Origin of the sequence: Spiroplasma endosymbiont of Crioceris asparagi, from assembly GCF_964020035.1 — a bacterium.
Taxonomy (GTDB): domain Bacteria; phylum Bacillota_I; class Bacilli_A; order Mycoplasmatales; family Mycoplasmataceae; genus TIUS-1.
Window position 1 is genome coordinate 519044 of the sequence record NZ_OZ026475.1, and the last position, 57671, is coordinate 576714.

Below are 57671 nucleotides of genomic sequence, written 5' to 3' on the forward strand. Positions count from 1 at the left end.
TATTTTTCTTTGGATGGTATCTTATTACTTTAATTTTCTTTTGTTTACCTTGTTTAATGATTTTTCCAACTACTACTGCTGATTTTAAAAATGGTTTTCCAAATTTATCATCAATCATTAATACATCAGTAAAGTAAACTTTATTGCCTTCTTTTTCTGGCAATTTTTCAACATATATGGTTTCTTTTTCTTGAACCATTATTTGTTTTCCACCTGTTTGTATAATTGCAAACATAATTTCCTCCGTTTATACTCGCCCATTACGTGTGTTTGTAAAAAACATCTTTGATACGTTAAAGGTGCGGTTGAAACTTTTTTTCAACTAATAATTATTTTATATTATTTATTTTAAAAATTTTATAAAAATTAAATAATTGAAGAATTATTTGAATACATATGATCAATTTGTGACTGTGTCATATGTGAATGTCCATCACCATGTTTTGTACTAAATGATGCATTACCAATTTTATAAGACATGTCAGTTGAATGGTCATGTTCTTTTCCAGATAAAATTGTTGTGTTAATTGCACCAATTAAATTTATTAAACCGCTAAATGGTGCCTCAATAACTTTAGCTATTCCATCAAAAAAGGCTCCAGTTATTGCACCACCTTCAATTTTTTCTAATTCATTGTCGGTTAGTTTTGTCATCTTATCACCCCTTATGGTAAATCGATGATTATTTAGAATTAATATACATTTTATATAATGTTTTTTTGTCTAAATTGTTATTTGAAGCAACTTCCTTAACTGATTCGTTTAATTTAAAACCTTTTTTTACCAATTCATCTATTAAAGCAAAAATTTCATTCATATCTTCGATAGTTTTTGTAATTCATTTTGGTTTTACAACAACTACAAATTCTCCTTTGTCAACAAAATTTTTCGAACCAACAAATTCACTAACTTCAGTTAAATTTCCTCTAATTATTTCTTCATTTAATTTTGTAATTTCTCTACAAATCGCAACTAAAGAATCTTCTGTAAAAACTGTTTTTAATAAATCTATTGTATCTTTAATGCGATGAACAGATTCATAAAAAGTAAATAATATATCTTCTTGATTATTAATTGCGTTTTTATATTTTAAAAATTCTTCTTGAATCTTGGTTTTTTTTCTTTCTAAAAAACCCAAAAAAATAAAATTATGAAAATAAATACCTGCAGAAATTAAGGCGTAGTTTAGTGCACTTCCAGCTCCCACAGTAACTATGTTTACTTCTATATTATCTTTATATAAAAGTTGTTCAATTGTTTTTAAACCCGGATCTGAAAAACCCGGAACACCTGCATCACTAATAATTGCAATTGATTGATTTTTTTCAATATATTGTTTTAAGGTATTTAACATTTGTAGTTCATTAAATTTATGAAACGCAAATGTTTTGTTGTGAATATCAAATTTATCAAGTAATTTTTTAGATGTTCTTGTATCTTCACAAAAGATTGCACCAACTTCTTTTAAAATATTTATTGCTCTAAAATTAAATTCATTTAAATTACCAATTGGTGTTGTGACAAAATAAATTGTAGAATTTTTATTATTAAATGATTTTTGCACTTGTAACATTTTTACTCCCAAACAAAAAAACCATGTTGTTGATTATTTTATAGAAATAATTTCAACATCATATGGTTTTTTAATATTTTTAATTCTAGCTTTTTCGCCAACACCTTTACCAATTAAAGCTTCAGCAATTGGTGATTCATAAGAAATTTTAGAATTGAAAGGATCAGCTTCAATAGGACTCACAACTTTAAAAGTCATATTTTGTTTTGTTAAACTATTTGATACTGTAACTGTACTTCCAACTTTAACTTCTTTTTTACCCGAACTTTTAGAATCAACAATTTTTGCTTTCATTACTAAAGTTTCAAGTTCTTTAATTCTTGCTTCTACTTCTGCTTGACGATTTCTAACCGCATCATAATCTGCATTTTCTGACAAGTCTCCCTGTGAACGTGCTTCAACAAGTTCTTCAATAACTTGTGGTCTTATAACATTGATTAAATTTTCTAATTCTTCTTTAATTTTTTTATAACCTTCGCTTGTTAAAACAATATCTTTTGCATTCATATTATTACCTCTTGATTTATTAATTATACACAAAAAATGTTAAATTTTTTTGGCATATTTTTGTCAAGTCCCCTTTCTTCATCTTCTTTGATAAACTAGTGAACGAATAAGTGGATCACATAAATTACATGAATAAATTAATAATAAAAATATTCCATTATTAGTTCCATTTGTAGTGTTTGACACAAATTGAAGTAGTATTAATGGTCCCACAACCATTCCAATCCCCATGGTGAATAAAGAAAGTGTTATTGGGAATCATAAGTCATTTGAGCTTCACAATGCTCTTAATATTGTCATATTAACTGTATCAAATAATAATTTAATTAATAGTACACCAAATAAAACAAATCCCCATTTTAAAATAATGTTGCTTGGGACATTAAATGCTAACATAATTGGATAAGTTAACATAAACATAACTATCCCAGAAATTACTGAAGCATAAATTGCTAATTTTCAGCAATTTATTCCCTCTCTATATGCTCCCTCTTTGTCATCTTCACCAATTTTTCTTGAAACAAAAACAGAGGTTACCGTTCCCATTGCCGAAGTAAAAGCACTTGAGTATTGTTGAATTGATGTTATATTTCTATGAAATACTAACCAAGTATAATGTGTTTCTTTTTTTCCCACACCATTGGAAATTACATCTGCATCTCCTAATTTTGAAATTGTCATAGAAGTAACAAAACTAAATAAAAATCATGTTCCCATTTCCATTGTTATTGGTAATCCCATTTTTAAAGTATCTTTTGCAAATTTAGGATTAAACGCAAAAAACTTAGAAGTAGAAAAATCAATAAACTTTATACAAAAATAACCCATATATAAAAGTAAAAAAACACTGGTTAATATCAAAGAGGTGGCACTTCAAACAGGGCCTAAATCAAAGATAAATAACATTCCTAAAATTAATACTAAATTTAAAAATCCAGAAATTATTGATCCAATTGTTACATAAATTGATTTTTTCAAAGCTTGTAAACCAGCTACAAACACTTGAATAATTGAGAGCATTAAGAACTGCACATTTAAAATTCTATAATAATTAATAGAAATATTCATTAACTCTTTTTTTTCTTCGGCACTAATATCAACATCTGCTTTTGGACTTAATAAATTGATAATATTTTCAGAAAATATTTGTGTAAATGCAAAGATAAATAAAACTATAAAAAAGTTAAGAACTAATCCTGTTTTAAGAACTTCTGACAATTCTTTTTTTCTACCTTGTCCAATTAGGTTTCCCATAACTATTAGTGTTCCAGATGCAATTAAAGTTGGCACAAATTGCAATGTAAAATAACAAACAATTGCTTTATTAACTGCATCGCTATAATATCCCCTATCATAATAATTCATTGCAATTTGATTAATTTGAGCAACAAATACTGAAAACAACATTTGAATAAATATTGGTATTGCCATCGTTAAAATTGCTTTTTTATTATTGACTCTCCAAAATGGTTGATCTATTTTTGCAAACTTTTTAATTTCTATATTCTTATTTTCTCCAAACATTTATTTATTCCTTTTAATAAATTCAATTAAATTATCTAGTGTATTCTTATTGGTAATCATTTCTTTAATCAAATCAATATTAGCACTAAAAAGTGAATTATTATCAGGAAATTTATTTCTTATTTTTAAAATTTGTTTTGGACCCAAACCTTTAACTTCATACAACATATCTTTTTTGATAGCTGACTCTTTTTTGAATCTAAAAACACTTATTGTATATTCATGAACTCTTTCTTGCATTGCGGCAAGAAAATTAAATAGTCTTTTATTCTTTTTAATGTCTACTTCATGTCCTAAATAATTTATTCCTTTTTCGGTTTTGTGTTTGTTATTTTTAACAAGTCCAATTACATTAATATTTAAATTCAATTCATTTAATTGTGACATTGCGGCATTAAATTGAATTTTACCGCCATCTACAATTATTAAATCTGGCAATATTCTTTTCTCCATTAATGATTTTTGATATCTTCGATAAATTACATTTTGCATTCTATGAAAGTCATCACCTTGTTCAATTTCAATTTTATAAGCTCTAAATTCATTTTTAATTGGCTTTCCATTTTTAAAAACAACAACTCCGCCCGTCACAAATTCTTTACCAATATTAGCAATATCAAATACTTCGATATGATTTGGGTATTTATTTAAATCAAATGATTTTTGCATATCTAATAATACATCATAAGAATCATTGATAGTTTTTTTAGAATATAAAAATTCTTTAGAATTTTCTTTACATAAATCCAAAAGTTTTTTTGAAATTTTTGTTTTATTATCAAATTTTAATTTTAACTCTTCAAGAACATACAAGTTATTAAATTGCTCAGGAAGATTCAAAAGATCTGGTTGCGTATTTTTTTCATAAAATTGAAAAATAAATGATTCGAGAGTTTCTTCTAAACTTTGAAAATTGTTAGGAAAAATTTCTTGTTCTTTAAATGACAATTTACCATTTAAGTAAAATAAAACAGAAATACAAATATTGTTTTCATCTTGATAAAAATTAATAACATGGCGGTTGATTTTTTCTTGTAGTTCAACATTTTGTGTTCCAACTAGAAAATCAATATGATCTAAAATTTCTTTATACCTTTTTGCTTGTTCAAATTGAAGATTATTTGCAGAAACAGAGATTTTTTCAAACAATCTTTTTTTAACAAATTCTGTATCACCTTTAAAAAAATTTTTAATTTTTTTAATTTGTTCTTTGTAATAATCTTCAGAAACATCTTTAAAGCAAGCTCCAGAACATTCATCAATTTGAAAATAAAGACATGGTTTTCCCAAATTACCTTTGCATCTCCTTAAGGGAATAAGTGTTTCTAGGGTTTCTAATATTTGTCTAGCATTGCTTCCACTAGGAAATGGTCCAAAAACATTTTTATACTTATGATTATTTTTTCTAATATATACATATTTGGGATCTTTTTCATTTGTGATGGCAATATATGGATATCGTTTATCATCATTTAATAAAACATTAAATCTTGGAGAATATTTTTTGATTAAGTTTTGTTCTAAAAGTAATGATTCCTTTTCATTGTTGGTAATAATTGTTTCAACTTTTTCAATTTCACTTATTAATTTTTCAGTTTTAAAATTTTGTGATTTTATAAAATAAGATGAAACTCTTTTTTTTAAATTTTTAGCTTTACCAACATAAATTACCACATTGTCTTTATTAAAATATAAATAACAACCTGGTTTTTGGGGAATGTTTTTTAGATTAATCATTGATTTACCTACTCTGCAAATGAAGATATATCTTCAACTTTAATTTTTCTATAAGTTGCTATTAGTGAATAAATTAATATTACTATAAAAGAAACTGCAAACACTAATGGAATTAGTGACGTTTCTAATGTAAATACAGAAGAAATTTTTAATTTCATTTTTTCTAAAATTGTATCGCTTAGCGCATTAATTGTATATGAGCTAGCATACAAGGAAACAAAATAAGAAATTATTATTGCAATTGGATAAATTGATAAAATCATTAACACTGTCTTTTTACGTGAATATCCCAATGTTTTTAAGACTAGTAATGTACGTTTATTTTCAATAATAATAATTAAATCAATTACCATTAACATTAAAATTGTGAAAATAATCATTCCATATGTTCCAATTAAAATTAATGAATAATAAATCCCGATTAATTTTTTAATCATGTCAGTAATTACTGGAAGCGAAACAAATTTAAAATCTAAATTATTTTCAAGTTTATTATCTTTTTTAACAAAAAAATCATCAGGACTTTTCCCATCGGCATGTTGCTTCATCATTGGAACAGTTAAATATTTAATTGTTCATGGTGTTTTACCACTATCGAATATTGCATTAGGTTTTAAATTTAATATTTCATTTGAAGAAAACACTTTTTGATCAATAACTGCTTCGTTATCACTTAAAAGTTGATAATTAATATTTTTGACAACAAACTTTAATGTTTGGGGATTTTCATTTTCGTGTTTTTTAAAAGTCATAGTAAATTTGCTTCCAATATCATAATGTTCAGAATATTGAAAATTATAATTAATTGAAACTCCATGATAGCCATCTGGTACACCATCATCTAAATGAGAATTTTTTTCACCATATACTCTTGCTTTATCAGACGTTCAAATAGTTGTGCTATTTTTTAAATCATATCCTTTTGGTAAAATTGCATTTTTAAATGTAATAACTGGATCAATAGCATCACCCTTAAAAGTATCTTTATATATTTTATAGTTATTGATTAAATTAACTAAAGTTGTATTTTCTTTTACTTTTTTATCATCTTTATGTTCAAATAAATATTCCATAAACTCGCCTGATATTTCATGAGGAATATAATGATCTATTGGTGGATAATCTTTTAATTTTTCTCATGGAGAATCAGAATCAACAAATTCTTTTGCCTGTTCTAATGTATATGGTTTTAATAAGTCTTTATAATTATCTTCTGTTAATACTTCGTTATTTTTATAATATTGTTCTGTTCACTGATAATCATCATATTGTAAAAATCCAACTGACTTATTGTTATGAAAAACTGGTTTGTAATATGATTTAGAAGCAGCATTAATTCCACCAGATAATTGCAACGATAATCCAAGACCAGCTAAAGCAAGACATGTAATTATTAAAACAAATAGACCTTTTACTAAGTTAGAAACTTGAAATGCAATAATGGGTGCAAATTTACTTTTTTGAATTAAGCGATTATCTTTAATTTTTAAAATTGCTAACTCAAAATTACTTATTTTTTTATTATGAATTGATAATTTGTCACCAGTAATACTAAAGTATGTAATTATAAAAGCTGATAAAGAAATGCATAAAAGCATTATTCCATATGCAATATAAAAATCCCCACCACTAGGAAACGCTGGTAGTAAAAAGCTATCTGTATATCCAATGGTTTTCGCCAATATTGTATAAGTTATGAAACTAAATAAATAACCTACAATTGAAGCTAAAAATACAAATATAATTGAGGAAAATAAAATATAGTAAACTAGAGAAAAATTACTAAATCCCATTGATTTTAAAAATGATAATTTTTTTAAATTTTTATCAATCGTGTGTTTTTCTACGAAAAAATAAGAAATGATAACAACAATAAGTACGACTGACGCAATCATTAAACTAACAACACGATAAATGAATAATTGATTATTAAAATCAAATTTGGGTGTATCTTCATAACGAAATTCGCCAACTAATGATTTAGAAAATGACGAATTATCACTTTTAGCACTAGCAAAAGTGTTTTTAATTAAATTACTAAAATATTTTTTGTCATTGTTAATTACTTTAATTAAAGCATTTTTAGATATATTTTTTTTAATGTCTTTTGTGTTGTATAAACAAATACCAATTCATTTTGACTTATGGTGAATCTGCGATAATGTTTGTATAAACTCTTTATTATTTAAATAAATTTTGTTCACATTAGTTTTAAATGCTTCATTTGCTGTATATGCACTACCTACTATTGTGTAATCCGAAAAGTTTTTGTTTTCTAGTGAAAAAGAAATTTTATCACCTAATTTTAATTTGTGATAACTAAGAAAAGTACTTCCAACAATTATTGACTTACTATTTACATCTCTAACTAATTTATCAAAATTTTTAACCTTAGAAGTAACCTTTAATGGATTAAACTCATAACGAGAATCAATATTAAAATTATATTCTTGAATTTGACATTTATTAGCGTCATATAAACCTTCTATTTTCTCGGGCATAATATTCTTTTTGTATTTAGAATTCAATAAATTTTTTGGTGATAAAACTTTATTATAAACATAATCAACAATAATGTTGTTATAAAATTTTTCAGAACCCTTGTAGCTTACAAAACCTTGTTTTTTAGTAACAATATCATTTATATTAGCTTCATTGCCAACCTTTTCATTTTGTTTAGCATACATTTCAAAATCAGTGCCGCTAAAATCTGGTTTTTCAATTGAACTTAACCTAGTAGAATTTATTGCATAATTATATGTTCTTTCAAATCTTGAATCAGATGCCCTTCTTCCATCATTATTAAATGTTGAATAAAATTGAAAAATTCCGATTGAAAAAGCAATTCCAAACATTAAAAAAATCAAAAAAGAAAAAAACAGAATTGATTTTTTCTTCATGTCATGTATAGCTTCTTTAGTAAGTAGTTTTATGTTTTTCATTAATATTTACCTTTAAGTTATTCAAAGTCTATGTCGCCTTGAATAAAAACTTCTCGTGGTTTTGAACCATTTTGTGGACCAATAACTCCCGCTGCTTCCAATTCGTCAATTAGTTTAGCCGCTCTATTATATCCAATTGAAAATTTTCTTTGTATTAAGCTTGTTGAAGCTTTTTGTGTGTCAATAACAAACGCTTTAATTTCATTAAACATTGGATCAACTCCACCAGATGATTTACCTAAATTATTTGAATTTCCCTCATGTTCATCTGCTTTTGTAAATTCTTCATTAAATAATTGTCGTTGTTGAGAGGCACAATGATCAACAATTTTTTCAATTTCTGCATCACTTATATAAGCGCCTTGAGCTCTTAATAAATTTGAACTTCCTGGAGGCATATATAACATATCCCCTTTTCCTACTAATTTTTCAGCACCAGGACTATCTAAAATAGTTCTTGAATCAATTGAACTTGTAACTGAAAATGAAATTCTTGTAGGAATATTTGATTTAATAACTCCTGTAAGTACATCTGTTGAAGGTCTTTGAGTTGCTACAATTAAATGAATTCCCGCAGCTCTTGCCATTTGAGTTAATCTCATAATTGAATCTTCAACATCTTTTTTATTAGCTGTCATCATAAGATCTGCTAATTCATCAATAATTACTACATAAAATGGAAGCTTGTCTTCTTCATTAGTTTGCTTAGAATTAAACCCAGAGATATTTTTTACTGCATTTTGAGTAAATAACATATATCTGCGATCCATTTCAGCAATAACTTTTTTCAATACATTATTTGCCAATGACATATCATTAATAACTGGTGTAATCAAATGAGGAATTCTTGCATAAGCAGCAAGTTCAACTTTTTTAGGATCAACCATAATAAACTTAACTTCATGAGGTTTAGCTCTCATTAATATTGAAGAAATAATTCCATTAACCATAACTGATTTACCACTACCAGTTGAACCAGCAATTAATAAATGGGGCATTTTATCTAACTCACCAAACATTAAGTCACCAGTCACCGATTTACCAATCACAAACAATAATTTTGATTGCTCAGAACCACTTGGTGGTGTTTGTAATACCTCACGCATAGAAACTGGTAAACCTTTATCGTTTGGAATTTCAATACCAACTGCTGCTTTACCTTGAATTGGTGCTTCAATACGCACATTTTGACTTGCTAAAGTTAGTTTTAAATCATTTTCTAACTTAGTAATGCTATTAACTTTTGTTCCTGGTTCAGGAGTGATTTCAAATTTAGTAATTGTTGGTCCAGTATTAATTGCAGTTACTTTAGCATTAACGCCAAATTGTTGAAATAATAAATTAATACTTGCTGCTTTTTGTTCTGCAATAAGTCTAGCTTCAGCCATTTCTTTTTGACCAGCAGTGTTTTGTTTTAAAATATCAATTTTTGGTAAAACATATCTTGAATTAACAAATTCTTTTTGTTCTTTTTTAATAACTGGTTTTGCAACAACATTTGGAGCTTGTTGTGTTACTGTGTTTTGTGGCATTGGACGTGGTCTAATGATTGGTTGTTGTACTAAAGTTGGGTCTTCTTCATAAATTACTTCTTCAGTTTTAGAAACTATGTTCATATTAGTTCTAGAATTAGTAAATTCATCATCATTGATAGTTTTTAACTGTGTGTGATCTATTTTTGTATTTGTAACACTTTGATATTCGTAATCATTGTATGGGCTTTCGATATCATTTGCGGGAATTAATTCATCATTAAATTCTATAGTTGCTAAATTATCTTTATTTTTTAAATAACTAGGAAACTCAATTGTGACGTCTGATTCATTTGAAGAACTAGCTATTTCTAACTCATCAATCTCATTTCTTAAATTAATTACATTAACAATTGCACTTCGTTTACTTTTACCATTAGATTTTGATTTTAAAGAAAGGATTCTTAAACGTTTATATTTCTTTTTATTTTTTAAAGGTAAAAAATATAAAGGGTGACCTTTAAAAATTCATGCTCAGTTCATTATCAAAAACATTATTGAAACAATGATTGCTACAATGATTGATAAATATGAAAATACTCCACATAATAAAGCACCAATTATTCCCCCACCTGCTCATGGATTAAAATATGTATTAATGTTTGCAATTCATCAATGTTCTGATTTAAATCCTTGATTATGGGTAAATACTGATTTTTCTTTTCAATTATTAATATAATTATCTAAAAATATATTAAAGATATCTTTATTTCAAAATTTTCCATGAATCTCTGAATCACTAACTATTGCAATTTGAGTAAAATATAAAATAGAACTTATAAAGAAACAAATAGTTGAGAACGTAATAAATACCATCAAAAGAAATCGTTTTTTAAATTTAAATTTAATTCCTGAATAAATTAAAACAGCAGTTGAAATTGCTAACAAATAAATAATGTATTTAAATCAACCAAAAATAAAAGCAAATAATACATCATCTAAAAATTGCCCAACTATAGTAACTCTTAAAGCACAAATAATAGTTATAAAAAAAATTAATGTCGAAGAAACCATTCAACCAATAGCGTCACTTCTATGAGGTTTTTTTTCAATGGTAAAAGCAGTAGTAAATTCTTGTGAATTTTCATATATGCTTTTTTCAGTATCGTTGTTTTCTAAATTTTTCATAACATGCCCTTTCTTATATTATAGTTATAAACCCTACTTATATTGCTACTTATTATAAAAAAAGATGTGCAACATCTTTTTTTATCTTTTTCCATCTAAATAATATCTATCTTCTTCTAATTCGTTAATAACAACTAATATGATAGGTTTTTTACCAGTTTCAGTTTTAACTATTTGTCCGATTTTTAAATTAATTTCTTTTTTAAGATTTTCTTGATCATATTCTTTTGGTGTTTTTTTAAATAATTCTGTATGTTTTGCAATAATATCAATAACTTGTTTTTGCATTATTTTAAATATTGGTGAATCTTCAAAAATATAAACTAAACCACGCATTTGAATATCAATTAAAGAAGCGATTTCTTTTGTTTTTGAATCAACATTAACACCAACTACTAGAATTCCATTAGTTGATAATTGTTTTCTTTCATTTAAAACAATTGAAGATACATCACCAACGCCCACAACATTAACATAAACATCGTTAACTTTAATTTTTTCATTTTCATAAACTAAGCGATCTTTTGATAATTTTAATGTTTGACCGTTTTTTAAGATCATTACATTTTTAGAAAAGATACCAGCTTCAATTGCGGCTTTTTCTGCACATAAAAAGTTTTTATATAATCCTTTAACAGGAATAAAGTATTTTGGTTTAAAAATATTAACCATTAATTTAATATCTTCATAACTAGCTCTCATAGATCAAATGGCTTTATCTGATAAAGAAATTAGTTCAGCATTAGTTCTTGCTAGTTCATCAAGAGTTTGGGCGTGTCTTTTTTCAACACCCGGCATTGGAGCAACTGCTAAAATAATTGTGTCATTTTCATCAAATGTAATTGATTCATCACCATCATTGGCCATTTTATCAAGTCTTGAATAAAGAATATCTCCAGTACCATTAATAATAATTACACAATCAGGATATTTACTTACCTCTGAAGTTTTAATAATATCTGATGGTTTTAAATCCAATTCTTCTTGTACTGTTTTGTTTTGAATTATTTTTAATAAAGTTTTTCCATAAATTGCTACCTTACGCCCAGATTCTTTTGCCAAACGAATAATTTCATACATTTTATAAACATCTTCTTCAAATATTCCAATTACTAATCTTTTTTTAAGATTTTTCATATGCGAAGAAATAAAACGTTCAATTTTATGATTTGGGGTAGTAAAGTCCATTCTGTTTGCATATTCAGAATCTCCAATAAATGCTAATACTTCTGATTTAATTTGATCTCTTGCTCACAAAGTGTCTGCTTCAAAACTTGCTTCATTGTTTGCTTGAATCATATAATCACCCATATAAATAATTGTTCCATTTTCAGTTGGTAATGAAAATCCAAATGTATTAGGAAATGATGCAGTTACTCTAAAAATGTGCACTGATGTTTCTTTAAATTTAATAATGTCTTTGTGTTTAATTACTTTAAAACTTGAATCATTGTATCTAATTTTAGACTTCATCATTCTTTCTTTTAAAACTTCAACAGCCACTTCACTACAATAAATAGGTACGTTTGGTAAATCTTTTAAGAAGTACCCCACACCACCAGCATTATAAATACTTGGATTAGAAATAAATACCCCTTTTACACGCGGTGAATTATCTTTTAAATAAGTAAAGTTTGGGGTAACCATATCAATTCCTAAAACTGATTTTTCGGGATATTTAATTCCACAATCAAATACATATATTTCTTTATTTATTTCTACACAAAAAAGGTTTTTACCTCTTTCGTCTTGCCCACCAAGAGCAAAAAACTTAATATCTGCCATTTATATTCTCCTTATTATTTCATAACAAATTGTTCTTCTAAAATAGATTTTAATAAGTTAATTATATTACATTTTTTGAAATATTTAAAAAATTATCTTCTTAATTTTAGTTTTTAAAATATTGCATTAAAATTATATTAGAGGGGAAGAAATGATTAAGAATTTTCAAAACAATGATTTTAATAATGTTAATGCTTATTTAGTTATTGACGATAATAAAAATGCAATTTTGTTTGATGTTGCTGATAAGGCTCAAAAAATTAGTGATTATTTAAAAAATGATAATCTTAAATTACTAGCGATCTTTATTACACACTCACATTTTGATCATGTGCTTGGTTTAAAAGTTTTTCAAAATGAGCACAATGTGCCAATTTTTATTGGTGAAAATGATTATAAAAATTTATTTGATTGTCAAAAAAATCTTTCTTTTAAAAGAAATTTAGATTGGCAATTAACTAGTAATAAAAATATTTTTAAAATTTCAGAAGAAGAAATAAAAACTTTAGAAAAATTTAATATTAGATGTTTACAATTTGGAGGCCATACTCCCGGAACAACATTTTATATATTAAATGATAAACAAATTTTTGTTGGTGATACTTTTTTTAAAAATAGCATAGGATTCCACAATGTAGCTATTGGTACGAATATTAAACGCTTTTATGAATCATTAGTTTGAATTTGAAAAAATGCTTGCAAATAAGACATATATCCTGGTCATTGAGACTTTGGTTTTAATTTAAAAAGCATTAATTTAACAACTCATCCAATAATGGAGGTATTAAATGAATTTAATTAGTAATAAAGATTTTGACAAAATTAAGGACAAAGCTATTGTTGTTGATGTGCGTTCTGAGTTTGAATATTCAAGTTTAGAAAAAATTGAACCATCAATTAATTGTCCAATTATGAAATTTCTAAAAAATTATGAAGATATTGTTGGAACTGATAAATCTCGCTACATTGTCACTATTTGTAATGGCGGTAATCGAAGTGGTGAGGCTGCTATTTTTTTAAGACAACAAGGATATAAAAATGCCTACGTTTTAGAACGAGGCATCTACGGTTATAAACATTTAATTTAATCAAGATCATCTTGAACAAAAACATTTCTTAAAATTTTTGTTTCATTATTGGTTACAAAGTTAGAGATTATTTTTAATTTTGCTTCAGCAATTTTAATGATAATCTTTTTATTTTTTAATTTTTGTTTTATTGTGTCTTGAAAAACATAAAATTCTGAAGGTGTTTCTAATGAAAGTACATCATTTTTTGTCAATATAATTGAGGAGTTTAATGTGCGATAACGATTTGAATTAATTGGCGCTATTTCAATAAATTCATAAATTCCTTGATTTTTTGGTAAAATAATCGATCCGCCAACTGAACGCATATACCCAGTCGAACCAGTTGCTGTCGAAGCACACACCCCTTCACCTTTAAATTTTTCTAAAAACACATCATTAATACTAATAACAAATTCAATTGGGTGTGAAGAATTTCCCATTTTAATTTCATTAACGACATAAGTTTTTTTATTATCTATTACAACTTCTAATAGATCGTATTCAATTGGTTTTTTTACTTCATTAATAATTCGAGTTTTAATATTTGCTAAATCAATCATTCGATTTTTATTAGTGTAATAACCAACTCCGCCGGAATTAAAAGGAACAAAAATAACATCATTTAAGATTTGATTATACAAAGATGTTGCACGTAAAAATGTTCCATCACCACCAATGACAAAAACATACTTAGGATTTTTCACATCTACTTGAAAGTTTTCTTGATCTAGTTCAGCAATCAATGCCTTTTCGAAGGTAATTGATTTCTCATAATTATTTCTAATAATATTATATGTAATCATTTATTCACCTTATTTTAATTGTATAATTTATTTATTAAGTAAATTATACAACAACGAGGATATAGTATTAAATGAAAAAAAGAATTATTAGTGCAATTACTACTACAGGAAAAATTACCTTAGGAAATTACATTGGTGCAATTAAGCAAATTGTTGACTATCAAAAAGATTATGAGGTTTTTATGTTTGTGGCTGACTTGCATGCATTAACTACTCCTTTTGAACCAAAACAACTTCAAGAAAATATTCGTCATGCAGCAGCACTTTATCTTGCATGTGGTTTAAAACCAGAAAGTGCTACTATTTTTATTCAAAGCCAAGTTAAAGAACATGCTAATTTAGGATGGGTCTTGAGTTGCCACACAACTATGGGTGAATTGCAGCGCATGACACAATTTAAAGATAAGGCTAATATTAAAACTGCTAATGGGACTGAAAAAATTCCTACAGGAATTTTAACTTATCCTACTTTAATGGCAGCTGATATTTTATTATATGATGTTGATATTGTTCCAGTTGGACGTGATCAAAAACAGCACATTGAATTAACTAGAAACATTGCAACAAGAATGAATAATAAGTATGGGGAAATTTTTAAAATTCCCACTGAATCAATTCAAAAGCACGGTGCAAAAATTATGGATCTTCAAGACCCTACTAAAAAAATGTCAAAATCATCTTCTAATGCTAAAGGATATATTTCTTTATTAGATGATGTTAATGTTGCTCGTAAAAAAATTGCAAGCGCTATAACAGATTCACTTAATCAAGTTAAATTTGATCCTGAAAATCAACCTGGCGTAAGTAATCTTTTAACAATTTATAGTGTTTTAAAAAATATGTCGATGTCAGATTGTGAAAAGCAATTTCAAGGGCAAAATTATGGGGTTTTAAAAACTGCTGTGGCCGATGTTGTTTGTGAATTACTAACAACAATTCAAAATAACTTTAAACAATTAATTAATTCTTCAAAATTAGATGATATTTTAAAAGAAGGACAACAAACCGCTTCTAAACTTGCCAGTCAAAAATTAGCATTAGTTTATAAAAAAATTGGTTTATAAAACAAAAAAAATCACATTCGTGATTTTTTTAATATTATTTTAAATACTTAAACTTAATTTATCAAATCTATTTACTGACAATAAACCAAATCCTGATAGTCCAATTATTGAAATTAAATAATCTGCAATATTTTTTGCAATATGACTGTTTTTATGAGCTGATTTTATTCATGTGTCAACTTTAGGGTTATTATCTCCATCATAAGTGTAATCAAATGGTTTAGCAATTAAATCATTTATTTCAAAATGCTTTAATCATGATAACGCTTTAATGTCTGCCATGCTGATAATAGCATTTGCAATTGGGACAAAAATAATTCATACAATTATTAAAACTATTAAACCCTTTCTAATTCCAGCCTTATCAACAAATATAATATTAATTGTTAAAAAGATTGTTAATATAAAGATTCCTGCTAGAAATAACATAACAGTCGAATTAAACATATTTATAAATATATTTCCTGAAGTTAAAAACTCAAAGTATTTAAAATCATCTTTGCTAAATGTATATTGATATGGTTTATTTATAGATCAGTTTTCAACAATAACTTTACCATGAATTTTTGTATCAAAATTATTATTTAATGCAATTAAATAAAATGTTAATAATAGAAATGATGGCAAAATAATAATTAATTCTTGCACAATAATTACAAGCACTTTATTTAGTAAAATCATTTTACGAGATAAGGGTAATGACAACCACGAACCAATATAACCCCTTCTAACTTCTTTAACAAACAATTGTGTTGTTGAAGTAAACATAAAAATTGCTAATATAAAGAAGGCAAATGCGCCAGTGCTAGTTCAATTTAGAATCTTTGAAGCACCATTAATTTCGCCACGATAAGAAGAAACATTTTGACTTTCACCTTTCACATTATAACCATAATCGACAACACTGCTAATATTATTGTCGTAATTTAATGTTCCAGAAATAAAAATAGCAATTACATTTATTATAAAAAATAAAACCATAAATACAATTGCTCTATTCAAATTAAGCTTGAATTGGCTTTTAAAAAAACTTCAATTAAACATCTCGCTGCCCCCTAATTCATTTCAATTTTATCGCCATATAATTCGATAAATTGATCTTCAATATTTGCTTCAATTTCTTTGAAAGCAATTACTTTAAATTGATTCATAATACTAATCAAAAATTCTTGTGTTTGTGTTTGTAAATTAAAAACTAATTGTAAATTTTCATTTTTAATATCAGTAATTTGTTCTTTATAAGTATTGCAAAATTGCTCAAATAACATTTTATCTTTAAATGTTAATAAATAATTGGCTCCATTAAAATTTTTAATCTCTTTCATTAATGAATCTTTAACAAGGTGACCACCTCTAATAAATCCCACACGGTCACACATTTTTTCAATTTCTGAAAATATATGTGAACTAACAAAAATGGTTGCTTTTTGTTCGGTTTTTAGTTTTACCATTAAACTGTTGAATTGTTGTTGCATTAAAGGATCTAATCCCGATGTTGGTTCATCAAGAATTATAATTTTAGGATTATGCATAACTGCTGCAATAATTGCCACCTTTTGTTTCATCCCTTTAGACATTTTTTTAATTTTTCTTTTGAAATCGAAATCGAAATATTTAACTAATTGTAAAACATAATCTCATTCAACGTTTTTTCTAATTCCGCAAACAATTTTTAAATACTGTTCACCAGTATATCCTTCAGGAACAATTGGTTCTCCTGAAATATATCCCATATCTTTCATAATTTCTGCACGTTTAGTTCATGCATCTTTTCCTAAAATATCAATTGATCCATTATCAGATTTTACAAATCCCATAATTTGACGAATTAACGTTGATTTCCCAGCACCATTTGGTCCAATAAATCCAAATACTTTACCTTCTTCAATATCAAATTGAATATCGTAATTTCCAGCACCGTTAGGATATTTTTTTGTTACATTTTTTATTTGAATAGCGTTCATAACTAACTCCCTTTATATAAAATATGTTAATAATTTATTTTTCTAATGCTTTTTTAGCCATTTCAACAATAGCTAAGAATTTTTCATTTTCATGAATTGCTAATTCAGATAACATTTTTCGATTAATATTGATGTTTGCCAATTTTAATCCATTCATAAATTTTGAATAGCTTAAACCATGTGGTCTAACCGCTGCATTAATACGAATGATTCAAAGTTTTCTGAAATCTCTTTTTCTTAATTTTCTACCAACAAAAGCATATGCCATTGAACGTTGAACTTGTTCATGTGCTTTTTTAAAACTAGTTTTTTTAGTACCGTAGTACCCTTTTGCCATTTTAATTCAACGTTTTCTTCTTGCTCTTGTAACTTTTCCAAATTTTACTCTTGCCATATTACACCCCTATTGAATTAACCCTTTCAATCTTTTCATATCTGATTTGTTAACTATTGTTGATTTCTCTAGTTGACGTTTTTGTTTTGTTGTTTTGTTTTGTGCTAAATGAGAACGGTATGCCTTACCTCTTTTTAAAGTCCCATTTGGTTTTAATTTAACTCTTTTTGCTAATGCTTTTTTAGTTTTCATCTTTGGCATCTTTTTTACCTCCAGTTTTTTTATTAGGAACAATATACATATCTAAGAAACGCATATTTAATTTTGCTTCTTTTTCAATTTTTGCAATATCTTTTACTTTATCAAAAAAACGATCTAGTGTTTTTAATCCAAATTCTTGATAAGCAATTTCTCTTCCCCTAAATTTTAATGACACTTTAATGCGGTCTCCATTTAAAAGAAATTCACGGGCTTTTTTTGCCTTTGTTTCAAGGTCATGTTCACCAATTGCAACAGTTAATCTTATTTCACGATTTTCTGTTTTGTTTTGGTGTTTTTTATTTTCACGTTGTTTACGTTTTTGTTCGTATTTATATTTTCCATAATCTAAGAATTTTACAATTGCGATGTTATTTCCTTGCTGCCCAACTTGAACCATATCAAGTCCATTTTCTTCAGCGGATTTTAACGCTTCAAATTTGTTTAATGGTCCTTTTCTAGAACCATCTTCATTAATAATTATGACTTCTCTTGATTTAATAGCTTTATTAACTAAATCTTCATTTTTTTTAGCAGCCTTGTTGCTTTCGATCATTTTTCCCCCACAAAATAAAAAGTGTGCTCGCTTAAAACAATAGCACACTTAATAAAATATCAAATAAATATTTATAACCATGTCCTAAAAGTAATGGTGAGCTAGTGCTTCTTGCTTTAAACTATTTTAATAATACATTAATAATTTTATAAATCAACATTATTAAATTAAATTAAATCTAAAATGTGATCACGGTTTGACAAAATTTAATAACCAAAGTTCTTCTTGTTTTAAAGAACAAATATAATTGTATTTGCCATTTTTATCAACATAACCATCTTCTAAAATTATGTGACATTCACCTTTATACTTTTCATCAGTAGAATTAATAATTACAACATCTCCACGATTAAAAGTTTTTTTAGAATTTTGCTTTTTAATTAATTCATTTTTAAAGACTACTCTTGTCATAGTTGAACGAATAAACTTATCAGTTATATCACCTCTTCTGAAGTGATTAAATTCTAATATTTGTTTTTCAACAGGTGTAATATTTTTAGGATTAATATCAAATGTAATTTCATATTTATTAACTGCTGCGACTTTTTCCAATTCTTCTTTTGTGGCATATGCATTACCAAATAATATTGTGTCAATTTCATTAGTGTAAAACAACAATTTAGCTTGTGCTTCAACACTCATATATCTTTGCATTTCAATTGTTGGTAATTCTTTTCAACCCACCGCAGTTGTCATAGTTCCACTATGTGAACCAATAAAAGCAGCAGTTCTTAGACGATATTTTAAATACTTTTTATTTGCTTCCATAAAGAAATCAAATGGTAAAGCAGTATCTTCTAAGGGATAAAAATTATGGCACCCTGATAAATTATTAGTAATTGGTTGAAAGTCCATAATATTATCAATAAATGAATCGTTGTTTGACATGTTAATTTGCACATTAATATTTTCTTTATTATGAGTAAACGCTGAAACTTCTGCTGGCAAACTAGGTGAATCAAGTCTAATGCAATCTACACCATTTTCAACTAACACACTCATGTTTGTTGAAGTTATCCCAAGTAATTTCATTGATTCATATTCCACGTCCAAAATTGTATAAAACCCAATTGATTTAGCATATTTTAATGCTTTTAAAACTTGTTGTGCTTTAACTTTGGCATCAGGTGATGCAATAAAGTGCAAGATACTTGTAAATACAACTGAGTAACCCAAACTTTTTGCTAGTTCTAAATATTCTTTATCCTTTTCAAAATTTGATTGTTCTGGATAGATTGATATTCCAATTTTCTTTTCCATATTTTCCTTACATTAATTCTCCAAAGAATTGTTCATCATAATCTTTTAAAATTCTATCTTTTAAACTTAACTCTTTTTCATTATCTTTTATATAAAACTTTTTATATAGTTTATTGTCTAATAAAACAAATGGTATATAAACTAAAAACTGTGAAATTAGTATTAGTATTATTGTAACTACAGCCCCAATTGAACCATTAGATGATATAAAGGCTCCTAGTATTGGTGGTGTTGTTCAAGCAGTTATGTTAGTTGGAATTGGCATTAAATTTTCAATAATAGATATGTGAACAATTATTAATCCCATAACTGGTGCTAATACTAATGGGATTAAGAATGTTAAATTAAATATAACTGGTAAACAATAAATCAATGGTTCATTAATGTTAAATATTGCAAATATAAGTGATAACTTTGCCACTAATTTAAAGTCAGTTCTTTTTGTAAAAAATATTAACGCTAAAACGAACACAAAAGTCGATCCAGCTCCGCCACATTGAATAAAGTTATTATTTAACAAATTATTTAGTCAATGATGATGATCTTTGTTAATTGCAAATAACAATGAGTCTTGAAATAAAAATCCTAGCACTGATGAAGCATTAATTCCAAATCATGTAAGTATATTTCAAGAAGAAATTGTCAATATACTTCCTAAAAGATAATTTGATTTACATATTAAGTATATTGGCAATTCAATAATTCATGATAAAACTTCCATTAAATTTTTTTTATTAGTCTTTGGAAAATCGTGTGGTGATATTTTATCTAAAAATGGCGTGCAAGTATAAAAAATAAATGCAATAAAAATTGAACCAAAAATAATTATTGATATTGAAACAAGATTTCTAAATGATTCTTTTAGTTCACTTGCAGCAATATTATTTAAATTAATTTTTTTAATAAATGTCATTTTGCTAATCATATCGTTTAATTGCACTACAACAAATGAAATTAAAAAACCAGCAAATATACCTTTGTCAGATAAAATATCTCCAAATGTATATGTATTACTAATAAATGGATTGTTTAAAATTATGTAAACTATTACACACAATATTGAATTAATTAATTGATTACAATCATAATATTTTGAAAACTTGTAACTACTAACAAACACAATGACTAATCCCAACATACCTATGGTTGCCGACCTTATAAAATTTAATAAATTTGTTATATCTTCAATAATTACTTTGTCGTTATTGGTAAAGTAAAAAAAGTTAAAAAATGATCCTTCATCAAAGTCTAAAACAACATTAATTATTAAGTTACATAAAGACCCAAATAAAACAAATGGGAGCACCGTCAACATTGTATCTTTAATTGTGTTAACATATTTTGATTTAATCATTTTACTATTAGATCAAAAATATGCTTTCTTAATCATTTTAAAAGAAGTAACTTTGTTTGAAGTTCCTATTGCGGCTTTTTCTAATAAAAGTTCACTTGTTTTTTCTTTTTCAAGACTAATTAATTCATTTCTTTTTAAAATTTCTTCATTAATTTTTTGATTTTTTCTTTTAAAATTAGACTTTTTAATTAAGTTTATTTTTTCTTTAAACTCTAATTTAATTTTTTTGATATTTTGTTTAGCTTCTAGTTTGGCTTGTTTAATTTTTTCAATTATTTGTTTTTTATCTGATTGCCTTATTGGGTTAAATTTATTAAATTCTTGCTTAAATTTTTTTTCTAAAAATAACTTATTGTTTTTTTGTTCTTTAATTTTAAGTCTAAGTTCTGCTAATTCATTTTGCAAATTCAAAATTACTTTTTCTTCTTTTAGAATAACATCATCTTTTTTATTTTTACTTATTTCCAAATTTACTTCAACTGTATTTTTGTATTCTTCATAAATTTTATTGATGTCTTTTCGCTCTTTTTTAGCAGCGTTTAAATCTTTTTTTAATTTAATTTTATATTTAATTAATTCAGCCTTTTTAAAAGATTTAAAATTCACTTCAACTTCATTTTTAGTTAACTCATTTTCTTGAATTTCATTTTTGACTAACTGAATTTTATTTTTTAAAATTAAAATTTCGTTTTTGTATTCAGATATATCTTTACGAATTTTAAATAATTCGGGATATTTATAAAACTTTTCCATTTCGCCCCCTATGTTAAATAACTATCAATTTTTTTGTTTAATTTTTTAAGTCGTTCTTTATCAATATTTGCTTTATAAATTAATTCTTTATCAATATTTTTATTAGAAATTTTAATTACTGGAAAATATATTAACATTTGTAATAAAACAATTATTATTGAAATAAATAAACCTAAAACACTTTTTGTAGTAATTATCGAACCAATAAATACTGGAAAATTTGAGTTTAAAACTTGTTCATCAAATGATTGAACAATATTATAATACATTGCAAAATAACCAATTCCTGCTCCAATAATTGGAGCAATTAAAAATGAAAAAAAGAATATTGGATTTAAAATAATTGGCAAACCAAATAAGATTGGTTCATTAATATTGAAAAACACTGGAATAAATGAAATTAATGCAACAAATTTTCATTCTTTTCTTTTCGAAAATAAAATTATTAAAATTAATAAGGCCATAATCCCATCAGAAATACCATGACTTAAAAAGCTTGGATTATAAATACTTTCAACACTAACTGAACCAAATGAATCATTTACATGTTCAATAGCTGGGTTAATAATATCTGATGATCTCACACCAATAAATCAAAAAAATTGTCAAATAATTATAACTATAAATGTGTTAAAAATATTATTTCTTAAAACACTAAAGATTTTTTGAATAATCACTTCAATAACATCAAACATGTTATTGATAATTATTGGTTTTAATTCCCCAATTTGTATTAATCCAATTTCGCGACCAATTAAATAAACACACGAAGATATTGTTGCATAAATCAATATTAAAACTATTATTAAAATCATTGGTTCAATTGCTTTTGTAATTGTTTTATTAATTGCAATAAATCTCATGGTTGCAAATCTATTTAGATTTCTTAATTTGTTATATAAAAAAACTACACTCATAGAAACAATTATTGCCATAAACAAACCTTTTGTTCCAAGTAAATCAAAATCAGTTGCAAAGTTGGGAATCATAACAATAAAGCATGCAAGAGTAGTACAAGTTGCCACTAGTTTGTTAATTTTATAATAATTTGATAATGAAATAGAAACCGTTATACATAATAAAACCGATATTATTCCATAAGTTGATTTATATAAAACTTCACCAAATACATCCAAATTTTTAATTACATTATGAAAACCTTTACTTAAATGAAATAAGCTTAGTCATGAACCTTCCTTATCATTTAAAATAATATTATTAAAAAATATTGCAAAGGCACCAATTAATATAAATGGAATTAAACTAAAATAACCACTTCTTAGAGAAGAAATAAACGTACTGTTTGTAAATTTATATGTTCTAAAAATTGTATTTTCTCAAAAATTTAATGAGATTTTTTTAATATTAAAATTGGCATATTTTAAATCAATTCGTTTAGAGAAGGCTTTAATATTTTCTTTACTTTGTTCAATAACAAATTTTTGTTCGCTTTTAATTTTATTATATTCAACTAATAATTCATATAATTTTTCTTCTTTATCATTTTTAAAAGGTTTTAATTGCAATAAATTCATTTTAAAGATTTGAAATCTAGGATATTTAATGTCACTATTATTTTTTTCAAATGTTTCAAACAAATCATTAATTTTTTCTCTGTTTAATTTTTTAAATATTCTTTTTTCTTTATTAACATTTGATTTAACTTCTTTAAATCTAGTTAATGTTTCATTGTATTGTTTATCATTTAATCTTGCTAAATGAATTTTTTTTATTTCTTCTTTTAAATCATCAATATCTTTTTTAATTTGCATTATTTTGACTTTTAAATTGTCATTTTCAAATTTTATTTGTTCAATTTTTTCGTAAAGAATAGTTAGTTTTTCAGTTTGTTTATTTTTTAAAAAAAACAATGATTGCATTTGTAAAACTTCTTTTTTGTTAATCTCTTTTTGTTTGTCTCTAAGCGAAATAGTTTTTTCTGACTTAATTAATTTTATTTCTTGCTTAGTTTCATTTTTTACAGATTTAATTGTTCATGTAACTTCTTTTTTAAAATGATAAATTTCATCTTTAATGTCTATAATTTTTTTTCGATTATTTTTAATTGCTAATTTTGTATCAAGTATTTCTTTGTTCAAAATATGAATATTTTTTTTATAATCTAAATTAAAATCTACTAATTCCATTAATTAATACCTCCATTGTTATGCTCGTTAATATATTTTTTGACTGAATCATCTACCCCAAAGACTTCTGGATGATTTTTTATTTGTTTTTTTAAATAGCTATCAAACCTTAACTTTCTAAAATATGGTTCTCCAAAAATAATTTTGTCGTTTTCATTTCATACTCTAAAAATAGGTGCTTGCAAACCCAAAATGGTTGGAAAAAAAATATTTTTCATAAATTTTAATTCCAATCTTTCATCAAGTTCTATTTTTTTGGCATCAGATGGATTAATTTCTGTATAAAATTTATAGTTATAAACATTTTTTATTTTCAAATTATTTATTTCTTCTTTTTTAAATTTTGCTTTAACTCTTTTATATGCCTCTTTAATATTATTTAGATTATTATTTTTATTTGTTCGAATTACTAAACTATACATTAATCCTTTTTCAAAATTTAAATCAGCACCAATAACATTAAAGGTTTTAGAAACAATATCTTTGCGATCAATAGCATCATTTTCAGAATTATTATTTTCTTTAAGTAATAATTCTGAATATTTGGAATTATTTTGAAAATCAAAAATTTTTTCATCATTATTTATTTTGAAAAAATTTTTATAAAATGCATTTTCATAACTTTTAAAATCATTAATAACTAAATTAAGAATATGATCAGGATGTTCTTCAATATTTTCATCATAATATTCTTGATAATTTATTTTATTAATAGCTTTAAGTTTTTTAGTTGAAGGATTGCAAGAAACTAAAAAGATACTTGTTGAAACAATTGATAAAGTAATTGCTCCTGCTAATAGTGATCTAAAAACTGATTTTTTCATAATTATCCCTTTCTATATATTATCTTTCCCAAATTCAAAAGCACCTATTGCTCCTGCTAAATTACCTATATTAGATATTCTTAGATTAATTTTTTTAAAAAAATCTGGCAATAAATATTTTTTTAAATGTTCTTTTATTATAGTTACTAACTTGATTCCTAGTTGTGAGGGTCCACCACCAACTACAATACAAGAAAAATCAAATACGTGTGTTAATATAGCAATTTGTTTTGCAAGTGGTTCAAGACAATATTTAAATATCTCTATAGTTTCTTGATCATCTTTTTTAAACAAATCTTTTATATCAATTATTTTTATTGTTCTATTTAAAGAACAATAAATTTTATTTAGTTCACCATGAGAAGTTTTTGCTTTTTCATTTAAAATTCTTTCAATTCCTGTAGCAGAAGAAATTGGTTCAATACACCCGCTTAATTTGCATGAACATTCATTTGTGTTTTGAAAACCACCACCATGTCCTGGTTCACTGGCCAAAAATGCGTTATCGCCAAAAACTAATTTTTTATCAAAAATAACTGCTCCACCAATTCCGGTGCCAATTGTATACATTAACATTGAAGTTGGTTCTTTGTTTAATGATTTTGACCATTCACCATAAATCGCAGCCTTTGCATCATTTAAAACAAAAACATTATCCACATTAAAAATAGTTTTAATTTCTTTTTTTAGTGGATAATTTTCTCAACCTAAATTCACTGATAATAAAACGTTTCCAGTTTTGTTATCAACTACTCCGCATACAGCAAAACAAATATACTCTAATTTATTAATTTTTAAAAAATTATTTAGTTCATTAAACTTTTCAAAAATTCTTTTTACAATGTTTGGCTTTTGCCCAGATTCAACAACAAATTCTTTTAAAATTTCGTTATTTTTAAAAACGCAGCACTTCGCTGTGGTAGCGCCCAAATCTACTGATAAAACATATTTTGACATATATTAAAGCCTTTCATTTGCACTACTTTTCTGTATATAATTATATCATTTTAGAGCATAAAAAAAGCACTTTTAGGTGCTTTTTTTGCTATTTATTTAGACGTTTTTTAATAACAAAATTATACAATATTGAAAACGAAATAAGGATAAAAACAATAATCATTAATGATAAAAAGAATCATATTATATTTTGTCTGACATCCATGAAAAAGTATGGTGTGTTTGTAACTCTTGGTTTATTTGAGGCCACTCTTATTTCATTTCTAATTAAAATATAAATTCCATAAATTAATGGATAAACTAAAATTTTAGGAAATTGTTTTTTTAAATATAATTTTGTTGATAAACAATGATTTTCAAAATTCATAAATAATAAAATATATACCACTGTTGCAATGGGACCAATGGTATGTAAAATTTCACTGCAAGTTCAGTTACTAAAACTTCAATTTCCTGGATATTTGGGATCGCTATGTTCTTTAAACATTTCCACTGGTAATAACATAAAATTAAATATCAATGATGTTACAGAAATATAAGTTGCAACAGCCACTGAAAAATTAATATTTAATAGTTTCTTTTTGCCCTCTTTATCATGATTAAATGCAGAATAAAATAATCATCCACAAACCAGCATATTTGATTGAGTTGTAAAAAAAGAAAAGTAATGCACAACAAGAGAAGAATAATCATATTGACTATAAAAATTCTTATCATTATCTTGTTTGAAAATAATATCTGGATTTACTAATTGATAAATAAATTGATAAAAAACCGCAACAAAAATTAACGTTGCGATTATGAATTTATATCAAAATTTTCATTCTTTAAAAAATTGAAATTTTATTGTGAACACTTTTACCTCAGTTTAAATTATTTTTTAGTTTCTCATAAATTAATAATTTCATTTGCTAACAATAATATTGTTTCTGTATTTGATATTTGATCTTCAGCATGGATATATAAAACATTATACTCCACCCTTTCATTGTTTGCTTCTTTTGCAACAACATCTTGATGAAATTTTCTTGCCATGTCTAATTCTGAATGTGCATTCTTTAATATTTCATTTGCTTTTTCAATATTGTTTTTTTTAGCCTCACCAATTGCTTCAAAAGCTAATGTACTAGCTGATTTTGAAGCAGTAATAATTCCAAATGATATTTCTTCCCAATTCATATATTTATATCCTCTCTAGACCATTCCTAGTCTATATAGTTTTGCAAACTGACCATCCAGTTTGATTAACTCTGTAAAACTTCCTCTTTCAATAATATTTTTGTTTCTTCCTAAAACTAAAATTTCATCAACATTTTTAATTGTACTCAATCTATGAGCAATTGCAACCGTCATTCTTCCTTTTGAAAGTTCATCTAAAGATTTTTGAATTTCTTTTTCAACAACATTATCTAAAGCAGAAGTTGCTTCATCAAGAATTATTAATGAAGGATTTTTTAAAAACATTCTCGCAATAATTAATCTCTGTTTTTGTCCACCACTCAACATAAATCCGCGTTCACCCAAAATGGTGTCATAACCATCAGATAGTTTTAAAACAAACTCATGAAATGAAGCTTTTTTTGCAGCCTCAATAACTTGTTCCATTGTTCAGTCTTTAATTGAGTATGTTAAATTTTCTAAAACTGTTCCAAATAAAATTTGTGGTTCTTGGTCAACATATCCAACATGTTGTAAGTAATGTGATAAATCAATTTCTTTTAAATCAATACCATTAACTTTTACAACACCTTTGTAAGGATCATATAGTCTTAATAACAACTTAGAAATAGTTGATTTTCCTATACCTGATTCTCCAACAAAAGCATATGATTTTCCTTTTTTAAAAGTGAAATTAAAATTTTCGATAATTGTTTTTTGACCATCATCTTCAGGATAAACAAATGTAATATCTTCAAGTTTGATTTCTTCTATTTCATCAATTGGTTTTTTAGCTTTTGTAAAATCTAATATTGACTTAGGATCAATGATTTGTTTTAAACGAAGACAACAATTACAAAATCTCGTTAAACTTCGAATTGTGATTGGAAGTTGTTGAATTGATCATGCCATCATCATTGAAATCATTAAAAATGAAGTAATTAATGAAGCAATTTGTACATTTGGGTCATCTTTTCTAAAAATAACAATAAAAGCAATTGACAATGTTGGTATTGCAGTTCCAGCTAAAACTGAAATTACATTAATAAATGATCCATATCATATTGTTGTATTTACTTTTTTACCTCAATAATCATGAAGTTTATGAAAATTTTTAACTTCTTCATTTTCATTTCCTGTAGCTTTGATTAATCTAACATTAACAATTTTATCAGTCATGATCGAATCAACATTTAATCTTGTTTCCATAGCAACAATCAAACTTCTTCGATAATAAATAAACACTAATCAAGTAATAATAAATAATACAAAAAATATTCCTGTTACAAATGCTGCTAATTCTACATCAATTAAAAATAAACTTGCGATTAAGAAAATGTTTAAGAAAACTGTATAAACAAAGTTAACAATAAAGTTCATAAATGTTTCGGCTCCAGCATTAGAATCACCCATAATTTTTGCCATTGTTTCACCTAGACGGTTTTTTGAATAATAACTCATATCAATTTCAACTAGGTTAACAAGTGCTTGCATTCTTAATCCTACTTCAATAATTTTTTGTGATCTAAATCCAATATAATCTAAAAAAAACTCTAAAATTACGGTCATTCCATAAACCGCTAAATTAACATAAATTCATTCTTTTCAATTAAGTGCTGTTCCAAAAAATGTTTTACCACCATTTGAATTTAGGGTGTTTAAAGAGTCAACTAAACTTTTAATTGTAAACGGTGTTATGGCTAAAGTTAATACTTCTGCAAAGCAAACAAAAACATACATGAAAAACAAAAATTTGTGATCTTTCATAATGTCTTTAACCATCATGAAACCATCTCACATTTTGCTGAATTTAAATGCTCTTACACTGTCAAATTTTTTTCTAGTCACTTCTTTATCCTCATTAATATAATAAAATTATTTTTTATTTTTTTAAATTAATATTTGCTTGTAATTGTTTAATAAACTCTTTAACAGATAATTCATTTGTATTTTTTTCACCATACAAACGATATGCTACATTTTGTGATTTCAATTCTTTTTCGCCCAATATCACTTGATAAGGAACTTTCTTAATTTGTGCTTCTCTTATTTTATAACTAAGTCTTTCATCGCGATTATCAATAAATGTTCTAATTCCTTGAACTTTTAATTCATTTCTTATAGCTACAGCATATTCATTAAAATCTTCACTTACCGGAATAATTTGGACTTGAACTGGTGCAAGTCATAAAGGAAGTACACCTTTAGTTTGTTCTAGCAAGATTGAAATAAATCTTTCATAAGTTCCTATTAATCCTCTATGAATCATAACAGCTCTTTCAAGATTATGATTTTTACCAATATAATTTACATCAAATTTTTTAGGTAATAAGAAATCTAGTTGAATTGTTGAAACAGTAATTTCGTGACCTAACATAGTTTTTGCTTGAATGTCTAATTTGGGTCCATAAAAAGCTGCTTCTCCAATCATTTTTTTGTAATTAATTCCTAATTCATTTAAAACTTCTTCTAATTGTTTTTCAGCATCATTTCACATTGCTTCATCTTGATAATATTTTTCTTTGTCTTTTGGGTCTCTTAAAGATAAAGATAAATAACTAATATCAATTTTAAAAGTATCTAAAACTTCTTTTATTAATTTATAACAATGTTTAAACTCTTGTTTAATTTGATCTGGTCTAGCAAAAATATGTGAATCAGTTAATTCCATTGATCTAACACGTTCTAAACCAACTAATGCACCCGATGCTTCATAACGATATAATGAAGCATGTTCTGCAATTCTTAAAGGTAATTCTTTATATGTTCTTGGTTTATATTTAAATACTTGAATGTGGTGTGGGCAAGCCATCGGTCTTAAAACACATTGTTCTTTTGGTAAATCCATTGGAGCAAACATGTCGTCTTTGTAATGATCTCAATGTCCAGAAATTTTATAAAGTTCTGAGGTTCCAATATTTGGTGTATCAACTTGTACAAAGTCATATTCAAATTCTTTTGCTTTTAAATAATTTTTAATTTGTTCTTTAATTATTGTTCCATTTGGTAACCAAATTGGCAACCCTTGACCAATTAGTGGATTGATAGTAAAAATATCTAATTGTTTACCAATTAGTCTATGATCAGATTGCTCTCTTAATTCAATTTCTGCTTTAATATTTTTAATTTCTTCAGCACTCCCACAAAGAGCATGAATTTTTTGTAACATTTCATTGTTTGCATCACCAAGTCAATATTCACCTGTTAAATTTATTAATTCAATTTGTTTTAAGTTAACTGGATTTTCTAGATAAGCATATGTTGCTACAAAGTAATAGTTATTATATTTTGCAACTGAAAATAGATTGTTTTTAGCTTCTTGTAAAATAAAATCAACATACTCTTTATTGTTATAAAAGTCATTTAATTCTTTTTTATATTTATTTAAATCATTTGATACAAACTCAATTTTTGTACCTGATTTTAATAATTTATTAATTTCTTTTTGCACATCTTTTAGATTTTCAATTTTAATTCTATCTTTTAATAAAAAAGATGCACCAGTTTCCATATCATCTTTTTTTGTTTCATACATCGAAGAAATTATCGAGTTTTGATATAAATTTTTAATTGCGCATTGAATCAAAATTTTTGCTGAGTATTTTTTAATTTCATTTTTTAATTCTGATTTATCAGTAATTATTTCTAATTTTGCATCCTGTGAAATTAGAAAATTTGCAGGCACAATCTTTTCATTAACAATTCCCCCCAAACAAACTTTTCCCAAACTAGTAGAAATTGTTTTTGCTATTTCAATTACTGAAATGGGTGCTTTAAATTCTAAATTTTTTCCATCTAATAATAATATTTTCATAATGCTCTCACTTTTTATATATATATTATCATAATAAAAAAAACTTGGTTTTCACCAAGTTTTGATATTATTCATAAAATATATAAACACATGAAATATTAGGAGTTTTGCTTGCTATGTTAATCTATTTTTTCTTTTTTATACTTTGTAGTTTCCTACATTCTTATTATAAATTAAAATTTCCAAAAAAATCAAGTTTTTTGGAAAAATTTTTTATAATTTAATTTCTTTAATATTGTCATTGTGTACAAATAAAATTGTTTCGCCTTTTTTAGCTCCTCATTTTAAAGCAACTTCTTTAATTTGAGAATCATTTTTTTTGAAGCCATCAAAGTCATTTGTGTGGTTCATGAAGATTGAATGTCATACACCAAAAGCATTTTCTAATTTTTCATCAGAAGTAACACCTAAGATAGTTACGTTTGGTCTAAATTTAGAAATTGTTTTTAATAGTTGTCCAGTTTTTGAAGCAACAACTGCATATTCATATTTTCCATCAATTGCCATGTTTGCTAATTTTTCAGCAATAACCGCTCTTGGACCTTTTGAAGTAGCTTTTGCATCTTCAAGTTGTTTTGCATAGTATAGTTTGTTATAAAATTCTACTTCTGCTCTTTGACAAATTGTTGCCATAGTTTTAACAGTAATAAATGGGAAATCTCCATTTGCTGATTCTCCAGATAACATTGTTGAATCAGATCCTAATTCAGTTGCATAATAAACATCTGTCACTTCTGCTCTTGTTGGTTGAGGATTGTCAGTCATTGATTCTAACATTTGTGTAGCAACAATAACTATTTTTCCTTGTTCACGACATTTTCTAATAATTTGTTTTTCTCAGTAAGGTACTTCAAAGTATGGAATTTCTAATCCTAGATCTCCACGAGCAATCATGATTCCATCTGATGCATCGATAATTGAATCAATATTATCAATTCCTACTTGTGATTCAATTTTTGAAATAATTTGAATGTGTTCAGCGTTTTTTTCTTTTAAGATTGTTCTAATTTGATTTACATCTTTTGCAGAGTTTACAAATGATGCAGCAATATAATCAATACCATTTTCAATTCCGAATTTAATATCATTAATATCTTTTTCTGCTAAGAATGGTAGTGAAAATTCAATACCTGGTAAGTTAACTCTTTTGTTGTTTTTTACCACGTGGCTGTTAAATGCTTTACAAATAACAACTTGTTTTTTAACTTCAGTAACATGCATTGTTAATTTACCATCATCAATTAAAACAAGATCACCTTTTTTAATATCTTTTGACATGTCATATGACATTTGAATTTCATTTTCTTTACATTCTTTTGTAGAAAAATCATCAGGGTTTGTATAAATTGTTACTATTGCATTTTGTTTAATTTCTTGTTTTCCATTAGCAAATTTACCAACTCTAATTTCTGGACCTTTTGTGTCTAATAAAATTGAAATTGGTTTGTTAATTTCTTTTCTTAAATCTTTAACTCATTTAATTCTAGCACCGTGTTCTTCAAAATCAGCATGTGAGAAATTTAATCTAACTGTAGTCATTCCATTATCAAATAGTTCTTTAATATTTTCTTTTGAGTGTGTAGAAGGACCAAGTGTTGTGATTAACTTAGTTCTTTTTACTTTACCTGTAAAATCATGTATTTTCATATTTATCTCCTTGTATTACAATAATAAAACTATTATACCAAATCATAATGATTTAAATTAATCAAATAAAAAAAGAGTTTTCACTCTTTTAATTATTTAATGATTATTTCTCAAGTTTTATCACTACGAGCAACTAACACTTTTGTTCCTGGTTTTAATCCTCAAACTTTAGCAATTTTTGATAATTCTTCTTTTGATTCAATTGTTTGTTCAAGAGATTCAACTCTATTCATAAAGATTGAATGTCATACTCCAAATTTTGTGTAATTTTCTTTTGATTCACAAATACCTAAGATAGTAACATTTGGTCTAAATTTAGAAATCATTTTTAATAATGACCCAGTTCTTGAAGCAACAATTGCATATTCATATTCACCTTCACGTGATTTTATTGCAAGATCATATGCAATTTTCGCTCTTGATGAATCACCTGATGTATCTTTAGCTTTTGCTAAAGCTAGATCATAATAAATTTTTCCATAGAACGCTAATTCAGCACGTTTATTAATTGTGCTCATAACTTCAGTTGCTAAAATTGGGAATGTCCCTGCAGCAGATTCTCCAGATAACATTGTTGCATCTGCCCCTAACTCAGTTGCGTGGTAAACATCAGTTACTTCTGCTCTTGTTGGTTGAGGGTTATCAGTCATTGATTCTAACATTTGTGTAGCTACAATAACTATTTTGTTAGCCTTACGACATTTTCTAATAATTTTTTTCTCTCAGTAAGGAACTTCATAATAAGGAACTTCTAATCCCAAGTCTCCACGAGCAATCATTACACCATCACCGTGTTCAATAATTTCATCAATATTAATTAATCCAATTTTTGATTCAATTTTTGAAATTATTTGAATATGTTCTGCATTATTTTCTTTTAAAATAGTTCTTATTTCTTCCACATTTTTTGCATTGTTTACAAATGATGCAGCGATATAATCTACATTTTTTAAGGCTCCAAATTTAATATCATTTTTATCTTTTTCTGCTAAAAATGGTAATGTAAATTCAACACCTGGTAAGTTAATTCTTTTGTTATCTTTAATGTTGTGTGTATTAAATGCTGTTGTTGTAATTTTTTTAGGTTCAACTTTTATAACATTTAAAGTTAGTTTACCATCATCAACTAAAACTGTATCACCAACTTTTAAATCAATTGACATATCATATGAAACACTAAATTCTTTGTCTCCACAAATTTTACTGTCAAATTGTTTTTCATCAGAAATAATAGTGATAGTGTCACCTTTATTTACTTTGCAAACACCATTTTGATTTTTTCCAACCCTAATTTCTGGACCTTTTGTATCCAACATGATTGAAATTGGTTTTTTAAGTTCTTTTTGAATTTCACGACATGCTTCAATAACTTTTCCGTGATCTTCATGATTACCATGAGAAAAATTTAATCTCACAACATTCATTCCTGCTTCATATAATTCTTTAATTTTTTCTTTTGAATTAGTTGAAGGACCAATTGTTGTAATAACTTTTGTTCTTTTAATTTTTTGTTCTAAGAATTCCGGCTCATAAAATTCAAAATTTTTACTTTTTCTCATGTTAGTTTCCCCTATTAATTTTTCTGATTGCGTTATATTCTTCTGATTTATTTTTCCTTGCAGCGTTTAATGTTGATTCAATGTCACGTGCAACAATTTTATTTTCTGATAATCCAATGTAAAGACCACCATTACCTTTTAAAAGTTCATTAACTGCGAAGATTCCAAAGTGTGTTGCTCAATATCTTTCCATTGCTGTAGGCGTTCCACCACGTTGAATATGACCAAGAATTGTTGCTCTTGTTTCATATCCAGACTCTGCTTGAATTCTTTTTGCTAAAGCATGTGAATCAAATAGTTGTTCTGCAACAGCCACAACCACACTTCGGTGATTAATACTTTTTAGTCGTTTTGTTTCAGCAACAATTTCATCTTCTGATAAAAATGATTCTTTAGTCGAAAATATTTCAGCTCCAGTTGCTGTTGCTCCATAAAGAGTTAAGTCTCCACAACCATTACCCATTATTTCCACAACCATACATCTATTGTGTGATTCAATAGTATCTCTAATTTGATCAATTGATCTAACCACAGTGTTTAGTGCTGTATCAAAGCCAATTGTTAAATCTGATGAAACAATATCATTATCAATAGTTCCCGGAATACCAATACAATTAATTCCCATTTTTGTAAGTTTTTCAGCCCCTTGATAACTTCCATCTCCACCAATAACAACTAATGCTTCGATTTTACGTTTTTTTAAATTAGCAATTGCTTTTTCTCTAACTTTTTCTTCTTTAAATTCTGGAAGTCTTGCAGAACCAATAACTGTTCCACCTTTACTTAAAATGTTTTGTGCAAACTTTAAGTCAACTTCTTCTAAATCATTATTAACTAAACCTCTATATCCATCTTTAACAACAAATGGTTTTATTCCATTGGAAAGTGCTGTTTTAACGACTGCAGCAATTGCTGCATTCATTCCTGGAGCATCTCCTCCACTTGTCAGAACTGCAATATTTTTAATCATTTTTACCCCTTATTTCATTATGTATATTATAATCTTTTATTTATTTCATTTCCATTTTTTTCACTTAGCTTTATCTAAAGAACCAATGTATGGTAAGTTTCTTAAACGTTCTTCAATATCAAAACCATATCCCACTAAAAATTGATCTTCAGCAACTTCAAATCCAACAAATTCAGCGTCAATATTTTTATAACGTGGTTCATTTTGAACTCTTCTCATTAGAACTGCTGTTTTAACTTCTTTGGGTTCCCCTTGTTGCATGTGGGTTTTAACAAACTGAATAGTTGTCCCTGATTCTAAAATATCTTCCACTATCAATGCATATTTACCAACAAGTTGAGTATTTAAATCTAATATTAATTTAGGAATAGTTGTTGATTTTGTTTTTCCCATGTAAGAAGAAACCAACATAAAGTCCGCAATAAAATCAAATTTAAAATGCTTAATTAATTCAGCCATAAATGGAACTGAACCTTTTAAAATACCTACCACTACAATTATGGCATCTGGATCTTTTTTAATAATATCTAAATAGTATTCATTAAGTTCTTCTGCTAATTCAACAATTCGATTTTCAAGATCTTCTTTTGAATAAAGAACTTCTTTAATTAATTCGTGTTTTTCCATATTATCCTTTATTTGCCAAGTAAGTCTCTAAGATTAATTGTGCAGCTAGTGTATCTTTTTTTTGTTTTTGTTTTTGTCTTGAAATATTTGCACTTATCATAATTGATTTTGCCATTCTAGTTGTTAAACGTTCATCAATTTTAATAATGTCTTCTAAGTTACAAATCTTTTTTTCCGTCAATAAATAAATAATGTGTTCAACCATTTCTACTCGATGTCCTAATGTCCCATCCATGTTTTTTGGATATCCAACAATTATTTTTTCTGGTGTTAAGTCTTTTAATTCTGGTGTTAATTTGTTAATACAATCTTCAAAATCATTTTCGTTAAAATTAATAGTTTTGTATGGAGACACAATTATTCCTTGCGATGTAGCAATTCCCACCGTTTTAGAACCTAAATCTAATCCAACATATCTAACTTTATTCATTTGTTTAATTATATATTATTTATTATCAAATTTTAATTCTATTCTGTGGTGATTTGTACATTTTATGATTTTCTTGAATGTTATAAACCTCAAAAAATTCATCAATGTTTTCTAGTATTCCATTAACACGATATTTACCAGGAGAATGTGGATCAATGTTTACTAAATATTTAGCATATTCTGGAGTACATTTAGTTTTTCAAATTCTTCCATATGCTTCAAAAAACTCTTTTATTTCATCAGGATAATGTTTTTTAATAATTTCTAAGTTTGCCACAACCCCACCAAGGTCAGCAATGTTTTCACCAAGAGTTAGTTCGCCATTTAAATTCACACCCTCAATTGAAAATTCAGAATATCTATCAGCTAATCTTTTAGTTAATTTATCAAACAATTCTCGATCTTGAGCAGTTCATCAATTATTTAAATTACCATTTTCATCAAATTTTGATCCCTCATCATCAAACCCATGAACTATTTCATGACCAATAACAACTCCAATTCCTCCATGATTTTTACCTTTAGAATTTTTAATGTCATAAAATGGTTCTTGTAAAATTGCTGCTGGGAACACAATTACATTTTCGGTTGGATTGTAATATGCATTTACTTCTTGGGGATTCATATATCATTTATCAGGATCTACTTTTCCTGTTTGCAATTCTTTTAAAGCAATTTTTCTTTCATGTTTTGCAACTGAAAGTGCATTTTCATATAAGTTTGAGTTTTCCGCAAATGTCTTAATTTCAACATCAGAGAAATCTTCTCATTTATTAGGAAACCCAATTTTTAAATTAAAAGTCTCTAATTTTTTAATTGCCGCTTTTTTAGTAGTCTCACCCATTCATTCTAGGTTAGCAATTCTTTTTTTATAAACTTCAAACATTTGTTTTATCATTTTAATAACATCATCTTTGGCTTCTTTAGAAAAATGCTTCTTCACATATTCTTTACCAATTAATTCACCAAGATATGCTTCAACTTTTGCAATGGCGCGTTCTCTTAATGGTTTGGGTTCTTTAACACCACTAAATGATTTAGAATATTCAAATCCAATTTTTCACAACTCTTCAGTTAAAGAATTAGAATTTGATCCAATAATTCTTGTTATTAAATAATATTTAAATGTTTCAATATCTACTTCTTGAATTGTTTTATTTAAAGCAGTCATAAAGTCGGGTTCTTCAACTACAAATTTTCTCGCACAATCTAATTCTCTTGCTTTAAAAAAACGAGCTCATTCAATAATTGGTGTGTGTTTTTTAAAATCATCAATAGTAAAAATATTGTAAAGTTTTAATGGATCACGTTTCTCTACTGGAGTTAAAGTTGCTAATGCTAATTTAGTTTCAAACTCATAAATTCTATCAACAATCACTTCCGGGTTAGAAATTGTTTTATCATTTAGTAATAAAAGTGCTTTTAAGTAGTTTTTGTAGGCATTTTGGACTTGTTTTGTATGATCATCATCTTTTGTATAGTAATCGCGCGTTCCCATCCCCAGTGACACTGAACCAATATATAAAATATTAGTTTGTGAATCTTTTAAATCTTGTTCAACACTTATTGAAAACAATCCTGACTCAAAATTTTCTGATAAATAAATTAATAAATTTGTTAAATCTTTAATATCTTTAAACTCTTTAATGTGGTTTAAAATTGGTTCAATTGGTTTTAACCCAACTTTATTTCTGCTTTTAAAATCAATAAAATTGTTATATAAATTAACAATTTTTAATTCATCACTCCCACTAAGATATTTATGTTTATTGGTAATTAACTCATCAATTATTAACCCAACATTGTCAACTGATTGTTTGTGCAACTCTTCGAAAGCACCTCATGAAGAATAACCCGTAGGAATTTTTGTTTCTTTTAATCATTCTCAATTTAAAGCTTCATAAAAATCATCTTGTAATAATGGTTTATTTTTCATATGTTTTTCCTTTAAACCAATTATATATTTGTGATAAAAAAAATCTACCATTTAGGTAGATTTAATTATTTAAATTATTTTTTGTTGATATTGTAGAATGATTTAATTCCATCATAGATGGCAGCATCCCCTAATTCTCTTTCAATTTCTAATAATCTATTGTATTTTGCTATTCTATCAGATCTTGACATTGAACCAGTTTTGATTTGTCCTGTGTTTAACGCAACTGCTAAATCAGCAATTGTTGCATCTTCAGTTTCACCAGAACGGTGTGAAGTAACAGTAGTTCAATTAGCTTTTTGAGCCATTTGAATAGTTTCAATTGTTTCTGTTAAAGTACCAATTTGGTTTAATTTAATTAATACTGAGTTAGCAGCATTTTTTTCAATTCCTTCTGCAGTAATTTTTGGGTTTGTAACAAATAAGTCATCTCCAACAATTTGTACTTTTTTACCCATTCTTTGAACTTGTTTTTGGAATCCTTCTCAGTCAGATTCTGCTAATCCATCTTCAATTGAAATAATTGGGTAAGTGTCAACTAATTTTTCTAAGAAATCAATCATTTCATCAGTTGTTAATGCTCACTCTTGACCAGTAATTTTTTCTAGTTTTTTAAAGTGGTATTTACCATTAATGTATAATTCTGAGTTAGCACAGTCCATAGCAATCATAATTCCTTCTGGTCCTGTTTTGTATCCTGCATTTTTAATTGCTTCAACTAATAAGTCTAATGAAATTTCAACTGGTGATTTTGCTTTAAATGCTTCTAAAGTTTCTTCTTTATATGCTCATGCAAAGTTAGGTGCGAATCCACCTTCGTCTCCAACAGCTGTAATATCTTTTTTATCATGCAATAATTTTTTTAATGCTTGGAAAGTTTCTGATGCTCATCTTAAAGCTTCTCTAAAAGTTGGAGCTCCAATTGGCATAATCATAAATTCTTGGAAGTCAACAGCTGATTCAGCATGTTCTCCACCATTAATAACATTTAACATTGGCACAGGCAATCTTCTTGCATCAACTCCACCAATATATCTATATAAAGGTATTTCTAATTCAGAAGCAGCAGCTTTAGCAACAGCTAAAGAAACTCCTAAAATAGCATTTGCTCCTAAGTTTTTTTTGAATTCAGTTCCGTCTAATTGAATCATTGCTTGATCAATTAAAATTTGTTTAGTAACTTCCATTCCAATAATTTTTGGTGCAATTTTTTTGTTAACATTATCAACGGCTTTTAAAACACCTTTACCGTTAAATCTTGCTTTGTCTCCATCTCTTAATTCAAGAGCTTCTCTTGAACCTGTTGATGCTCCTGAAGGAACTTTGGCTGAACCAAATCCACCAAATTCAGTTTCCACATCAACTTGAACAGTTGGGAATCCACGTGAATCTAGTACTTCACTTGCAATAATACTAATAATTTTTGACATTTTGTTCTCCTTATATTTACAATACATACTTATTTTACTACATTTGCTTTGCTTTTATAAAATAAGAAATAAAAATCTTATTTGTTTTTTAAATGACTATTTTATAATTCAAAAAAATCAATAAATATTGCATCTAAAATTTTTTCAATTCTTTTAAGTTTTATTTTGTGTCAATATTTGACTTTAGTTTTTTGTTTTAAATCTAAAACATTTCAATAAAAATCTCATAACTCTTTATAATTATTTAAAATTTTTTCATTCATTTTATTAAAAATTTCATAATTAATTTTTTCAAAATTTTTAGGCTTTACAATAAATATACCTTCTTTAGATTTAAGGTTAATTTCTTCGAAAACTAGGTTAATATTATTTTCGTCAAAGATGGCATTATTAAAAATATTTTTATGTAAAAAATATTGATTTTTTAATAAATTAATAAAACGTGAATCAACACCTTTTTCTACACTTATTAATTCTTGGAAAGAATTTAAAAATGATGGTAATAACATTAAATTTAATAATACAAAAACAACAGACTCTCATATTTTATTATCAATTAAATCTTTTGTTGATCATTGCATCATAAATGCAGTTAACATATTAATTAAAATTGACATAGCGATAAATCAAAATGATGTAATATCGACATTTCTTTTTAAATTAATTTCTGCATCTTTAAAATTAACAACTAAATTAAATACTTGTATTTTGTAATAATAAAGTGATCTTGATAACCAATTTGATAATGTAAATTTAATTAAAAAATAAACTCCTAGTGTAACAATTGTATAAGATACTCATTTTTCTTTATGCGAAAATGCAGTTAAACTAATAAATAATCCCAAAATTAAAATAAATAAAATAATATCTAAACAATGAATAAAATATAATCATTTAATGTGTTTAAAATATTTTTTAACAATGTTTTCTTTTTCTTTCAAATACTTTTTCATAAAAACTCCAACTTTAATAATCATTATATTACAAATTTAATAATAAAAAAAAGCAGAAGTCTGCTTTTTTATAAAGTGTTAATTTTTTACTCACTTAATGTTCCAGAAATAGTTTTTTCTCCAACAATTGTGTATCCTTTATTAGCACTCAATTGAAGAGTTCACGTGTCTCCTTCAATTGAATAACTTATTTTAAGTGAATCTTTATATTGTTTTATAATATATTCAAATGTTTCTCCTAAATAATCCATTTTATCTTGATCATTATAGCTTCATTTTTCTACTAGTGGTAAATTTGATCATTTTTGATCTATCAATTCAGTTGCGAATTTTTTAACTTCGTCTGAGTTAATATTATTAATTTTGAAATTTACTTTTCCACTAACTTTTTTATTGTATATTGCTTCTTTAGATTGTATTTCACCACCATCAACAATATTTCCCCATCGTGGATCTGCATAACCAACATAATTTCCGTCACTATCAATTTTTAAATCTTCAATTTCTATTGTTGACTCACCAATGCCAGCTTTAATTAAAGAATCATGGATTGCTTTTTTAGCTTCTTTAATTGAACCATATGTTTTTCCTGCAGTTTCTTCGTCAATTATTTTTTGAATGTCTTTAATGTTATAGTGAACACGACCATCGACAGTTGTTTTTCCTTTTAATGATCCATCATCATCTAATTTATATCCAGGTTTGGCAACAGCTTTTCCTGTATATGTTGCAACATCATCATTAACAGTAATAGTTACAGTAATAGTTACTACATCATTATCAACAGCTTCAATTGCTTTTTCCGCATCATCTTCTGTTTTAAATCCTCTGTCTGCAAGTGCTTTATCAATGTCTGATTGAATATCTTTAGTATGAATTAATTTCCTATCATCAATTGTTACATTACCACTTAGTTGACCAGTGCCATCAAGTGTGAATCCTTTTTGAGCAACGGCTGTTCCGGTGTATGTTCCATCTTTATTAACAGTTACAGTAATTTTTACTTTATCTTTGTCAACAGCTTCAATTGCTTTTTTAGCATCTGCTGGATTGTCAAATGTTTTTCCATTAATTGCTTTATTAATATCTGCTTGTACTTCTACGGTTGAAATATGTGTATTTGGATCAATTGTTACTTTTCCTTTTAATACACCATCACCATCAAGTGCATAGTTACCTATAGCAACGGCTTTTCCGGTGTATGTTCCATTTTCATTAACTTTTACAGTAATTTTTACTTCATTACTATCAACCGCTTGAATTGTAGTTGTAGCTTCAGCTGATGTTTTAAATGTTTTTCCATTAATTGCTTTATTAATATCTGCTTGTACATCTACAGTTGAAATGTGAGTTTTTGGATCAATTGTTACTTTTCCGCTTAACTGACCATTACCCTCAAGTATAAATTCAGGTTTTGCAGTTACTGTTCCGGTGTATGTTCCATCATCATTAACAGTTACAGTAATTATTGCTTTATCATTATCAACCGCTTGAATTGCAGTTGTAGCTTCAGCTGATGTTTTAAATGTTTTTCCATTAACTGCATCGTTAATGTCTTTTTGTACATTTGCAGTTTTAACAGAAGGTTTTTTGTTTAATATTACTTTTCCTGTTATTGATTGATTATGAGTAATTATATATCCTGGTTTTGCAGTTGCTGCTCCGGTTATATTACCATCATTATCAATTTTTAAATCAAATGTTGCAGCAACATTGTTGGAAAAATCTTTCATAATAGCACTTTGAGCGGCTGCGCCAGAATTAAATTTATTATTATTCTTTGCTATTCATTCATCAATAAATTTTTTTATTTGTTCAAAATCAACAGTTATAGCTTGTGTAATATTTACACGACCACTTAATTGATTACCATCATCAAGTGTATAACCATCATTTGCCTTTGCTGTTCCAGAATATGATCCATCTTCTTTAACAGCTACAGTAATTTTAACTTCTGTAGTATCTACTCCCTCAATAACTTTTTTAACTTCATCAGATGAATAGAATGTTTTTCCAGCAAGAGCTGCATCAATGTCTTTTTTAACTTTATTAATACTAATATGATTTGAATCATCAATTGCGTTTGCTACTGAGAAAGTAAGTGTTGTATCTTTACTTACTTTATATTTTTTGTCATCAAAACTAATTGTAATATCTGCAGTAGTTTTAGTTTCAGCATTTTGAGTTGCTGTAACAGTAATTATATTTTTTCCATCTTTTTTAAGACTTGTTACTATTTTAGATTCAACAGTTGATTGTAAATCTACTGATTTAATTTTTTGAATTTTTTGAATTGAAACAATAGTGTCTTTTACACCTTGAGTAATATCTTCTCTAGTGTCAATATTTACTGTACCATGCACTTGATTACCATCAATAAGATTATAATGATCTTTTGCAGTTGCAGTTGCAGTAAATGATTTTCCATCTTTATCAAATATTACATCACTAATTGTAACTTCTGTAGTATCTGCCCCAACGATTGCTGCTATTGCAGCATCTTTAGAATCAAATTTTTGATCTTTAACTGCTGAATCAACTTTTGCTTGAACATCTGCAATGTGAACAATTGTTCTTGTATCAATTGCGTTTGCTACTGAGAAAGTAAGTTGAACTTTAGATTCATCAACTTTATATTTAGTTTTATCAAAACTAATTGTAATATCTGCAGTAGTATCAGTTGATTTATTTTGAGTTGCATTAACAGTAATTATATTTTTTCCATCTTTTTTAAGACTTGTTACTATTTTAGATTCAGCTGTTTTTTGTAAATCTTTTAATTGAATTTGTTGAATTTGTTGAATTGAAGCAATAGTGTCTTTTACACCTTGAGTAATATCTTCTCTAGTGTCAATATTTACTTTACCATGTAAGTCAGGACCATCAACAAGATTATAATGATCTTTTGCAGTTGCAGTTGCAGTATAATTTCCGTCATTGTCAAATGTTACATTACTAATTGTAACTTCTTGAGTATCTGCACCAATGATTGCTGCACTAGCTTTTTCTTGAGAATCAAATGTTTGATTTTTAACTGCTGAATCAACTTTTGCTTGAACATCTGCAATGTGAACAATTGTTCTTGTATCAATTGCGTTTGCTACTGAGAAAGTAAGTTGAACTTTAGATTCATCAACTTTATATTTTTTGACATCAAAAGTAATTTCAATATCTGCAGTAGTGTTAATTTTTGAATCTTGAGTTGCTGTAACAGTAATTTCACCTTTAACAACTTTACTTATTTTTTCATCAACTGTTTTTTGTAATTGGTCTTTTGTAACACCATTAATTGTGTTAATTGCTGCTATAGTATCTTGAACGTCTTTAGTAATATCTGTTCTAGTGTCAATATTTACTTTACCTTGTAGTTTATCACCACCATCAATAACAAAATTTGGTTTTGCTTCTACTTTAGCAGTATAATTTCCGCCTTTGTCAAATGTTACATTACTAATTGTAACTCTTGCAGAATCAACGGCTTCAATAGTTGTTCTAGCTTCTGCTTCACTATTAAATGTATTTTTTGTTTTATTGTAAACTTCTTTTTGAATATCTGTTAATTGAATTCTTGTTCTTGTGTCAATTGCGTTTACTACTGAGAAATTAAGTGCTTTTGCTGTGTCTTTGTTAATTATATATTTTTTGTCATCATAAGTAATTGTAATATCTGCAGTAGTGTTAGTTGTAGCATTTTGTTTTGCTGTAACGGTAATTTTATTTTGGTTATCTATATCTTTTAGACTTGCTGCTATTTTTGTTTCAACAGTTGATTGTAAATTTTCTAATCGAATTTGTTGAATTGTTTTAATTGCTGTTATAGTTTCATTTACACCTGAAGTAATATTTTCTCTATTGTCAATTAAAACTTTACCGTGTAGATCATGACCATCAAGTGTATATCCTGATTTTGCAGTTGCAGTTGCAGTATAGTATCCTTTGTCATCAATATTTTTAACAACAATTGTTACTTTGTCATTGTCAACGTTTTGAATTGCTTGTTTAGCTAATTCGTTTGATTTATATGTTTGATCTTTTACTACTTTATCAACATCTTTTTGAATTTTTTCAATTTTGATGTGTTCTGTTGCATCAATTGCATTTTCAACTGAGAAAGTAAGTGAAACACTAGGATCAACTTTATATATTTTTTCATCATAAGTAATTGTAATATCTGCAGTAGTGTTAGTTGTAGCATTTTGTTTTGCTGTAACGGTAATTTTATTTTGGTTATCTTCATCTTTTAGACTTGGTGCTATTTTAGACTCAACAGTTGATTGTAAATTATCTGGTGAAACATTATTAATTTTGTTAATTTCTTTTATAGTGTCTTTTACACCTTGAGTAATATTTTCTCTAGTATCAATATTTATTGAATCACCAAAATCGTATGTTGGAGATCCATCAATTGTGAATCCATTATCAGCTGTTGCTGTTACACTATATTTTTTTGAATTATCATCAATATTGGCACTAGTAATTTTATATCCCTTACCATGAATACCTTTTATTTTATTCAACGCATCATCGTGTGATGAAAATAGTTGTTTTGCAACTTCATCAACTTTATTTTTAATTGTTGTTCTTGCAATATTTATATCTTCTTTTTTAACTTTATTTTGCACAATAAATTCAAGTTGTGTTCCCGGTTTTACTGTATAACCAGATTTTAAATTTAATTTAATTCATGCATCTGGCATAATTTCAATTGGTTTAATTGATAAATCTGCTTCTTTTGAAAGAAGATTACCAACTCCATCTTTTGATATTATATCTTGAATTGCTTCATTTGGTCTGTTAGGATAAATAATTAAATTGTTATCTTTTTTAACATTTTCAATAAACTGATTAACTTCATTTGTTATATCTTTTTCGTTTGAACCTTTTTTTGTAAAAGCTGTCATACCAACTGTTGTGGCTGTTACAACCCCAATAAATCCAATTAAACTTAATAATGTTAATAATTTTTTCATACAAAATACTCCTAATTTGTTTATATTATATTACTCTTTTTTAGTGCTAAATGCAATAGGTTTATCAAAGATGTTTACTTACTTTATAAACCAAAAAAACACTCTTATGTGTTTGATTTTTATTTAAATATGTTACTTATTGTAAATTTTAGTAAATTAGTATGTTCAACTTTATAACCTTGATTTACAGTCAAAGTAACGATAACTCCTTTGGGATTTTTTTTAGTGTCTTCTTTTTGAATTGATGATATAGTTAATTCCTTTGAAAGATCAGAACTAAGCATTTTAGTTAGTTTTTCTTTCAGTTCAGAAGATGAACTCATTTTTTGAATTTTATTTTCGGGAGCTAAAAAAAATTTTTTTGCTTCATCAATAAACTCATTAAGTGCTCTTTCATCAATTACAACAATATCATTCTTATGTTTATCTGAACTAGATTTACCATGCCCACAAGATACAAGAAAACTAGAACTGCTAGTAGCAATTCCAATAAGTCCGATTGCACCAAACAAACTTAAAATTTTTTTCATATTTTCTCCTAAATATTAATTATATGATTTATATTTTATTAATATATTTAAATGTTTATAAAATAAAAAATTTAATAAAAACTTACTGTTTTACAGTTTTAGATACTAAAATTTATTTTTTGTAAACATTTCATAGATATTATATATTGAAAATTAAAAAAAATATGAAAAATTTAATTTCATATTTAAAAATTTAATTTTTTCTACTTTAGATTTTATATAAAACTTCCGGCCATAGTTGTTAAATTATCTAGTGTATACCCTTCTTTTGCTTTAAAATCTAAAGTTCAAGTTGCTTTACTTTCATTAATATGCATTACAATATCTATGCTTTTTTCATATTCTTCCTGAACTGAGGCAATAGCCATTGAAAAACCAACAATAATTCCTGTTCTCATATTTTTATCATTTCAGTTTCCCATATTTTTAAATCTATTAGCTATTTTTTGAACTTTTTCCCTTACTTCATTACCATCAATATGGGTGGTGGTGTCAAGGTGAACTTTTCCAGAAATTGAGTTACCCCCTTCAAGTGTGTAGCCTGATTTAGCAGTGACAGTTGCTTTATAACTACCATCAGCTTTAACTTCGTTTACAACAATTGTTACTTTATTATCGTCAACACTTTGAATTGCAGATTTAACTCCATCAACTGAAGTATAAGTTTTACCATCTACTTCTTTATCGACATCTTTTTGAATATCTGAAATATTAATATGGGTGGTGGTGTCAAGGTGAACTTTTCCAGAAATTGAGTTACCCCCTTCAAGTGTATATCCTGATTTAGCAGAAACTGTTCCGGTATAACTACCATCAGCTTTAACTTCATTTACAACAATTGCTACTTTGTTATTGTCGACACTTTGAATTGCAGATTTAACTCCATCAACTGAAGTATAGGTTACACCATCAACTTTTTTATCAACATCTTTTTGAATTTGGGAAATGTTGATGTGAGTGGTGGTGTCAAGGTGAACTTTTCCAGAGATTGAACTACCACCATCAAGTGTGTAGCCTGATTTGGCGGTGACAGTTCCGGTATAACTACCATCAGCTTTAACTTCATTTACAACAATTGTTACTTTGTCATTGTCGACACTTTGAATTGCAGATTTAACTCCATCAACTGAAGTGTAGGTTACACCATCAACTTTTTTATCAATATCTTTTTGAATATCTGAAATGTTGATGTGAGTGGTAGTGTCAAGGTGAACTTTTCCAGAGATTGAACTACCACCATCAAGTGTGTAGCCTGATTTGGCAGAAACTGCTCCGGTATAACTACCATCAGCTTTAACTTCATTTACAACAATTGTTACTTTGTCATTGTCGACACTTTGAATTGCAGATTTAATATCATTAACTGAAGTATAGGTTACACCATCAACTTTTTTATCAACATCTTTTTGAATTTGGGAAATGTTGATGTGAGTGGTGGTGTCAAGGTGAACTTTTCCAGAGATTGAACTACCACCATCAAGTGTGTAGCCTGATTTGGCGGTGACAGTTCCGGTATAAATACCATCAGCTTTAACTTCATTTACAACAATTGTTACTTTGTCATTGTCGACACTTTGAATTGCAGATTTAACTCCATCAACTGAAGTGTAGGTTACACCATCAACTTTTTTATCAATATCTTTTTGAATTTGGGAAATGTTGATGTGAGTGGTGGTGTCAAGGTGAACTTTTCCAGAAATTAAACTACCACCATCAAGTGTGTAGCCTGATTTGGCGGTGACAGTTCCGGTATAACTACCATCAGCTTTAACTTCATTTACAACAATTGTTACTTTGTCATTGTCGACACTTTGAATTGCAGATTTAACTCCATCAACTGAAGTGTAGGTTACACCATCAACTTTTTTATCAATATCTTTTTGAATATCTGAAATGTTGATGTGAGTGGTAGTGTCAAGGTGAACTTTTCCAGAGATTGAACTACCACCATCAAGTGTGTAGCCTGATTTGGCAGAAACTGCTCCGGTATAACTACCATCAGCTTTAACTTCATTTACAACAATTGTTACTTTGTCATTGTCGACACTTTGAATTGCAGATTTAATATCATTAACTGAAGTATAGGTTTTGTCTTTTGTTTTTTTATCAATATCTTTTTGAATATCTGAAATGCTGATGTGAGTTGTGGTGTCAAGGTAGACTTTTCCAGAAATTGAATTACCGCCATCAAGTGTGTATCCCAATTTGGCAGAAACTGTTCCGGTATAACTACCGTCGGCTTCAATTTTACTTACAACAATTTTTACTTTATTATCATCAACACTTTCAATTGCGGATTTAACTTTTGCAACTGAAGTATATGTTTTGTCTTTTGTCTTTTTATCAATATCTTTTTGAATATCTGAAATGGTGATATGGATAGAGGTATCAAGGTGAACTTTTCCAGAGATTGAGTTACCACCATCAATTGTATATCCTGGTTCTGCAGTAACAGTTCCACTATAAACACCATCTTCTTTAACTTCGTTTACAACGATAATTAATTTATCACTATCAACAATTTCAATTGAAGATTTTACTGAAGCAACCGAATTATAGGTTTTGCCCTTCACTTTTTCATTAACATCTTTTTGAATTTGGGAAATGTTGATGTGAGTTGTTGCATCAATTTTAATAGATCCAGAAATTATAACTTTTAATTCTCCATCAATAGTAAACCAATTTGTTGCATTAATGGTTGCGCGATATGATTTTAGATCTGGTGATATTTCTACTGAATTTTTTTGCACTTTTCATCCATTACCACTTTTACTTTCTATTGCTTTTATTGCAAAATCTTTATTTTTAAAATTTGTTTTAGGGTTAGCAACTTCATCTAAATCTTTTTTAATTAAAGATTTTTTGATATTTTTTAAAACATCCAAAGCGATAAAGTCTAATTGTGTTCCTGGTCTTACCATGTAACCATCTTTTAATTTTATTTCGATTCATGCATCTTTTGGCAACATTTTAACTTGTTTTATTGATAAATTTGCTGGCTTTAAAATAAATTGAGATTGAAAATTTAAAATTTTTTTTAACTTTTCATCGCTATCTTTTGTTGTTGAATTTAAAGCTTTGGCATTCTTAACAAAATTATTTACATCTTCTGTTACATCTTTATTTTTACTGACTTTTGATTTTTCATTTCCACAAGAAACAATATTTGCCGTTACAGCAGATGTTATTCCAACAAATCCCAATAAACTTAATAAGGTTAATAATTTTTTCATAAAACCCCCTTTTATTGTTAAATAAATTGTTATTTTATTTGCAAATTATTTAAAGCTTTACAAAAACCTAAATATACAAACTTTTGAATTAATAAAAATTAAAATTTTATTATTTTGTTTTTAGATATTTAATAATTAGTTAAAGACAATTTTGTTTTTTGCCAATTATTTAATTAATATATTTAAATTAATATTAGAAATAACTTTTAGCATTAACTCTACAGTTTCTTATTTATTTAATTTACTATTGCGAAAATACTTAAAATACAAGTAATGGAAGTTAACTCCAAAAGATTGAACATGTTAAACAAAAATAATATTTTTATTTTACCCATATTAATAACATAATTTTTTTATTATTTTTTAGTTAATAAATTTTATATTGAGAATATTTGAAAAATAGAATTTTAATTAAGTTAATTATACTGCTATTTTTTGAATATTAAAATTTTATTTACATAAACATTTCATTCATATTATATATTTAAAAATAAAAAATATGAAATAAAACTATTTCATATCATTTCTATGTTGTTTTCGATCATTTTCTTTTAATCATTTTTTTCTGATTCTAATGTCTTTAGGAGTGACCTCTACCAACTCATCTCATTCAATAAATTCCAAAGCTTCTTCTAATGTGAAAACTCTTGGTGGAGTTAATTTAACTGAATCATCACTTCCTGATGCTCTTGTATTAGTTAGTTTTTTACCAGTTGTAGGATTAACATTTAAATCATTATTTCTTGAGTGTAATCCAACAATCATTCCTTCGTAAACTTCAACTTGAGGTCCCACAAATAGTGTTCCACGTTCTTCTAAGTTATTTAATGCATATGGTAGTGTAACTCCATTTGCCATTGAAACTAGTACTCCGTTAGGTCTATTAGGAATTTGCCCTTTGTATGGTTCATAACCTTTAAAAGATTTTACCATTACCCCTTCACCGTGAGTTTCATTAATAAAGTCAGATTTAAATCCAATTAATCCTCTAGTTGGTACTTCAAAAACAATTTTGTCTCTAACACCATCAGAGTCCATATCAATCATAACCCCTTTTCTTAAGTTAAGGTTATTGATAATTGTTCCTTGATATTCTGAAGGTGCATCAATAATTACTTTTTCAACTGGTTCTAATTTTTCTTTGCCATCTTTATGGAAAATAACTTCAGGTCTTGAAATTCCCATTTCAAATCCTTCTCTTCGCATTTGTTCAATTAAAACAGAAAGGTGAAGTTCTCCTCTTCCTAGAACTTTAAATCCATCAGCTGATGATGAAGAAAGTGCTTCAACTTTAAGACCAACATTAACTTCTAATTCTTTTTCCAATCTTTCTTTAATGTTTCTTGTAGTTAGTAATTTTCCGATTCGGCCAGCAAATGGTGAAGTGTTAACTAAAAAGTTCATACTCATTGTTGGCTCTTCAACAACAATTGGTGCCATTTTAACTAACTTGTCACTTTCACAAACAACATCTCCGATTGTTAAATTTTCAATTCCGGAGATAACAACAATTTCTCCAGCGTGTGCTTCTTTAACAGCAACTCTGTTCATTCCTTGATATACAAAAATTTTGTTAATTTTACCGCGAGAAGTTGATCCATCATTTTTTGCAATTGAAACTGATTGGTTTTCTTTTAAAGTACCTTGAAATAATCTTCCAATTCCTAGTCTTCCAATAAAAGCATCATAGGCTAGAGAAGAAACTTGTAAAGCAGTATCTTCATTTTGTTTTTCAAATGGATAATGTCCCACTTGTTTAACAATTGTTTCAAATAAAGGAACTAAATTTTTTGATTCTTCTTCCATTGAATATTGCACAATTCCATTTCTGGCAATACCATATAGTGTTGGAAATTCTAATTGTTCATCATTAGCTTCAAGTTCCATAAATAATTCAAGCACTTCATCAACAACTTCTAATGCTCTTTGATCTGGTTTATCAATTTTATTAATTAATAAAATTGGTTTTAAACCTAAAGCCAATGCTTTAGATAAAACAAATCTTGTTTGAGGCATTGGTCCTTCTGATGAATCTACCAATAAAATAACAGTGTCCACTGTTTTCATAATACGTTCAACTTCTGATGAAAAGTCAGCATGTCCTGGAGTATCAACAATATTAATTTTGTAACCATTATATTCAATAGCACAGTTTTTAGAATAGATTGTAATTCCACGTTCTCTTTCTTGATCGTTAGAATCCATAACTTGGTCTATAACAACTTGGTTATCTCGAAAAACTCCAGATTGTTTTAAAAATGCGTCAACCAGTGTTGATTTACCGGCATCAACGTGAGCAATCACTGCTATATTTATTATTTTTTTGTTCATATTTATTCCTTGTTTGTATTTATTAATAATACTATTTAAATGTTAATTCTTTTTACTTTTTTTAAAAATTTCTTCAACTTCTTCTAATATAATTCCTTCATCTTCTCATTTTTCGTGTTCACCGTCTAAAATAACTTTAGAACTAAGAATCTCAGTATTTAATTCTTTTTCATAAACTTCAATAATTTTTTCACGAAACATTAATGCAAATTTAAAAGTTATTCATGAACCATAAATGATGTCAATTAATAGTTTTGATTTTTCTAATGATTGTTTTTGATAAATTTTATAAATGGCTTCTTCTAGTGTATTGTCAATTCAAAAATATAAATCATACATTGATTCGTTATATTCAAAATCAGTCAATTCATTACCATTTTCTTTTAAAGAGTCGACAACTTCTCTTAATTCTTTAATATTTTCTAAACTAACTGTTATTGAAGAAAGTGATTCTACAAAATTTCTAAATTTTTCTTGAAAAAATTCTCTAAAAATATAATCGAAATGATATGTTCCTGTTGGTACAACATCTTCATTCCTTTTAATAAATAATGATCGGATATCTGAAAACATTTTTGATATATAAATAAATTTAACATATGTTTCGTAATCAGAATCTAGTACTGTTTTAGAAGCTGCCTTTTCAAAATAATCAAATGTGTTTTCTAAAGTAAATCACACTACTCTAAAATCTTTTGTCTTGTTTCAAATTGGATGAACAATTTGAACAAATGATCCTTGTTTATCTTTACTAGTATATGTTGATCAAAAAATTTCTTGTTCCATTATTGTGTTCGCAAAAACTTCATAACATTCTCAATCAGTTAATTTTGGTTCTATCATTTTGTCTCCTTTAAGAAAAATATTCTTCTAATAAAATTTTATATAAATTTATTTTTTGCATAATTTGTTCTGAATTAGGTGATTTATTTAAATCAGGATGATATTTTTTTGATAACTTTCTATATGCTTGTTTAAAATCTTCTTTAGTTGAAAATCTTGTTAATTTAAAAAATGTTAATGCTTCTTCTGTGGCAGAATCCAAAATTAATGTTTGGGTTTTGCTAATAAAGTCTTCAACCTGCTCATAAAATTGTGATTCATCTTCAATTTCAATTGTCCCAAAATCTTTAGTTTCTGAATTTGGTCCAAATTCTCTTTCATAAGAAAAAGTTTCATATGTTAAAGAAACAACTTCTTTTAACATTCTTGTTCAATAGTAAGCTGGAACAAATCCTAAATTAATTATTTCTTGAATATTAGTTTCATCTAATTTTTTGATTCCTAAAAATAATGTAGATTTATTTATAATTTCTTCAATTCCACTAATGCTTTCGCGTTTCATAATTTCAATCATTTTTAAAAATGGGGATTGTGTCATCCGGTTTTTTGGAAACTTTTTTTCTACTATTTCAAATAATTTTTTAGACACTAAATAAGAAAATTTTGTTAATGCAATAATTACTAATTCTGTTAGCAACCCATCATATTCTTTTTCTAATTCATCTCTTATGGCATTAAAGTTTGATACACAAGGTATTGTTTGAAAAACTTCCATAATTTCTAAGGTATTAATATTTAATTTAAATTCTTTATTAATAAATTCAGCTCTTTGACAAGCAATCAAATTATTTAATTCATGACGATAATCTTCTAAACAATCTTGTGCATCGTTTAATGTTTTAATTTCTTTATCAAAAAAGAAATTGTCTCATGAAATATAAAATTCATCTTGATTTTTAAAATTTTTATTTTTGTGAAATATTTTCATAAAATTCCCTTATTATTTATTTTAATGCTTTTATTGCTTTTTTGTAATCAGGAAAATATTTTTCCACATTATATCAAAATAATTTTGAATGATTTTTATGTAGCATATGTGATAATTCATGTACTATTACATAATCTAAACATTGTTGTGGATAGTGTAATAATCTTGTGTTTAAAATTATTTTTGCTTTATCGGGATAACAAACACCCCAACGAGTTTTCATAACTCTTAAAGATAAATTTTTACAATCGGTTTGCATAATTTGCATTCAAAAATCAAAGCGTTCTTCAAAAATATGTCGATAAATAATTGCCGCCTTTTTATAAATATGTTTAATAGTATCTTCTAAATTTTCATAAATTTTAAAAGAATAATTATTTCTTTCAGAAATAGTTGTTAATTTAAATTCTTTGTATTCATCAAAAAGTTTAAAAAATAATTTATCTCCGTTAATAACTAAGTATTTTTTACTTTTATTTTTTTCCAACATTGTAGTAATTTTTTTAATGTTAGTATAAATTAATTGTTCTATTTCTCAATCTTGTACGTGCACTGGAGCACTAACAATTATTTGTTCATTATCAACTTTCAATCGAATATATTTTTGATTTTTTATTTCTAAAAAATAATCAATTTGTTGTTTTTGATAACTTAAACTTTTTTTAATCCTTAGTTTACTCATCGATTTTTAATACTGCAATGAATGCTTCTTGGGGAACTTCAACTGAACCAATTGCCTTCATTCGTTTTTTTCCTTTTTTTTGTTTTTCTAATAATTTCTTTTTACGAGAAACATCCCCACCATATAGTTTGGCAGTAACATCTTTTCTAACTGCCTTAATAGTTTCACGGGCAATTATCTTACTTCCAATAGCCGCTTGTACTGGAACTTCAAAATTTTGTCTTGGAATAATTTCTTTAAGTTTTCTTGCCAAAATACTTCCTCGATGATAAGCAAAATCTTTATGCACAATTGTTGATAGTGCATCAACAATTTCACCATTCAATAAAATATCCATTTTTACTAACTTAGACTGACGATATCCAATTACTTCATAATCAAAAGAAGCATATCCTTTTGAAATTGATTTTAATTTGTTAAAAAAATCAAACACAATTTCATTTAATGGCATTTCATAAATTAAGATTCTTCTTGAATCATCAATATATTCTAGATCTTGATATATTCCACGCTTATCTTGACAGAGTTGCATTAAATCACCAATATATTCTTCTGGTGTCATAATTGTTGCTTTGATATAAGGTTCTTCAATAAATTTGATAACTGAAGGATCTGGTAAATGAGAAGGATTATCAATGGTAATTACTTCACCATTAGTTTTGGTAACTGTATAGATAACTGATGGTGCTGTTGCAATTAATTCTAAGTTATACTCACGTTCTAATCTTTCTTGAATAACATCCATATGTAATAAACCTAAAAACCCACAACGAAATCCGCTGCCAAGTGATTGTGAAGTTTCTGGTTCATAAACTATTGAGGCATCAGATAATGAAATTTTTTCTAATGCTTCTTTTAAGTCTTTATATTTAGCAGTGTCAATCGGATAAATTCCACAATAAACAACCGGGTTTAAATTTTTATATCCGGGCAATGGTGTTGCTGTCGGATTATCTACAAGTGTAATAGTGTCACCAACATGAACGTCACGCACCGTTTTAATAGAAGCGGCTAATCAACCTACCCCACCAGCTTCTAATGAATCTATTCGCACTTCTTTCGGATTTTTAATTCCTAATTCCACAACTTCATATTCTGCACCAGATTGCATTAATTTAATTTTGTCGCCAACTTTAACTTTACCTTCGAATATTCTAATTGATACCATAACTCCACGATATTTGTCGTAGTATGAATCAAAAATTAATGCTTTTAATGGTTTTTCATCAATAGCATTTTTAGGTGCTGGTACTTTATGGACAATACTTTCTAAAACATCAACAATGTTTAGTCCTGTTTTCGCAGAAATCATGGGAGCATCTGAACAATCAATCCCAATCACATTTTCAATTTCTTCCTTAACCCTTTGGGGATCAGCTGCTGGCAAATCAACTTTATTAATTATTGGAATAATTTCAAGATTGTTATCTAATGCCAAATACACATTAGCTAGAGTTTGTGCTTCAATTCCTTGACTAGCATCCACTACCAATAATGCCCCTTCACACGCAGCCAAACTACGAGAAACTTCATAAGTAAAGTCTACATGACCTGGGGTGTCAATTAAGTGAAATATATATTCTTGATTATCAACTTTAGATGTGTATTTTAATTGTACAGAGTTTAGCTTAATTGTAATTCCACGTTCACGTTCAATATCCATTGTATCTAACAATTGTTCTTGCATTTCACGTTTGTCAACTGTTCCAGTTAATTCTAAAATACGATCAGCAAGTGTAGACTTACCATGATCGATGTGAGCAATAATACTAAAATTACGAATTTTTGTTTTTTCCATATAATCTATTTTACTTAAATATCTTTTGTTTTGCTTGGACAATTTAAATTGCCCCTGAGAATAATATTCTAACTTTTGAATAAAATAAAAAAAAGAAAGCTTATTACTTTCTTTTTTATTGTCTTAAAGTGAACTTTGCACTGCAAGGCGTTTTTTTTGTTTATGTAAAACAAATAGCAAAATAATTCCTGCAAACATTGCCATTATTCCAATAGCACAAATAATTGTTAAACTTATTTGATTTGAAATTTTGGTTGATATGACACTAGTGTGATCGTCGTTTCAAACATTTCAATGTTCTTGAATTAAAGAGTCAACTTGTCAAAATCATGCATCAGGAGAAAACGCTATAAAAGATATAAATCCAACCGACATAGCATATTCTTTTTGACTAATTTTTAATTCATAAATTGTTGCTCAACGATTAGTTACCAAAAATCAAGATGTGGCTCCTAAACATAAGAACAAACCTGTAACTAGAACTTGAACAATTATTTTTCAAACTACACTTAAGTGATTAATATCATCTTCAAATCCGGGAATCAAAATTGCTGCTAGTGTTAACAAAGTAGAAATAAATAATCCACAAACAATAATTAATGTATATTTTTGAGTTTTATCACCAAATTTTCCAGCAGGCACAGCAATTACACTGCGCAATAAATAAGTTCTTATTAATCCTGCAGCTACAATAATAATTGCTGGAACTCCTAAGGTATCTAAGTAATTCATATAAACACTTAAACCTGTTTGATACATATAGACACCCATAATCAAGATGGTTACAATTAATAATTTATAATTTTTTAGAGGTAAGAAAATATCACTAATTTTAATTTTAAATTTTTGAGTGTCTTCTTCATCTTCAAAATATTTTTTTTCGGGAACAAATTGCCACAATAATCAAGCATTAATAAAAATTGCGGCTGTGAATATAAAAACTAAAATTGAAAATGCATATTTTCCTAAGGTTTCAGTTAGAAGTTTATCAAAAATCATAAAAATACCATATGCAAAAACTAATAATATTGTTCCAATAATTCCGTTTAGACTACCTTCCATTCCATTCAAATAACCATTTTCTGCTTTTGTTCCTTGTTGAGAAAGTAATTTTCACAACGCCGATCAGAAAATAAAGCACGTGCAAAAACTTCATCCAGAAAAAATAATATAAAGTTGCACTAATTTATAATTATCGATGAATGGTATAAAACCATATCATAAGTCTAAAATACCACTAATGGCCATTCCTCAAAATGCTAATTTTCTTAAATTAATATGGTCAGCAAAGAAACCACCGAAAACATAACTTAATAAAGCAACATATCCATAAATAGCAGTTCCTTGAGAAAATTGATCAGGAGTAATTCCTAAATACTTACTAATTTGATTTGAAGGAATTACATTTTTTAAATAAAACGGCACTAACATTACTAAAACATCTGATGCAGCTATGATTGCTAAAATATATACCCTTTTATTTATTTTAAATTTTTCTTTAAACATTAATTATTTAAATTAAATTTTTAAATTTGGGTTATCGCTAATAAAAGCGTGTAACAATTCTGGGCGATATATTTTTTTTAATATAACAACATCTTCATCTTTTTTGAATGTTCAAATGTTGAGCGGCAAATTAATTTTATTAATAATTGGATAACTTGATTTTAATTTTAGTGTTCCTACATAGGGGTGCAAGTAATCAAATTCTTTAATTAAATCATAATTAATTTTTGACAATCCTTCTACTAAATATCCAC

General features: G+C 26.7%; 44 protein-coding genes, 1 pseudogene and 1 other annotated feature (2 of these 46 running past the window's edge). Of the genes and pseudogenes, 3 read left to right on the forward strand and 42 right to left on the reverse strand.

The genetic code is table 4. The features are described from left to right. The 9 genes and pseudogenes from rplU to AACL01_RS02530 all read right to left on the reverse strand — a co-directional run. Positions 1-235 (reverse strand): annotated as a pseudogene (gene rplU / locus AACL01_RS02490) (50S ribosomal protein L21) (its annotated part extends 59 nt beyond the left edge of the window); the annotation flags it as partial. 4 nt (positions 236-239) lie between these two features. Then, positions 240-317 (reverse strand) — a sequence feature (ribosomal protein L21 leader region). Between the two features lie 49 nt (positions 318-366). Then, positions 367-654, reverse strand: coding sequence for a bacteriocin (locus AACL01_RS02495; protein ID WP_339022506.1), 288 nt, complete (start codon positions 652-654; stop codon positions 367-369). Between the two features lie 28 nt (positions 655-682). Then, positions 683-1573, reverse strand: a complete 891-nt coding sequence (gene rsmI / locus AACL01_RS02500; protein WP_339022507.1) for a 16S rRNA (cytidine(1402)-2'-O)-methyltransferase — start codon at positions 1571-1573, stop codon at positions 683-685. Positions 1574-1606: 33 nt separating this feature from the next. After that, on the reverse strand, positions 1607-2080 hold the full coding sequence (gene greA, locus AACL01_RS02505; RefSeq protein WP_339022508.1) for a transcription elongation factor GreA: 474 nt from the start codon (positions 2078-2080) through the stop codon (positions 1607-1609). A gap of 39 nt (positions 2081-2119) precedes the next feature. Then, a complete protein-coding gene (locus AACL01_RS02510) occupies positions 2120-3604 on the reverse strand; it encodes an MATE family efflux transporter (protein ID WP_339022509.1) in 1485 nt (494 codons plus the stop codon). After that, on the reverse strand, positions 3605-5341 hold the full coding sequence (gene uvrC / locus AACL01_RS02515) for an excinuclease ABC subunit UvrC (protein ID WP_339022511.1): 1737 nt from the start codon (positions 5339-5341) through the stop codon (positions 3605-3607). An 8-nt stretch (positions 5342-5349) separates the two neighbouring features. Then, positions 5350-8283: an ABC transporter permease gene (locus tag AACL01_RS02520; RefSeq protein WP_339022513.1), complete on the reverse strand. Its 2934-nt coding sequence runs from the start codon at positions 8281-8283 to the stop codon at positions 5350-5352. 17 nt (positions 8284-8300) lie between these two features. Continuing rightward, positions 8301-10943, reverse strand: coding sequence for a DNA translocase FtsK (locus AACL01_RS02525; RefSeq protein WP_339022515.1), 2643 nt, complete (start codon positions 10941-10943; stop codon positions 8301-8303). An 81-nt stretch (positions 10944-11024) separates the two neighbouring features. Continuing rightward, entirely contained in the window at positions 11025-12728 is a 1704-nt protein-coding gene (locus AACL01_RS02530; protein WP_339022517.1) for a ribonuclease J, read from the reverse strand. A gap of 151 nt (positions 12729-12879) precedes the next feature. Here AACL01_RS02530 and AACL01_RS02535 point away from each other — a divergent pair, with 151 nt between their 5' ends. Both AACL01_RS02535 and AACL01_RS02540 read left to right on the forward strand, forming a co-directional pair. Continuing rightward, complete coding sequence (locus AACL01_RS02535; RefSeq protein ID WP_339022519.1) at positions 12880-13434, forward strand: MBL fold metallo-hydrolase; 555 nt, start codon at positions 12880-12882, stop codon at positions 13432-13434. Between the two features lie 82 nt (positions 13435-13516). After that, positions 13517-13816 carry a rhodanese-like domain-containing protein gene (locus AACL01_RS02540; RefSeq protein ID WP_339022521.1) on the forward strand — a complete coding sequence of 100 codons (300 nt, stop codon included), beginning with the start codon at positions 13517-13519 and terminating at the stop codon, positions 13814-13816. On the opposite strand, the gene AACL01_RS02545 is transcribed toward AACL01_RS02540, so the two are convergent. After that, positions 13813-14601, reverse strand: coding sequence for a hypothetical protein (locus tag AACL01_RS02545; protein ID WP_339022522.1), 789 nt, complete (start codon positions 14599-14601; stop codon positions 13813-13815). The two genes, AACL01_RS02540 and AACL01_RS02545, sit on opposite strands and share 4 nt — an antisense overlap. 71 nt (positions 14602-14672) lie before the next feature. Here AACL01_RS02545 and trpS point away from each other — a divergent pair, with 71 nt between their 5' ends. Continuing rightward, a complete protein-coding gene (trpS, locus tag AACL01_RS02550; protein WP_339022523.1) occupies positions 14673-15665 on the forward strand; it encodes a tryptophan--tRNA ligase in 993 nt (330 codons plus the stop codon). A 39-nt stretch (positions 15666-15704) separates the two neighbouring features. Here the strand turns inward: trpS and AACL01_RS02555 are convergent, their stop codons facing one another. From AACL01_RS02555 to AACL01_RS02710, 32 genes are all read right to left on the reverse strand, one after another. After that, positions 15705-16709 carry an ABC transporter permease subunit gene (locus AACL01_RS02555; RefSeq protein WP_339022524.1) on the reverse strand — a complete coding sequence of 335 codons (1005 nt, stop codon included), beginning with the start codon at positions 16707-16709 and terminating at the stop codon, positions 15705-15707. An 11-nt stretch (positions 16710-16720) separates the two neighbouring features. Further along, on the reverse strand, positions 16721-17629 hold the full coding sequence (locus tag AACL01_RS02560) for an ABC transporter ATP-binding protein (protein ID WP_339022526.1): 909 nt from the start codon (positions 17627-17629) through the stop codon (positions 16721-16723). A 34-nt stretch (positions 17630-17663) separates the two neighbouring features. Continuing rightward, positions 17664-18023 (reverse strand): 50S ribosomal protein L20, encoded by a 360-nt coding sequence (gene rplT / locus AACL01_RS02565; protein WP_339022527.1) that lies wholly within the window; start codon positions 18021-18023, stop codon positions 17664-17666. A 9-nt stretch (positions 18024-18032) separates the two neighbouring features. Next, positions 18033-18224: a 50S ribosomal protein L35 gene (gene rpmI / locus AACL01_RS02570; RefSeq protein WP_339022528.1), complete on the reverse strand. Its 192-nt coding sequence runs from the start codon at positions 18222-18224 to the stop codon at positions 18033-18035. Further along, positions 18205-18777 carry a translation initiation factor IF-3 gene (infC, locus tag AACL01_RS02575; RefSeq protein WP_339022529.1) on the reverse strand — a complete coding sequence of 191 codons (573 nt, stop codon included), beginning with the start codon at positions 18775-18777 and terminating at the stop codon, positions 18205-18207. Before infC ends, rpmI begins: the two co-directional genes overlap by 20 nt. A gap of 162 nt (positions 18778-18939) precedes the next feature. Further along, positions 18940-20037, reverse strand: coding sequence for a MupG family TIM beta-alpha barrel fold protein (locus AACL01_RS02580; RefSeq protein WP_339022530.1), 1098 nt, complete (start codon positions 20035-20037; stop codon positions 18940-18942). Positions 20038-20044: 7 nt separating this feature from the next. Then, a complete protein-coding gene (locus AACL01_RS02585; protein WP_339022531.1) occupies positions 20045-22144 on the reverse strand; it encodes a PTS transporter subunit EIIC in 2100 nt (699 codons plus the stop codon). 8 nt (positions 22145-22152) lie between these two features. Further along, a complete protein-coding gene (locus AACL01_RS02590) occupies positions 22153-24291 on the reverse strand; it encodes a PTS transporter subunit EIIC (protein WP_339022533.1) in 2139 nt (712 codons plus the stop codon). Then, on the reverse strand, positions 24291-25115 hold the full coding sequence (locus AACL01_RS02595) for a hypothetical protein (RefSeq protein WP_339022535.1): 825 nt from the start codon (positions 25113-25115) through the stop codon (positions 24291-24293). Before AACL01_RS02595 ends, AACL01_RS02590 begins: the two co-directional genes overlap by 1 nt. Positions 25116-25127: 12 nt before the next feature. Continuing rightward, the gene (locus tag AACL01_RS02600; RefSeq protein WP_339022536.1) at positions 25128-26072 is read right to left on the reverse strand and encodes an ROK family protein; all 945 of its coding nucleotides are present in this window, start codon (positions 26070-26072) and stop codon (positions 25128-25130) included. A gap of 88 nt (positions 26073-26160) precedes the next feature. Next, positions 26161-26928, reverse strand: a complete 768-nt coding sequence (locus AACL01_RS02605) for a Pr6Pr family membrane protein (RefSeq protein WP_339022537.1) — start codon at positions 26926-26928, stop codon at positions 26161-26163. Between the two features lie 17 nt (positions 26929-26945). Continuing rightward, positions 26946-27251, reverse strand: coding sequence for a PTS lactose/cellobiose transporter subunit IIA (locus AACL01_RS02610; RefSeq protein WP_339022538.1), 306 nt, complete (start codon positions 27249-27251; stop codon positions 26946-26948). 15 nt (positions 27252-27266) lie between these two features. Next, complete coding sequence (locus AACL01_RS02615) at positions 27267-29078, reverse strand: ABC transporter ATP-binding protein (protein ID WP_339022539.1); 1812 nt, start codon at positions 29076-29078, stop codon at positions 27267-27269. Positions 29079-29112: 34 nt separating this feature from the next. Next, entirely contained in the window at positions 29113-31044 is a 1932-nt protein-coding gene (thrS, locus tag AACL01_RS02620; RefSeq protein ID WP_339022541.1) for a threonine--tRNA ligase, read from the reverse strand. Between the two features lie 213 nt (positions 31045-31257). Further along, on the reverse strand, positions 31258-32691 hold the full coding sequence (pyk, locus tag AACL01_RS02625; protein WP_339022543.1) for a pyruvate kinase: 1434 nt from the start codon (positions 32689-32691) through the stop codon (positions 31258-31260). Between the two features lie 92 nt (positions 32692-32783). Continuing rightward, complete coding sequence (gene pyk, locus AACL01_RS02630; RefSeq protein WP_339022545.1) at positions 32784-34250, reverse strand: pyruvate kinase; 1467 nt, start codon at positions 34248-34250, stop codon at positions 32784-32786. A gap of 1 nt (position 34251) precedes the next feature. Then, positions 34252-35220, reverse strand: a complete 969-nt coding sequence (pfkA, locus tag AACL01_RS02635) for a 6-phosphofructokinase (protein WP_339022547.1) — start codon at positions 35218-35220, stop codon at positions 34252-34254. A 36-nt stretch (positions 35221-35256) separates the two neighbouring features. Beyond that, entirely contained in the window at positions 35257-35847 is a 591-nt protein-coding gene (gene hpt, locus AACL01_RS02640) for a hypoxanthine phosphoribosyltransferase (protein ID WP_339022548.1), read from the reverse strand. Position 35848: 1 nt separating this feature from the next. Beyond that, a complete protein-coding gene (gene ruvX, locus AACL01_RS02645; RefSeq protein ID WP_339022549.1) occupies positions 35849-36277 on the reverse strand; it encodes a Holliday junction resolvase RuvX in 429 nt (142 codons plus the stop codon). 22 nt (positions 36278-36299) lie between these two features. After that, entirely contained in the window at positions 36300-38213 is a 1914-nt protein-coding gene (locus AACL01_RS02650) for a M13 family metallopeptidase (RefSeq protein WP_339022551.1), read from the reverse strand. A 74-nt stretch (positions 38214-38287) separates the two neighbouring features. Continuing rightward, positions 38288-39643: a phosphopyruvate hydratase gene (gene eno / locus AACL01_RS02655; protein WP_339022553.1), complete on the reverse strand. Its 1356-nt coding sequence runs from the start codon at positions 39641-39643 to the stop codon at positions 38288-38290. A 101-nt stretch (positions 39644-39744) separates the two neighbouring features. Then, positions 39745-40596 carry a hypothetical protein gene (locus AACL01_RS02660; RefSeq protein WP_339022554.1) on the reverse strand — a complete coding sequence of 284 codons (852 nt, stop codon included), beginning with the start codon at positions 40594-40596 and terminating at the stop codon, positions 39745-39747. An 86-nt stretch (positions 40597-40682) separates the two neighbouring features. Beyond that, a complete protein-coding gene (locus AACL01_RS02665) occupies positions 40683-45566 on the reverse strand; it encodes a hypothetical protein (RefSeq protein WP_339022555.1) in 4884 nt (1627 codons plus the stop codon). A 119-nt stretch (positions 45567-45685) separates the two neighbouring features. Then, positions 45686-46096, reverse strand: coding sequence for a hypothetical protein (locus AACL01_RS02670; protein ID WP_339022556.1), 411 nt, complete (start codon positions 46094-46096; stop codon positions 45686-45688). Positions 46097-46311: 215 nt separating this feature from the next. Next, a complete protein-coding gene (locus tag AACL01_RS02675; RefSeq protein WP_339022557.1) occupies positions 46312-49329 on the reverse strand; it encodes a hypothetical protein in 3018 nt (1005 codons plus the stop codon). Between the two features lie 510 nt (positions 49330-49839). After that, the gene (typA, locus tag AACL01_RS02680) at positions 49840-51660 is read right to left on the reverse strand and encodes a translational GTPase TypA (RefSeq protein WP_339022558.1); all 1821 of its coding nucleotides are present in this window, start codon (positions 51658-51660) and stop codon (positions 49840-49842) included. 42 nt (positions 51661-51702) lie between these two features. Then, positions 51703-52503, reverse strand: coding sequence for a hypothetical protein (locus tag AACL01_RS02685; RefSeq protein WP_339022559.1), 801 nt, complete (start codon positions 52501-52503; stop codon positions 51703-51705). 10 nt (positions 52504-52513) lie between these two features. Further along, the gene (locus AACL01_RS02690; RefSeq protein WP_339022560.1) at positions 52514-53431 is read right to left on the reverse strand and encodes a DnaJ domain-containing protein; all 918 of its coding nucleotides are present in this window, start codon (positions 53429-53431) and stop codon (positions 52514-52516) included. 16 nt (positions 53432-53447) lie between these two features. Beyond that, the gene (locus AACL01_RS02695) at positions 53448-54113 is read right to left on the reverse strand and encodes a SprT family zinc-dependent metalloprotease (RefSeq protein WP_339022561.1); all 666 of its coding nucleotides are present in this window, start codon (positions 54111-54113) and stop codon (positions 53448-53450) included. Beyond that, positions 54106-55911 (reverse strand): translation elongation factor 4, encoded by a 1806-nt coding sequence (lepA, locus tag AACL01_RS02700; protein ID WP_339022563.1) that lies wholly within the window; start codon positions 55909-55911, stop codon positions 54106-54108. The genes AACL01_RS02695 and lepA overlap by 8 nt, the downstream gene beginning before the upstream one ends. Positions 55912-56034: 123 nt before the next feature. Then, positions 56035-57417, reverse strand: coding sequence for an MFS transporter (locus AACL01_RS02705; RefSeq protein ID WP_339022565.1), 1383 nt, complete (start codon positions 57415-57417; stop codon positions 56035-56037). Positions 57418-57429: 12 nt separating this feature from the next. Further along, a protein-coding gene (locus AACL01_RS02710) for a glycerophosphodiester phosphodiesterase (protein ID WP_339022566.1) crosses the window boundary here: on the reverse strand, positions 57430-57671 show its end. The gene runs 463 nt beyond the window's last position; the window shows 242 of its 705 coding nt (coding positions 464-705); its start codon lies beyond the right edge, outside the window — the gene reads right to left on this strand; it ends in the stop codon at positions 57430-57432.